This is a genomic window from Alteromonas sp. 4NH20-0104, assembly GCF_057547795.1.
The window spans coordinates 1-57671 of record NZ_BAAJLP010000001.1; the positions used below are offsets into that span (position 1 = coordinate 1).

Annotated in this window: 54 protein-coding genes (1 of these 54 running past the window's edge); 2 read left to right on the forward strand and 52 right to left on the reverse strand. The window is 49.8% G+C overall.

The window, feature by feature from the left end; genetic code table 11:
- The 40 genes from AC27IB_RS00005 to AC27IB_RS00200 form a co-directional block, all read right to left on the reverse strand.
- Positions 1-244: hypothetical protein (locus tag AC27IB_RS00005; protein WP_487117995.1), on the reverse strand; the 244-nt coding region annotated here is incomplete at its 3' end.
- A 476-nt stretch (positions 245-720) separates the two neighbouring features.
- A complete protein-coding gene (locus tag AC27IB_RS00010) occupies positions 721-2214 on the reverse strand; it encodes a methyl-accepting chemotaxis protein (protein WP_487117997.1) in 1494 nt (497 codons plus the stop codon).
- Positions 2215-2227: 13 nt separating this feature from the next.
- Complete coding sequence (locus tag AC27IB_RS00015) at positions 2228-2758, reverse strand: PAS domain-containing protein (protein ID WP_487117999.1); 531 nt, start codon at positions 2756-2758, stop codon at positions 2228-2230.
- A 210-nt stretch (positions 2759-2968) separates the two neighbouring features.
- The gene (locus AC27IB_RS00020; protein ID WP_487118001.1) at positions 2969-3559 is read right to left on the reverse strand and encodes a DUF938 domain-containing protein; all 591 of its coding nucleotides are present in this window, start codon (positions 3557-3559) and stop codon (positions 2969-2971) included.
- Between the two features lie 5 nt (positions 3560-3564).
- Positions 3565-6189, reverse strand: coding sequence for a methionine synthase (metH, locus tag AC27IB_RS00025; RefSeq protein ID WP_487118003.1), 2625 nt, complete (start codon positions 6187-6189; stop codon positions 3565-3567).
- 9 nt (positions 6190-6198) lie between these two features.
- Entirely contained in the window at positions 6199-7254 is a 1056-nt protein-coding gene (locus tag AC27IB_RS00030) for a homocysteine S-methyltransferase family protein (protein WP_487118005.1), read from the reverse strand.
- A 3-nt stretch (positions 7255-7257) separates the two neighbouring features.
- Positions 7258-8196, reverse strand: a complete 939-nt coding sequence (gene metA, locus AC27IB_RS00035; RefSeq protein WP_487118007.1) for a homoserine O-succinyltransferase MetA — start codon at positions 8194-8196, stop codon at positions 7258-7260.
- Between the two features lie 220 nt (positions 8197-8416).
- Positions 8417-11584, reverse strand: coding sequence for an endo-1,4-beta-xylanase (locus tag AC27IB_RS00040; protein WP_487118009.1), 3168 nt, complete (start codon positions 11582-11584; stop codon positions 8417-8419).
- Complete coding sequence (locus AC27IB_RS00045) at positions 11581-12279, reverse strand: hypothetical protein (protein WP_487118011.1); 699 nt, start codon at positions 12277-12279, stop codon at positions 11581-11583. Before AC27IB_RS00045 ends, AC27IB_RS00040 begins: the two co-directional genes overlap by 4 nt.
- A 348-nt stretch (positions 12280-12627) precedes the next feature.
- Positions 12628-13044, reverse strand: coding sequence for a DUF2802 domain-containing protein (locus AC27IB_RS00050; protein WP_487118013.1), 417 nt, complete (start codon positions 13042-13044; stop codon positions 12628-12630).
- A gap of 24 nt (positions 13045-13068) precedes the next feature.
- Complete coding sequence (locus AC27IB_RS00055) at positions 13069-13557, reverse strand: chemotaxis protein CheW (protein ID WP_123326519.1); 489 nt, start codon at positions 13555-13557, stop codon at positions 13069-13071.
- Positions 13558-13575: 18 nt separating this feature from the next.
- On the reverse strand, positions 13576-14340 hold the full coding sequence (locus tag AC27IB_RS00060) for a chemotaxis protein CheW (RefSeq protein ID WP_123326521.1): 765 nt from the start codon (positions 14338-14340) through the stop codon (positions 13576-13578).
- A 1-nt stretch (position 14341) separates the two neighbouring features.
- Entirely contained in the window at positions 14342-15109 is a 768-nt protein-coding gene (locus tag AC27IB_RS00065) for a ParA family protein (RefSeq protein WP_123326523.1), read from the reverse strand.
- A 31-nt stretch (positions 15110-15140) separates the two neighbouring features.
- Positions 15141-16313 (reverse strand): protein-glutamate methylesterase/protein-glutamine glutaminase, encoded by a 1173-nt coding sequence (locus tag AC27IB_RS00070; protein ID WP_487118016.1) that lies wholly within the window; start codon positions 16311-16313, stop codon positions 15141-15143.
- A 27-nt stretch (positions 16314-16340) separates the two neighbouring features.
- A complete protein-coding gene (locus AC27IB_RS00075; protein WP_487118018.1) occupies positions 16341-18599 on the reverse strand; it encodes a chemotaxis protein CheA in 2259 nt (752 codons plus the stop codon).
- A 12-nt stretch (positions 18600-18611) separates the two neighbouring features.
- Positions 18612-19361 carry a protein phosphatase CheZ gene (locus AC27IB_RS00080; protein ID WP_296046627.1) on the reverse strand — a complete coding sequence of 250 codons (750 nt, stop codon included), beginning with the start codon at positions 19359-19361 and terminating at the stop codon, positions 18612-18614.
- Positions 19362-19395: 34 nt separating this feature from the next.
- Positions 19396-19779 carry a chemotaxis response regulator CheY gene (gene cheY, locus AC27IB_RS00085; RefSeq protein WP_070175545.1) on the reverse strand — a complete coding sequence of 128 codons (384 nt, stop codon included), beginning with the start codon at positions 19777-19779 and terminating at the stop codon, positions 19396-19398.
- A gap of 44 nt (positions 19780-19823) precedes the next feature.
- On the reverse strand, positions 19824-20552 hold the full coding sequence (locus tag AC27IB_RS00090) for an RNA polymerase sigma factor FliA (RefSeq protein WP_296046623.1): 729 nt from the start codon (positions 20550-20552) through the stop codon (positions 19824-19826).
- Position 20553: 1 nt separating this feature from the next.
- Complete coding sequence (locus tag AC27IB_RS00095) at positions 20554-21414, reverse strand: MinD/ParA family protein (protein ID WP_296046621.1); 861 nt, start codon at positions 21412-21414, stop codon at positions 20554-20556.
- Entirely contained in the window at positions 21411-22766 is a 1356-nt protein-coding gene (gene flhF, locus AC27IB_RS00100) for a flagellar biosynthesis GTPase FlhF (RefSeq protein ID WP_487118021.1), read from the reverse strand. The genes AC27IB_RS00095 and flhF overlap by 4 nt, the downstream gene beginning before the upstream one ends.
- A gap of 34 nt (positions 22767-22800) precedes the next feature.
- Positions 22801-24903, reverse strand: a complete 2103-nt coding sequence (flhA, locus tag AC27IB_RS00105; protein ID WP_487118023.1) for a flagellar biosynthesis protein FlhA — start codon at positions 24901-24903, stop codon at positions 22801-22803.
- Positions 24904-25076: 173 nt separating this feature from the next.
- Entirely contained in the window at positions 25077-26201 is a 1125-nt protein-coding gene (gene flhB, locus AC27IB_RS00110) for a flagellar biosynthesis protein FlhB (protein WP_487118025.1), read from the reverse strand.
- A 15-nt stretch (positions 26202-26216) separates the two neighbouring features.
- The gene (fliR, locus tag AC27IB_RS00115) at positions 26217-26999 is read right to left on the reverse strand and encodes a flagellar biosynthetic protein FliR (protein ID WP_487118027.1); all 783 of its coding nucleotides are present in this window, start codon (positions 26997-26999) and stop codon (positions 26217-26219) included.
- Positions 27000-27269: a flagellar biosynthesis protein FliQ gene (gene fliQ / locus AC27IB_RS00120; RefSeq protein ID WP_123326540.1), complete on the reverse strand. Its 270-nt coding sequence runs from the start codon at positions 27267-27269 to the stop codon at positions 27000-27002.
- Positions 27270-27273: 4 nt separating this feature from the next.
- Complete coding sequence (gene fliP / locus AC27IB_RS00125) at positions 27274-28023, reverse strand: flagellar type III secretion system pore protein FliP (protein ID WP_487118462.1); 750 nt, start codon at positions 28021-28023, stop codon at positions 27274-27276.
- A gap of 1 nt (position 28024) precedes the next feature.
- On the reverse strand, positions 28025-28513 hold the full coding sequence (gene fliO / locus AC27IB_RS00130) for a flagellar biosynthetic protein FliO (protein WP_487118029.1): 489 nt from the start codon (positions 28511-28513) through the stop codon (positions 28025-28027).
- Entirely contained in the window at positions 28473-28880 is a 408-nt protein-coding gene (fliN, locus tag AC27IB_RS00135; protein WP_487118031.1) for a flagellar motor switch protein FliN, read from the reverse strand. The genes fliO and fliN overlap by 41 nt, the downstream gene beginning before the upstream one ends.
- Before the next feature lie 34 nt (positions 28881-28914).
- Complete coding sequence (gene fliM / locus AC27IB_RS00140; RefSeq protein WP_296046604.1) at positions 28915-29973, reverse strand: flagellar motor switch protein FliM; 1059 nt, start codon at positions 29971-29973, stop codon at positions 28915-28917.
- A gap of 12 nt (positions 29974-29985) precedes the next feature.
- The gene (gene fliL, locus AC27IB_RS00145; RefSeq protein WP_296046602.1) at positions 29986-30516 is read right to left on the reverse strand and encodes a flagellar basal body-associated protein FliL; all 531 of its coding nucleotides are present in this window, start codon (positions 30514-30516) and stop codon (positions 29986-29988) included.
- A gap of 82 nt (positions 30517-30598) precedes the next feature.
- Positions 30599-32737 carry a flagellar hook-length control protein FliK gene (locus tag AC27IB_RS00150; RefSeq protein ID WP_487118034.1) on the reverse strand — a complete coding sequence of 713 codons (2139 nt, stop codon included), beginning with the start codon at positions 32735-32737 and terminating at the stop codon, positions 30599-30601.
- Positions 32738-32847: 110 nt separating this feature from the next.
- Positions 32848-33312 (reverse strand): flagellar export protein FliJ, encoded by a 465-nt coding sequence (gene fliJ, locus AC27IB_RS00155; RefSeq protein WP_487118036.1) that lies wholly within the window; start codon positions 33310-33312, stop codon positions 32848-32850.
- 5 nt (positions 33313-33317) lie between these two features.
- Positions 33318-34652 (reverse strand): flagellar protein export ATPase FliI, encoded by a 1335-nt coding sequence (gene fliI, locus AC27IB_RS00160; protein ID WP_487118038.1) that lies wholly within the window; start codon positions 34650-34652, stop codon positions 33318-33320.
- A complete protein-coding gene (gene fliH / locus AC27IB_RS00165) occupies positions 34642-35424 on the reverse strand; it encodes a flagellar assembly protein FliH (RefSeq protein ID WP_487118040.1) in 783 nt (260 codons plus the stop codon). Before fliH ends, fliI begins: the two co-directional genes overlap by 11 nt.
- Before the next feature lie 11 nt (positions 35425-35435).
- A complete protein-coding gene (gene fliG / locus AC27IB_RS00170; RefSeq protein ID WP_123326554.1) occupies positions 35436-36476 on the reverse strand; it encodes a flagellar motor switch protein FliG in 1041 nt (346 codons plus the stop codon).
- Between the two features lie 15 nt (positions 36477-36491).
- Entirely contained in the window at positions 36492-38180 is a 1689-nt protein-coding gene (gene fliF / locus AC27IB_RS00175) for a flagellar basal-body MS-ring/collar protein FliF (protein WP_487118042.1), read from the reverse strand.
- A 14-nt stretch (positions 38181-38194) separates the two neighbouring features.
- Positions 38195-38533, reverse strand: a complete 339-nt coding sequence (gene fliE, locus AC27IB_RS00180) for a flagellar hook-basal body complex protein FliE (RefSeq protein ID WP_487118044.1) — start codon at positions 38531-38533, stop codon at positions 38195-38197.
- A 240-nt stretch (positions 38534-38773) separates the two neighbouring features.
- Positions 38774-40120 carry a sigma-54-dependent transcriptional regulator gene (locus tag AC27IB_RS00185; RefSeq protein WP_487118046.1) on the reverse strand — a complete coding sequence of 449 codons (1347 nt, stop codon included), beginning with the start codon at positions 40118-40120 and terminating at the stop codon, positions 38774-38776.
- Between the two features lie 3 nt (positions 40121-40123).
- Entirely contained in the window at positions 40124-41329 is a 1206-nt protein-coding gene (locus AC27IB_RS00190) for a sensor histidine kinase (RefSeq protein ID WP_487118048.1), read from the reverse strand.
- Positions 41330-41483: 154 nt separating this feature from the next.
- Positions 41484-42917, reverse strand: coding sequence for a sigma-54 dependent transcriptional regulator (locus AC27IB_RS00195; RefSeq protein ID WP_487118050.1), 1434 nt, complete (start codon positions 42915-42917; stop codon positions 41484-41486).
- 324 nt (positions 42918-43241) lie between these two features.
- Positions 43242-44042 (reverse strand): flagellin, encoded by an 801-nt coding sequence (locus AC27IB_RS00200; RefSeq protein ID WP_487118052.1) that lies wholly within the window; start codon positions 44040-44042, stop codon positions 43242-43244.
- Between the two features lie 151 nt (positions 44043-44193).
- Here AC27IB_RS00200 and AC27IB_RS00205 point away from each other — a divergent pair, with 151 nt between their 5' ends.
- The gene (locus AC27IB_RS00205; protein ID WP_487118054.1) at positions 44194-44649 is read left to right on the forward strand and encodes an adenylyltransferase/cytidyltransferase family protein; all 456 of its coding nucleotides are present in this window, start codon (positions 44194-44196) and stop codon (positions 44647-44649) included.
- Here AC27IB_RS00205 and AC27IB_RS00210 read toward each other — a convergent pair.
- The 6 genes from AC27IB_RS00210 to AC27IB_RS00235 form a co-directional block, all read right to left on the reverse strand.
- Positions 44644-45771 (reverse strand): DegT/DnrJ/EryC1/StrS family aminotransferase, encoded by a 1128-nt coding sequence (locus AC27IB_RS00210; protein ID WP_487118056.1) that lies wholly within the window; start codon positions 45769-45771, stop codon positions 44644-44646. The genes AC27IB_RS00205 and AC27IB_RS00210 overlap by 6 nt on opposite strands.
- Positions 45771-46355, reverse strand: a complete 585-nt coding sequence (locus AC27IB_RS00215; protein ID WP_487118058.1) for an acyltransferase — start codon at positions 46353-46355, stop codon at positions 45771-45773. Before AC27IB_RS00215 ends, AC27IB_RS00210 begins: the two co-directional genes overlap by 1 nt.
- Positions 46348-47304 (reverse strand): Gfo/Idh/MocA family protein, encoded by a 957-nt coding sequence (locus AC27IB_RS00220; RefSeq protein WP_487118464.1) that lies wholly within the window; start codon positions 47302-47304, stop codon positions 46348-46350. Before AC27IB_RS00220 ends, AC27IB_RS00215 begins: the two co-directional genes overlap by 8 nt.
- Positions 47305-47329: 25 nt before the next feature.
- Positions 47330-48589 carry a Vi polysaccharide biosynthesis UDP-N-acetylglucosamine C-6 dehydrogenase TviB gene (tviB, locus tag AC27IB_RS00225; RefSeq protein WP_487118060.1) on the reverse strand — a complete coding sequence of 420 codons (1260 nt, stop codon included), beginning with the start codon at positions 48587-48589 and terminating at the stop codon, positions 47330-47332.
- An 8-nt stretch (positions 48590-48597) separates the two neighbouring features.
- Positions 48598-49602: a class I SAM-dependent methyltransferase gene (locus tag AC27IB_RS00230; RefSeq protein ID WP_487118062.1), complete on the reverse strand. Its 1005-nt coding sequence runs from the start codon at positions 49600-49602 to the stop codon at positions 48598-48600.
- Between the two features lie 296 nt (positions 49603-49898).
- Positions 49899-50930, reverse strand: a complete 1032-nt coding sequence (locus AC27IB_RS00235; protein WP_487118064.1) for a class I SAM-dependent methyltransferase — start codon at positions 50928-50930, stop codon at positions 49899-49901.
- Between the two features lie 325 nt (positions 50931-51255).
- On the opposite strand from AC27IB_RS00235, the gene AC27IB_RS00240 reads away from it, so the two are divergent.
- Complete coding sequence (locus AC27IB_RS00240) at positions 51256-51759, forward strand: acyltransferase (protein ID WP_487118066.1); 504 nt, start codon at positions 51256-51258, stop codon at positions 51757-51759.
- Between the two features lie 29 nt (positions 51760-51788).
- Here AC27IB_RS00240 and AC27IB_RS00245 read toward each other — a convergent pair whose 3' ends face one another.
- The 6 genes in view from AC27IB_RS00245 to AC27IB_RS00270 are tightly spaced (at most 29 nt apart) and all read right to left on the reverse strand, a layout consistent with a single transcriptional unit that may run on beyond the window.
- Positions 51789-52715, reverse strand: a complete 927-nt coding sequence (locus tag AC27IB_RS00245) for a UDP-3-O-(3-hydroxymyristoyl)glucosamine N-acyltransferase (RefSeq protein WP_487118068.1) — start codon at positions 52713-52715, stop codon at positions 51789-51791.
- Entirely contained in the window at positions 52673-53401 is a 729-nt protein-coding gene (locus AC27IB_RS00250) for a polysaccharide deacetylase WbmS family protein (RefSeq protein WP_487118070.1), read from the reverse strand. Before AC27IB_RS00250 ends, AC27IB_RS00245 begins: the two co-directional genes overlap by 43 nt.
- Before the next feature lie 29 nt (positions 53402-53430).
- Positions 53431-55320, reverse strand: a complete 1890-nt coding sequence (gene asnB, locus AC27IB_RS00255; RefSeq protein WP_487118072.1) for an asparagine synthase (glutamine-hydrolyzing) — start codon at positions 55318-55320, stop codon at positions 53431-53433.
- Between the two features lie 2 nt (positions 55321-55322).
- Positions 55323-56468 (reverse strand): DegT/DnrJ/EryC1/StrS family aminotransferase, encoded by a 1146-nt coding sequence (locus tag AC27IB_RS00260; RefSeq protein ID WP_487118074.1) that lies wholly within the window; start codon positions 56466-56468, stop codon positions 55323-55325.
- Complete coding sequence (locus tag AC27IB_RS00265) at positions 56468-57445, reverse strand: NAD-dependent epimerase/dehydratase family protein (RefSeq protein ID WP_487118076.1); 978 nt, start codon at positions 57443-57445, stop codon at positions 56468-56470. Before AC27IB_RS00265 ends, AC27IB_RS00260 begins: the two co-directional genes overlap by 1 nt.
- Positions 57446-57671, reverse strand: the final stretch of a protein-coding gene (locus AC27IB_RS00270) for a hypothetical protein (RefSeq protein WP_487118078.1). The gene runs 1322 nt beyond the window's last position; the window shows 226 of its 1548 coding nt (coding positions 1323-1548); its start codon lies off the right edge, out of view — the gene reads right to left on this strand; the stop codon is at positions 57446-57448.

Here is a 57671-nt window from a genome sequence, read left to right on the forward strand (position 1 = left end):
CAATTACTAACTTATTTTGCATTGTCTTTTTTAGTGTTGAAGACGCGATATATGGATCCGGTGTATCTAATACCAATGTTCGTTTTATCATGGGATCTGAATCTAAGAATAGCGACAGAAGCTCATAAAGGCTTTTATATCCTTCTGAATCACAACTCATGTGCCAGCCAGGAAAGTTCTTCGCCTGTGGCTCATATCGCCAAATAGCGATGTTTCCAGATTTTGACCAATCATGAATGTCCACAAAAGCACCTAACATCTTATTATAGAGAGTTCACAGTAACACGCAGTCTTACTCATCCCTGAACTCCCAACATAATTTAGTGATAACAATACCTTACACTTGATTATTAGCTAGTTTCCAATGATTTATTTGAGTATTATTAAGAATTCTCAGTAATAACGGTACTCAGGTGAAATAAAACGATTTTAAAACAATGATCTAGCTAATATTTACCCTGGTTACATGTATTTACTGAGAATTCTCAGTAAGTCCGGAAAAATACATCAATTTAGTTTCAGTCAATTTGATGGGGTTCAAGTATGAGTTTAGAAGGTCCGCTATTGGCAATTAACCTTTATTTAAACCGCTTGATGTTTACTTCCGCTATTCGCTCTTTGCAGCCATTGTTCAGTTGAGAACCCTTAGGTTTGTTTAAACACAAAATCCGAATTTGTCGGTTGTATAGAATCAGTACATTTTATGTTTAACCGCTGGCATTAGCGCACTGTAGGTAACCGGTGTTTTTCATCCACCAGCCTGGTCAGGCAGTTGATTACCTGTGAGCTGTTTTGCTCAGCTAAACTCATATGATGAATAATGCCGTCAAACACATCATCGCTGCGCAGCCAGTCCTGAGTGACGTATTCCATGGCTTTATGCACGTTCTGGTGCACACCAGCGTGATAGCGGTCCAGCTCTTTGTAGGCTGTGAGACCGCTGAAGATTTCCTTGCCAATGCCCTCGTAGTACCACTTCCCTAAACGGCACGACATATGGTCCACTTTTACCGCATCGGCTTCTTTGCCTTCAGCATCATTTTCCATAGCGATGTAACCGTTCTGCATATAAATGATGTGGTCGAGTTTCACCAGTGAAGCAAACGAACTGTCTTTGGTCTGGCCTATTAACGTAATCGTATCGTCGGCGGCTTTCGCTACCGATTCAAAATTGGTGTGGAAACTGGAGACTTCATCACCTATGTCTTTGGTGCTCTGCGCTACTTCCAGTGTTTGTGACACCATCGTGTCTATCTTGCCGGTCAGATTAAAAATAATATCGCCGATTTCTTCGGTGGATTTTCGGGTACGATCGGCCAGATGTCGCACTTCATCTGCCACCACAGCAAAGCCCCGCCCCACTTCACCTGCCCGGGCTGCCTCGATGGCGGCGTTAAGTGCCAGTAAGTTGGTTTGCTCAGCAATGTCACCTATCAGCTTAACGGTTTCGGCAATCCGGCTACTCTCCTGGGCTAACAGATTTGCCGTCTCTTCCACTGACACCATACGCTCATTAACCTGCTCAATGGAAACCTTAAGCTCGCCTACCGTTTTCGCACTGCGGTCAGCGCCGTGTTTACTCTCGCCGGCAATGTTAAGTACATCATCCATTTTTTCCGACAGAATAACCATCTGACTCTGACTGTCTTTGAGATTATCCAACAGGTTACTGGTGTTAAGATGGTGCATTTCGCTGAGCAGGCGATTTTGCCGGGCAAAGGTATCGGCTTTTTCCATGGCGCCAATAGCACCGTTAACGTTGTTCATGATCTCCGCAAATTCACCGGGCAGGCCTTTCACCAGGCCTTTGCGGTAAAACTGCCTTTTTCCCGCCCGTTCAAAACTGTTAGACAGCTCTTTAAAATTCGTTTCGACAATATCGAGGAAGTCGTTAAGCTCCCAGGCCACCTTACCCACTTCGCCTAGCCCACGGGTTTGCGTAACCCGCACATGAGTATTGCCCTGAATCGCTTCTTTGAGGGTTAGATGAATGGCGCTCAGTGCATCAATGGGCCGCTGATGATCACGATAAGCGTAAATAGCAAACACCACCGCGATTATCGGCGAACTCACGTTCACAAACCCTACGCCGTTAGCAATGATGCTATACACCGCCAGGACAACGGTTAGCACAATGAATACCACACAGTTTATTAAAAACTTCTGCGATAAAAAGGGAATGTTTTTACTGACGTTACTGGTGTTTTCTTTCATGATAGCCATTCCCTTAACAGTGCTCTTCGTAGAGTCCGATGACAAACTCTTCGTAACTCAGGCCGGATTCGCTTTTTATGTGCTCCTGTAACCAGTTCCAGGAATCGGTTGGCGCCGTTTCTTTACGACTGCGCTGCTCCATTTCCAGCATCTGACGGTATACCGGCTCAATAATCCCCAGTGCGGCTCTTGGCGCCTGGCGGCGAACAGAGAAAAAGCCTTCCACATTGCCTTTGTTAAAGTCAGGCGTGACGTTGGCAAACACCCAGTAATAATTGCCATCGGACGTCAGATTTTTAACAAAGCCAAAAAATTCGTGCTTGGACTTAAGGGTTTTCCACATCGCATGATACACGCCTCTGGGCATATCCGGATGACGAATAATATTGTGGGGCTGGCCGAGCAACTCACTTTCAGCAAAATTGGACACCCGCATAAAGTGCCGGTTTGCGTAAGTCAGGTTGCCGCGCAAATCGGTTTTGCTCACGATAAGTTCGTCGGCAGAAAAGGTTACTTCTCTGGCATTAGCAGAAACTGCAATCACATTCTTCTCACTTCTATTATCCTTTGGCCGTCATAGCCCTGGGCTAACCCCAGCAAGTGCCCTGAAGATATCAACGGGCGTGCTGCCCGCATTTTGTACTTAAAAACTAGTTTAATATCAGGCCTTTCGCAATATTATTTATATCGTCAGCGAGGCCGGAATCTTAAGCGTTAATCGAGTATGGGATGGTCGTAAGATGTTCGGCAACAGTTAGTCCTGTTTGCGCCAGATAAGACAAAGGTTGTTGGCTGGCATGTCAATCATATCGGTCAGTTGCAATGACTCGCCCGCCCACACAATAAGTTCTTCGATAGATTTATAGCCGCCCAGTCCACGCTCCAGCAAACTATAGTGAAAAGCTTCATTACTGGCGCTGGAAAAAGCGTTTTGATAAATGAACGGGCCATACTGGCAGAAGATCCCGCCAGCAGGTAACAGTTTGGCAATACCCGCCATCATCTGTTGCACCTCATGGGCAAACATAATGTGCGCAGTGTTGGCCGAGTAAACCGCATCAAAGCCACTCTCAGGAAAGTTATCCTGGCCAATATGCAGGGGGATTGGCGCGGCCAGGTTTGGCAGAGCTGCTTCGTTAACCCAGGCGTTAATCCCCTCATGATGTAATGGTACATCACTGGTTTGCCAGTACAGGTGGGGCAAGCCGGCAGCAAAATGCACCGCGTGTTGCCCGGTACCGCTACCTATCTCCAGTACTTTACTGGCCTGCTCAAAGGCATCACGAAGCACCGCTAAAATCGGTGCTTTGTTATTTTCACAGGCCTGACTAAAGGGCTTGGACATAAGCGTTAATCGCTCAGGTTAGGCGCCAGCCATTTTTCAGCCGTTTGCAGATCCCAACCTTTACGTTCGGCATAACTTTCCAGCTGATCCGGCTGAATTTTCGCGACCGCAAAATAGCGGGCTTCAGAGTGAGAAAAATACCAGCCTGAAACTGAGGCCCCCGGCCACATGGCGTAGCTTTCGGTGAGTGACATACCGGTATGTTTTTCGGCGTCGAGTAAATCCCAGATGAGCTGCTTTTCGGTATGTTCCGGGCAAGCCGCATAACCGGGTGCCGGGCGAATCCCCTGATACTTTTCGCGGATCAGCGCGTCGTTATCCAGGTTTTCATCCGGGGCATATCCCCAGTACTCTTTGCGTACGCGCTCATGTAGGTACTCTGCGAAAGCTTCGGCTAAACGATCGGCTACCGCTTTCACCATGATCGCATTGTAATCATCGCCCTGGGCATCATATTGCGCTGCGAGCTCGTCTTCACCGATTCCACCGGTTACCGCGAACGCACCAATATAGTCGTTGATACCTGAACCAACTGGGGCCACAAAATCACTTAAGCAATAGTTGGCACCTTTTGGTTTTTGCGTTTGCTGACGCAGATGATGCGACACACCCAGGGTTTCTGTCCGTGACTCATCGGTATAAATAACCACGTCGTCATCCCGACGGTTGGCCGGGAATAAACCCATAACGCCTTTTGCTTCCAATCCGCCGTTTGCGATCAGGTTATCGAGCATTTCATTAGCATCATCAAATAATGACTGAGCCTGCTCCCCTACTACTTCGTCGGTTAAAATACGCGGGTATTTACCGGCCAGTGACCAGGTCAGGAAAAACGGCGTCCAGTCGATGTACCTACGCAAGGTGGCAATATCCGCCGCAACGGGAGTAACCCCGAGCTTGTTCGGCGTTACCGGCGGCACACTAAAATCCGGTACATGTGCATTGGCACGGGCTTCTGCCAGCGTTACCGGCTTGGAGCGTGGCTTTTTACGGGCATGCTGGTCGCGCACGATGTCGTATTCTTTAGCCAGCTCTTTGGCAAAGATTTCGCGGGATTCTCTGTTCAGCAGTTTCTGGCAAACACCTACCGCGCGGCTGGCATTGGGCACGTACGCCACCGGTGCATGATAATTCTGCTCAATTTTTACTGCAGTATGGGCTTTAGAAGTGGTAGCGCCGCCAATCAGCAATGGCAGGTCAAAATCCAGCCGTTCCATTTCTTTGGCCACATGGACCATCTCATCCAGTGACGGCGTAATCAGCCCCGACAGGCCAATCATATCAACGTTTTCTTCTTTGGCTTTTTGCAAAATCGCTGCACAGGGCACCATTACGCCCATGTCCACCACTTCAAAGTTATTACACTGCAGTACTACGCCGACGATATTTTTACCAATATCGTGAACATCGCCTTTTACCGTGGCCAGCAGGATCTTACCGTTACTCTTGGTATCTTCAGACTTCTCGGCTTCGATGTAAGGCTGCAGGTACGCCACGGCTTTTTTCATTACCCGGGCAGATTTCACCACCTGTGGCAGGAACATTTTACCTTCGCCAAACAGGTCGCCCACCACGTTCATGCCGTCCATTAACGGCCCTTCAATAACGTGCAATGGTTTATCTGCAGCCTGACGAGCGGCTTCGGTATCGTCTTCAATAAAATCGGTGATGCCTTTTACCAGCGCATGTTCCAACCGTTTATTAACCGGCAGTTCACGCCAGGCGAGGTCTTCTTTAACCACCGCCTTGCCATCACCCTGATACTTAGGGGCCAGCTCAAGCAGTTTATCGGTCGCCTCGCTGTGGCGGTTAAGGATAACGTCTTCTACTGCATCACGCAGTTCGGCTGGAATTTCATCATACACTTCCAACTGACCGGCATTAACAATGGCCATATCCAGGCCAGCGCGGATGGCGTGATACAGAAATACCGAGTGCATGGCTTCACGTACCGGGTTATTACCACGAAACGAAAACGAGATATTCGACAAGCCCCCAGATACGTGCACATGCGGGCAGGTTTGGCGAATCACCCGGGTGGCTTCAATAAAGTCCACCGCGTAATTGTCGTGTTCTTCAATCCCGGTTGCGACGGCAAAAATATTCGGATCGAAAATAATGTCTTCCGGCGCAAAACCGACTTTTTCAATCAGCACCTTATAACTGCGCTGACAAATTTCAATTTTACGCTCTTTGGTGTCGGCCTGACCTTTTTCGTCAAACGCCATGACTACCGTTGCCGCGCCGTAACGTTTGATCAGTTTGGCCTGGTGAATAAAGTTTTCTTCACCTTCCTTAAGGCTGATAGAGTTAACAATCGCCTTACCCTGCACACACTTAAGACCGGCCTCTATGACTTCCCATTTTGATGAGTCAATCATAATCGGCACCCGGCTGATGTCGGGTTCTGAGGCAATCAGATTCAGAAAGGTTTGCATGGCCTCAACCGAATCCAACATGGCTTCGTCCATGTTGATATCGATAATTTGCGCGCCGTTTTCTACCTGCTGGCGGGCTACGTCGAGCGCCGTTTCGTAATCGCCTTCGAGGATAAGACGTTTGAATTTGGCAGAACCGGTGACATTCGTGCGCTCACCGATATTAATAAAACTGGAAAACTCTGCAGACACAACTATTCCTCAATGCACGAAGGGTTCTAAGCCGGATAAACGCATCTTCGGCTCAAGCTTAACGATTTCTCGCGGTGCCACGCCGGCCACCGCATTGGCGATGTCGCGAATATGCTCCGGCGTGCTGCCACAACAACCGCCTACAATATTGACTAACCCCGACTCGGCCCATTCCTTAATGTGCTCCGCCATTTCAGGCCCTTCCATATCGTATTCACCAAACTCATTGGGCAAACCGGCATTGGGGTGAGCCGATACCAGGCACTCAGCCACATTGCTGATTTCTTCCACATACTGGCGCAGCAGATCCGGCCCTAGCGCACAGTTGAGACCAAATGACACCGGCTTAATATGGCGCATGGAATAATAAAAGGCTTCAGCAGTTTGACCCGACAGCGTGCGTCCGGAAGCATCGGTAATGGTGCCGGAGATCATTACCGGCAAACGCTGTCCCAGCTTTTCGAACACCCCTTCCACCGCAAACGCAGCAGCTTTGGCATTGAGCGTATCAAAGATGGTTTCAATCAGGATGAGGTCGGAGCCGCCTTCAATTAAGGCTTCACAGCTCTCACTGTAGGCTTCCACCAACTCATCAAAGGTGACATTACGTTTGCCCGGATCGTTTACATCCGGGGATATTGACGCCGTGCGACTGGTTGGCCCAATGGTACCGGCTACCAAACGAGGTTTATCCGGGTTCTTTGCGGTGAATTCATCACAGGCTTTACGGGCTAGCTGCGCAGCCGCTACATTAATTTCTCTTGAAATGGCCTGCATGTCGTAGTCGGCCATGGAAATCGTGGTAGCATTAAAAGTGTTGGTTTCGATGATATCCGCACCGGCCTCAAGGTACTGACAATGGATATCATAGATAATGTCCGGCTGAGTAATCGCCAACAGATCGTTATTGCCTTTGATATCGCAATGCCAGTCTTTGTACTGCTCTCCGCGGTAGTCTTCTTCTTCCAGCTTGTGTTGCTGGATCATAGTACCCATGGCACCATCAAGAATAAGGATGCGGTTGGCGGCCAGATCGAATATCTGTTTGTCTGTGTATCGGCTCACGTGCTACCTCTTGCGCTGATCTTTCTCGACCAGCTGATTTAAATCGTACGGCGTTGTCTGATAAACGTAATAGTTTATCCAATTGGTAAATAGCAAACTGCCATGTGCGCGCCATCTTACCACGGGTGGCTTGCCCGGGTCGTCATCCGGATAATAGTTACACGGAATTTTTGGTTCTAAGCCAGCGTTAAGATCTCTAACGTATTCATCGTTAAGCGTCTCGGGATCATATTCCGGATGACCGGTGATAAACACCATCCGCTTATCATCCGACGCCACTACGTAAGCTCCAGCGTCTTGTGACTCGGCAATCACACTGAGGCCCGGGATACTATTGTAGTCGGCCGAATCAATGTAACCATAGCGGGAATGCGGCGCATAAAACTCAGAATCGAAGCCACGTAACAGCTCATTGCGCGGATCATTCACCCGGTGGTGGAACACGCCGGACAGTTTTTCTTCACGCAATATGCGCTGAATGCCATGAAAGTGATACATAGCGGCATGGGCGGCCCAACATAAATACAAGGTGGACTGCACGTGCCGGTTGGCCCATTCCAGAATGGTTTTCATGGTATCCCAGTAGTTCACGTCTTCGTAGTCGAGCAAAGCCAGCGGTGCGCCGGTAACAATCAGACCATCGTAGCGCTTCTCTACTACATCACTGAAGTCATGATAAAACGCATCCATATGCGACTGAGGCGTATTTTTAGGGGTTAAATCATTGATTCGGATTAAGTCCACATTGATTTGCAGCGGCGTATTGGAAAGGAGCCTTAATAACTGGACTTCAGTCTCAATTTTATTCGGCATTAAATTGAGAATAGCCACTTCCATGGGGCGAATATCCTGACTCGCCGCTCGCTGACTATCCATGGTGAAAATATTCTCACCCAATAAGACGTTTTGTGCGGGCAGATTTTCTGGGATCCTGATTGGCATGGCAACTCCGGGCAATGTGGTTATGCAGCTATTGTCGCTAAAGTTTGACCAATGTCAACATCTTTACGTCTAGACGTCTAAACGTTTAGTTATATCCAAAGCGGTGCTACCCAAAGTGTAAGTGATTTATCGCCTCCTTGCCGGTGAATGTGGGTGTGTTTGCAGCGATCAGTAAAAAGCCCCGACCAGCGGGGCTTACCTTTATTGCCTTAATACAGGATTAAGGGAAGTCGGCATCAATGCGCTCAATAAGGATTTCGCTGTCCTCATCGGCGACAAAGGCACCGTTTATCTGCAAGGCAATGCGTTCGATGTTTTCAATATTCCCGTTACCGTCATCCTGGGGATAGAAGGTAAACAGGTTGCTACCTGCTGATAAAGGTTCCAGTGAGCCGTAGATGCGCGCGTAATTTGGCTCGCCCGTCTGTACATACCCCTGCACACTCAGACCATCATCTGCCAGCTCACTACTGACATTGAGCGTGTAGGTAATTGCCGCGCCACTGTAATCCCGGCTCGGCACGCCCAGTATGTAGTTATGGGTTTCACTGCTGTCATTCGGTTGCAGGCTGACTGCCTCCAGTGCCGGACGATGGATCACGCTGGCGTTAGTCCCATAATCACCGCGCATACCCTCGCTGTCGCTGATAAAGTCGTAGGTCACGGTTTCAGCGCTGGGTAATGACGTCGGGATTTCCAGTCTGACATAAGTCATTTCAACTACATCATCAGTGCCTTGACTTAGCGGACCATTCAGTTGCAATCCAAGACGCTGGATGATCGCCAGATCACCGGCACCATTGTCCTCAGGCGCAAAGGTGATCACATTTTCACCAGCTACCGGCACGACAGCCTGACCGTAGATCCGCGTATAGCTTGGTCCACCTGTTTGCACATAAGGCTGAATCGTCATACCACCATCTACCTGGGCCTGCGTAACATTTACGGTATAACTGAGATTAGCACCGTTGAGATCGGTCATACTGATCTCTTCGATATATTCCTGTGCGTTGCGCCCAGCCCAATCCGGAATTAATAATGCCGCGGGAATACTGCCGTCGTAACCTACCGTTGCCGACGTACCGTAATCACCGCGCCAGCCCTGAGCACCATCACTGAAGTCATATTCAATAACCTCAGGTGGCAAATCATCGCCGGGCACCACAATCTGTACCTTACGGGTAAAGCTGGGATACTCGCCCTCAACTACCTGAATGTACAAATCATATAAGCCGGGGCTAAGCGGGGCAGCCACACTGATTTTGCCACTTTGCGTATCCAGCGCAAACAAGCCGGCTTCATTGCCACTTAACACCGTCCACTGTACCGCTGAAGTCTGATCATGGGGGTTGCCCAAATAATCATAAGAGACTAAATCCGCCACCTGCATACCCACTTCGGTGGTTTCATCCACGGTGATCAGAGATGGCTGATTAAACTGCGGCGCCAGCTCGCGAACATAGCCTTTCAACCACTTAAGCGCCGCTTTTTCTACGCCGGTGTCGTAGGCCAGGATGGCCCCTTGCTCTTCACGCCAGTGGCCGGGCAAATACCCCCACATGGTTACCCCTTTGATTGCCGGATGCGTCCAGAATGCCGGAAACAGGCGTTGGTATTCCAGCAACTGAGTGAGTTCATCAGCGCCGTCAATATCCAGCTCAGTCAGATAAATATCCAGACCCGTCTGGCTTTCCATCCGGTCAATATTACTGAGCATGGTTTCAAGTGGGCCGCCGGTTGAAAAAGCATGCCCCTGGAAACCAATTGCATCAATAAGGCCCCTCGATTGCAGCAGGTTGGCTAAATCAATCACCTTGTCGGTTCTGGCGTCAGAGTTAATCACGCTGTATTCGTTAAACATTAGCTGGGTGCTGGCCGGGAAAATGTCCCGCGCCATTTGGAAAGCGTTTACTATCCAATCGTAGTCTTCGGCTTTTTGTGCTGCCGTAGACGCATCATCGCCCCGGGCGAGGAAGAAAGCTTCCACCTCTGCAGTCACTTCAGGCGCGTACAAGCGCAAGCCATCAACGTAATTCGGTCGCCCATTACCACCATCCGGCGGCGCATTATCGAATTCATTCACCACCTCGATGAAATCCATCGCCGGGTAGCGTTGGTTGACCGCCTGATACCACTCAAGGATCTCATCGAGCTGTTCGGCCGGTGTCAGGGTATCAATCCAGCCTGGCTGCTGACTGCCCCACACCAGCACATGGTGTTTATAAACAAACCCGTTGTCTTTTGCCAGATTGTAAGCTTCATCGAGTCCGGTCCAGTTATACTGATCGCGCACGGCTTCAACTGAGCCCCATTTACCGGCATTTTCAGCCGTAATCTGATTCCAATACGCTTCAAAATTAGGCCGCTGAGCGCCACAACAAACGCTGCCTAAAAACTTAGACTTGCCATCGGCTAGCGGTGGACCCGATGGTGTATAGGTTTCCCCAGGCGTTACCACCTGGCCAGGCAGACCCTCTTCAAGCTGTTCCACGGTATAGGCAAGTTCCGCTGGCGCAAACACAAACTTATCAATATCCAGTCCGTCTTCACGGCTGGCGTAGCGAAACACCTCAGTCGTATTATTGTTAGCGACGGTATATTCGCCATCTGTAATGGCCACCCACATAAAGGCTTCTAAATTCGCTTCGCCACCGCCATCGACTACCGTATCCGGCTCGTAGCCTTCTTCTCCTGGCGCGGCATAACCTGTGATGCCGTTCACCAGTATCCATTCATTATTGTTACCCAGAGCTGACGGAATATACATGCTGTCATCACTGAATCCACCGGGCCCCACGCGAACACGCGCGTAGAGTGCATAGGTGCCGGCCTGGTTGAAATTGACCAGTAACTCCGCTACCCGGCTGTCGTCCTCTGGTGGTACGGTTGCATTCATCAGCGTGGTTACGTACCCCGGCGCGCCGGTGTCTATTATCAGATCCATGCCGAGGTAATTAAGTGTGGCATCTCCTCCGCCTTCCGCTTCGGCGTAAACACCTATGTTAGGATTATCCTGTTCCAGTACCGGGGTAAAACTGAGTCGTTTACGCTCCAGGTTAAAGGAAACTGAAACCGCCGTGCTCTCGCCCGCTGCCAGGCTATCAGCACCGACGTCGAAATAGGGGACCCCATTACCGGTATAACCGTCAGCACCGTTGACCGCAATAGAACTATCAGTGATCAACACCCGAAAAGGTCCTTCGATAATGTCATCAGAGGTATTGGTCAGGGTAACCACCGAACTGTAAACCCGGTTAACCCTGTCTACAGTGGCTCGCGACGACGTTGTATCAACGCCGTCATTCAATGGCTGCCAGGCAGCACTGACCGGTGTAACCGCAGCCAGCCCGGCACTGATAAGTGCAATAGAAAAGGCGTTCAGTCTCATTGATCACCTCCCGTGCTACGCTGACGGTTTGCGAAAACCAGTCCGGCCAGCCCCAGGCCAAATAATAACGCCTGAGAAGGTGCACTTACGGCAACATTGTCGTCACCCACTGCGGTAATCGACACGTTATCTACTTGCAGAAATGAGCCGCCAAAATCGCTGCCGAACTCATCAAATCCAATGAGTAACTGAAATTCGAGGCTTAAATTAGCGAAAGCTGAAAGCGTCTCGTCGAGCATAATGTTAAGCGAATAGCTGTTATTACCGTCAATATCGGCGGAGAAAACACTGCCCAGCTGGCCATCCGCACCGTAATAACTGCCGCTGCCATCACCAAATGCCACCACAAAATTGTCGGCTATAAAGCCGTTATCAGCACTGCTGAACTCAGAACCGGCTGTCAAATCCACATTGAGTTGATATTGCTCGCCACTATTGAGCGAAATGTTTTGGAATAAAGTGTTAGCAAACCAGGCTTCAGTATTGCCAGCGTCCACCAGCAGTTCAGCGGCGCAATCCGGCCCGCTGGTATTAGTAAAGTCGTCCAGGACGCTGATATCACCAGCACCGTCGGTGTCTTTTGACCAGCCGTTATAACTGCAATCCGTAAAGCCACCATTAGTGATAACACTGGCCATTGCCTGAGGCGCTGCACTGAGCAATAACAGCACCCCGCCAATCATGAGTTTGTTCATAGTAGTACCCCTGTAATTTTTCTGTGTGTCCGGGCAATTTGCTGATTATGTGCGCAACATTGCCTTAAGTAGGGCATTGTGAACGCCAACAATTAACATCACTCACACATTTTTTTTACATTAGGGTTATTTTTTTGCACAACCTGATTGTTCAATAAGTAAACTGCCGCATTTACCAGATTGAGTAACGGACTTAACAATAAACATAATTAAAACAGCTATTTATAGATAACACTAGACAGATAAACAAAAAACTATGCAGGCTTAGTCTGGCGAAAAAACCAATCTGCAGTGAAGGTGGGGTTAACGATGTTGGTGAATTTTTACTCGCGCGGAGCGAAGGTCAGCCTATTTGGGCTGATGGATGTTCATCAGCAACTGGACTTCCGCTAAGGGCAGATCGCAGTTGTGCATGACTTCCTCGGCACTGGCACCGGACTGAATCATTTCAGCGGCACGTTGATACAGGCGACTGTCGGGATCCTGCTCACCTAAGGCGGTAAATTGCTGTTGTAAAGCAACCAGTGTCGCTTCGGTTTGTTCGGTATTTTTGGCCACCACCAGACTACGCGCCTGAATCTCTTCAAGCGTACTGGCGTTGATATGGAGTTGCTTTTTCAGAGCGCTGAGCTGCTGTTGTTGCTGTGCCAGCGCTTCGGTCAGCCGTGCATTGCTGCGACGACTGGCAAACCAGAGTACGATGGTAAAAAGCACCGAAAGGCATAAAGCAGCAACGGCTATCAGTAAAGACAGATTAACTTCCATGTGAAGTAAGAACGGCCGTTTAATTTACAGACTGCTTAGCTCGTCCCATTCCTCGTCGCTGAGAAGTTTATTGAGATCAACCAGAATAAGCAGCTCGCCGTCGCGGTTACTGACACCCTGAATAAACTTAGCGCTTTCCTCGGTGCCCACATTTGGCGCACTGTCGATTTCTGAAGACTTGAGGTAAACCACTTCGGCAACGCTATCTACCAGAATACCCACCACCTGTTCATCAGACTCAATAATGACCACACGGGTGTTATCGGTAACTTCTTCCGGTGGTAGCCCGAAGCGAGCGCGGGTATCAATAACGGTGACCACGTTACCACGCAGGTTAATAATACCTAACACGTAATCCGGCGCTCCAGGTACCGGAGCGATCTCAGAGTAACGTAATACTTCCTGCACCTGCATTACATTAATACCGTAGGTTTCCTCGCCTAACCGATAGGTTACCCATTGCAATACCTGATCGTCGACATTGCCTGCGTTATTATTTCTGTCATCACTCATGCACTTGGCTCCACTTGACTATAGTACCTGGTCTTTACTGCCCAAGCCGTTATTCAGCATTGATATTAGTTCATCAACATCCAACAATGCACACATTTTATTTTTTACCATACCGGCGAGCCAGGGACGCTTTGCATTCGCCTGACGCCATTTCACGTCGTCCTTGCTTAGGGTCACTGTATTAACCAGTTTTTCGCTGGCTAACCCCCACGGACTATCGCCTAACATAATGAGATACTGATAGTTTAGCTTATCCGCCAGAGTTTGGTCGTATTTTTCCGGCATAACCCATCGCGCGGTATCCACAACGCTTAATTTTTCTTCCCGATGCAGCATGACACCCATAAACCAGGCTGGTTTACCGAATAACGGACCAATTTTGGTCAGGTTATGAATACCGCCCAGGGTAATCAGCGGCACTGCCAGAGTTAAACCGGCCACTTCAAAAAACAATGCCTGGAACGCGTTATCCAAGCGTTCTTCAAGAGGTTTTAAAGGCACACCTGGAGGCGGCACCGCAGCTTTCTCTTCAACCCTCGCTATAACTTCAGCGATGACTTCTTCGGCGGCAATGTCCTGTTCGGTTTCAACCGGCTCGCTTACTGGTGGAGACACAGGTGGAAGTGTCGCCTCCGGTACTTCCGGCGTCAGCTCTACCGTTGCCTTTTCTAACAGCCTGGCGGTACGCGCCGTTACGTCTGCCGGATCTTCGACATCGCGTAATAAACTGCTGAGGTATTCTTCCATCACCTCTTCTTTAGCAAACGGTGTATCTTTGCTCATATTAGTCACTATCCAGGACGTTGAGTAATTTCTCGTAAGCAAACACGCCACGAGCTTTGGGATACACTATAGATGCCGGCGCCTGCATCTGGCTGGCGTCCCGGAATCGCGTATCCACTGGTATCATACCTTTCCAAATCTGTTCTTTGTAGTCCAGCAGCAATTGTTTCTGGGCTGCTATGGCAGCGTTAATACGCTTGTCAAACATGGTCGGCACTATGATCGTATCAAAATTCCGCGACAGGGTTTTACCCATAATTTTGAGCGTATGCATCATCCTGTCGAGTCCTTTCAGGGCTAAAAACTCTGTTTGCACCGGCACGATCACCTTCTGACAGGCCGCCAGAGCATTAACCATAAGCACGCCCAATACCGGCGGACAATCGATTAGCACATAGTCAAATTGCGACTCAATTTGTTGCAGTGCTTTTTTCAGCACCAGCCCCATCCCAATCTGGTTGCCCAGCGACCGGTCTAAGGTAGCCAGGGCCATGGTGGATGGCAGAATAAACAGGCTGTCGAGCTTACTGGGACATAAACAATCCAGTACTTTATCGTCACTTAAGCCCGAAGGATTAGCAAAAATGTCATACACCGAGCTGGAAAGCTCTTCTGAATCAATGCCGAAGTAATAACTTAGCGAAGCATGGGGATCCATATCTACCAGTAAAACGTTAAAGCCACGTTTTGCCAGTATCCCGCCCAGAGTGACCGTCGTGGTGGTTTTACCGACGCCACCTTTCTGATTGGCTATGGTCCAAATTTTCAACGCTTCTCTCCCGCCTGCCAGTAATTATCGATCAGGACATTTCGGTTTTAATGCATTCACCAATGTCATTAATGTCAATATTCACTTCGGCAAGTCTGTCGACCGTTACCGCCTGTGGCATACCATACACCACGCTGCTGTCTTTATCCTGCGCCCAGACCTTCGCGCCCAGCGATTTCAGTGTCCGGCACCCTTCCCGGCCATCGGCCCCCATTCCGGTCAGAATAACCGCCAGGGTATCGCCACCGTATATTTTTGACAGGCTGTTAAAGGTAATATCCACACTGGGCTTGTAGCCAATATCCGAGGAGTTTACCTCTTTGATCACAATGTAAGTATGACCGGCGCGCTTTTCGACTTCCATCTGCTTACCCCCAGGCGCCAGATAGGCACAGCCCGCCTGCACAACCTCGCCGTGTTCAGCCTCTTTTACCCGAATCTGACAGTGCTGATTCAACCGTTCAGCAAACGCATGAGTAAAAGTCCCCGGCATATGCTGAATCAGAAAGATCGGAAAAGGAAACCGCGCCGGCAAATGCGTTAACACTTTTTGCAGTGCAACGGGACCACCGGTTGACGCACCAATTGCCAGGCAGCGATAGCGCTTGCCACTGCGTTGAACCTGCGACACAATAACCGGTTCAGCGGCATCCTGACTGCCACTGAGCACAGTAGAACTTCTGAAAAAAGTAGATTTTGGTGCGTTGGCCGGCATCGGTCTGGCAGGTTTAAGCCGCTCTGGCTGTGCCTTGTTTAACAGACTACCGGGACGCGCCGTTGGTCTGGGTCGCAGCGAAGATGATGGCGCTCGACGAGCTAAAAGCCGCACTTTGGTTCGTAACAGTGTGGCCGCATCACTGCGATCCTTGGCTATATCCTCAAAGCGCTTAGGCAGAAAATCCACTGCGCCGGCTTCCAGCGCATCCAGTGTGGCTTTGGCGCCTTCATGAGTCAGCGAGGAAAACATGATTATCGACACCGGACATTCAGTCATTATGCGTTTGACCGCTTCGATGCCGTCCATTAACGGCATCTCCACATCCATGGTCACCACGTCAGGACGTAACGCTTTGACTTTTTCTACTGCTTCGCGGCCGTTTGCGGCTTCGCCGACCACATCCAGTGAACGGTCTTCGTTAAGAATATCTTTAACCCGACGGCGATAAAAGCTGGAATCGTCAACAACCAGGACTTTAAAAGCCATTCAATAACAATCCTCTTCTCAACGCTATTACTTGATCGCTTTGCGGGCGTATCGCTTAAGCAGGCTCGGAATATCCAGAATAAGCGCAATGCCACCATCTGAGGTGATCGTCGCGCCTGCCATGCCCGGCGTGCCTTGCAATAAAGCATCCAGAGGTTTAATGACCACCTCTTCCTGCCCGATTAAGGCATCCACTACAAAGCCCACCTGTTTAGTGCCCATTTGCACTACCACTACGTGGCCTTTGTCGCGCTCAATATTTTTCGGCCCACGAATTAGCCAGTCACCCAGGAAAAACAGCGGGATCGCCTTGGAGCGCACAATCATGGTTAGCTGACCATCAACAGTGTTGGTCTTTTTAATATCCATGTTAATAATTTCGCTCACAGCACCCAGCGGTAATGCGAAGGTTTGTTTGCCCACCACAATCATTAGCGTTGGCAAAATGGCCAGTGTCAGGGGTACTTTTATCTCCAGACGAGTACCACGACCCAACTGAGAATCAATATTTACCGTACCATTAAGCTGGTTGATTTTGGTTTTCACCACATCCATACCAACACCGCGACCAGAGATATCACTGATTTCGGTTTTGGTTGAAAATCCAGGGGCAAAAATCAAATTAAAGGCTTCAACATCCGACATCCGGGCTGCCGCATCGGCATCGAGCACACCACGGGAAATCGCGATGTCCTTCAATTTGTCCGGATCCATTCCTTTACCGTCATCTTCGATAACCAGCAGGATATGGTCCCCTTCCTGGGAGGCTGACAGTTTCACCTTACCCATTCTGGGCTTACCGGCAGCCTGACGGTCGTCGGGCATTTCGATACCATGGTCCACCGAGTTTCGCACCAGGTGAACCAGCGGATCGGCCAGCGCCTCAACCAGGTTTTTATCCAGATCGGTTTCTTCCCCTTCAAGCTCAAGGGTAATTTCTTTCTTCAGGCTGCGGGCTAAGTCACGAACGACTCGCGGAAAGCGCCCAAACACTTTCTTAATGGGCTGCATGCGGGTTTGCATCACAGCACCTTGTAAGTCACCGGTAACCACATCCAGATTAGCAATGGCCTTGGACATTGACTCATCGTTAATGCTGATGCCCAGACTTAACAAACGATTTCGCACCAGTACCAATTCACCGACCATGTTCATGATCTGGTCAAGACGACGGGTATCAACCCTGACTGTGGTTTCTGCCTGAGGCGCAGCAGGCCCCGCTTTTTTCTCTTCTTTTTTAGCCGCAGGTTCAGCGGCTTTTGCCGGCGCCGCGGGTTTGCTTTGAGCTTTTTCCGGGGTAGCCGGCGGCGTAGCAGGTTTAGCTGCCGGTGCTGCAGCTTTGGCGGCTGGCGGCGCTGTATTGTCAACTTTTACACGCGGTTTTTCAGCCGGTTTTTGTTCTGCAGGAGCATCCGCACCGGGGCCTTTTCCTTGCCCGTGTAATTGATCCAGTAGGGCTTCAAACTCATCATCAGAGATTTCTTCCCCCCCTCCAGTCTCCGCTGCCGGAGCCGGACTGGCAGGCGCAGGTGATGCAGGGGCTGGAGACTCGCCGCTGAACTGTCCTTTACCGTGTAATTCATCAAGCAGCGCTTCAAATTCATCGTCAGTAATGTCTTCATTACCGCTGGCAGCTGGTGCGGCGGACGGCGTTGGAGCCGGTGCCGGAGAGGCAGGCGCAGCGCCAGCCGCGGCGCCGGGTGCACCACCAGTGCCGTGCAGCTCATCGAGCAAGGCTTCAAATTCGTCTTCAGTGATATCTTCAATCAGTTCAGATGGATTGCCTGATTGAGCAGTGTCTTCTTCCAGCTCGAACGTCTCTTCGACTTCGACGGGTTCAGGTTGTGCGGCCGGCGCCTCATCCTGCGTGTCGCCAAAAATATTTTCTCCGGGCGCTTCCGGATTACTCAGCTTGTGCAATGTCTCAACCAGCCCAGCACTAGCCGGTTCCAGCGGCTCTCGCATTTTGACCTTTTCAAACATATCCACTACCACGTCAGTGGCCTGCAGAATAGTATCCATGAGTTCGGGGGTCAGCGAGCGCTGGCCATTACGCATTACGTCAAAGACGTTTTCAGCGCCATGGCAAATTTCAACCAGTTCGGTCAGTGACAAAAATCCGGCACCCCCTTTTACGGTGTGATAGCCCCGGAATATGGCATTGAGAAGGTCCTTATCCTCTGGATTGTTCTCCAGATCAACTAACTGCTCCTGGAGTTGCTCAAGAATTTCACCGGCTTCAACCAGGAAATCTTGCAAAATATCTTCATCGACATCAAAAGACATGTATCCGCTCCCCTAAAAACCCAGGCTGGATAAAAGGTCATCCACATCATCCTGGCCAGACACCACATCGTCACGCGATTCGGCATCAATAATTGGCCCTTCGGCGACAATCGCCTTTTCGGCCTTCGGCTGCGAAGAATTGGCCGCTTTGGTCACTTCTGCACCGCCAAACACAGTCAGCATGTGAACCAGGCTGTCTTCAACCTCTTTGACCAACTCTATTACGCGACGGATAACCTGTCCGGTCAGATCCTGATAACCTTGCGCCATAAGCACTTCGGTCAACAGCCCCATCATCTTATCGGCATCGTCCACAGAAGATTCAAGGTGTTTATCCAGGTCAAGACACATGGATTTAAATTCGTCGAGTTCGATCTCGCGGTTCATTAACTTTTTCCACTCAGGCATCAGGCTGTCTAATTGCCCTTTCATGGTTTCAACAATAGACATGCTCTGTTCAACAGCATCCATTGTAGTATTAGCCGCTTTTTCGGTTTCTTCAATAACGTAGGTTAATCGGGTCTGCGCATCAGGGATATCTTCGTTCGCCAAACCGGCGATCCGTTCATCCAGTTGAAAATTGTTTAAAGAGTCGTGTAACTGACGGGTAAGCTTACCCACCTCTGCGAATAATTCGACAGACTCTTTCATGGTGACAGCGTCAAGCAGTGCATTAGCAGAATCGGTATCACCTTCTTCCAGAAAGGTAACCAACTGCTTCGCTTCATCCAGCGTAATGGGGACTTTCTTATTTTCAGTCATCCAGTTGTCCTCAGCGGTTAAACACGTTACTGGATTAACCTAAACGTTCAAAAATCTTTTCTAGTTTTTCTTTTAGCGTAGCGGCAGTGAACGGTTTAACTACGTAGCCGTTTACCCCCGCCTGAGCGGCCGCTACGATTTGCTCTTTTTTCGCCTCAGCAGTTACCATCAGTACCGGTAAATGCTTGAGTTTATCGTCTGCACGAATTGCCCGCAGCAGATCGATACCCTGCATGCCCGGCATATTCCAGTCAGTCACCACAAAGTCAAAGTCACCTTGCTGCAACATTGGCAGTGCAGTACTTCCATCATCGGCCTCCTGAATATTGGAAAAGCCGAGATCTTTGAGTAAGTTTTTGATAATACGTCTCATCGTAGAAAAATCGTCTACCACGAGAATTTTCATATTCTTATCCAAAATTGCCTCCAGTGAGGATAGTCATATTGTTAGTATAGTTAATGTTACTCACCAGTCTGCCAGGACCGCATGCGCGCTTTTAATTTTAACATCGCCTGGCTGTGAATTTGACTGACCCGTGATTCACTTACCTCGAGAACCTCGCCGATTTCCCGCAGGTTTAATTCTTCGTCATAATACAAGGATAGTACGATCGCTTCACGCTCTGGTAATGTAGTAATAGCATGCGCCAGCGCTTTTTGAAATGAACCTTGCATTAAATCTTCCAGCGGCGAATCCGAACCCCGCGACTCATCCGTCGCGATTACGTCTTCAGACACGCCTAAATCTTCAATACCCACCAGTTTGCCGGCATTGACCTCGGATAACATCTGATGGTATTCCGGCAAGGATACATTGAGCTTGGCCGCAATATCGACATCCCGCGCATCACGTCCGGTTTCCCGCTCAACCTGAGAAATGGCATCGGAAATAGCCCGGCCATTCTTGTGGACCGACCGGGGTGTCCAGTCGCCTTTGCGGATTTCATCCAGCATAGCACCACGGATCCGAATCCCGGCGAAGGTTTCGAAACTGGCACCTTTGCTGCCGTCAAAATTTTTCGCTGCCTCAAGCAGGCCAATCATACCGGCCTGAATCAGATCATCGACAATTACACTGGCTGGTAGCCGCGCCATTAAATGGTGAGCAATACGTTTGACTAAAGAGGCATGTCGCTCAACCAGCTGCGCTTTATCAGTTTGTTGTTGGTACGCTGCAGCTTTGCTATTCACGCTATCTCCCTGCCACCTTCGACGCGATCAGTTGCTCAACGAAAAATTCGAGGTGTCCGCCGGGCTGCGCCGGGACAGGCCAGGTCAGAGCTTTGGTGGCCAACTGACCAATCGCGACGGAAGCCGGTGATGACGGGAAAGCATCCACAATAGCGGTTTGCTTGCGAACCGCCCGACGAATGTTTTCATCAAAGGGAATCGTGGCAACTAATTCCAGTGCCACATCGAGAAAACGCCCGGTGACCTTGGAAAGCTTGCTGAATAACTCCTGCCCTTCCCGCACATCGCGGACCATATTGGCCACGATCTTAAACCGGAAAATGCCGTGGTCGCGGTTCAGAATTTTAATCAGTGCATAGGCATCGGTAAGTGAGGTGGGTTCGTCACACACCACTACCAGGATATCCTGAGAAGCCCTGGAAAAACTGAGCACCATATCCGAGATACCTGCCGCCGTATCGACGATTAACACATCGATTTGCGAGCGCAGTTCACTGAACGCGCGAATAAGCCCGGCATGCTGAGTGGGTGACAGCTCTGTCATGGACTGGGTACCGGAAGTCGCCGGGGCGATTTTAATGCCATGGGGACCGGTTACCAGCACTTCGTCGAGCGTGCATTCCCCGGACAACACGTGAGACAAATTCTTCTCTACGCGCAGTCCAAGCATCACGTCTACGTTCGCCAGACCAAGGTCTGCATCCAGAACCATGACCTTTTTGCCTTGTTTTGCCATTGCTATAGCGGTATTCAGAGTAACGTTAGTTTTCCCTACTCCGCCCTTACCGCCGGTAACGGCTATTACCTTGATTAATCGTGATTGATTCATCTTTCGTAAGCTACTCGCCTGGTCTTCAATCATACTGCCTGTGCTGTGTTTACATCGGAACTGCTATTAGTATGATTCAAACCATACTTTTTATAAAGCTTTGCTGCTAAAGAGATTATAGATTTCGCATTAGCAACGTGAATATCCTCAGGCACCTGTTGGCCATCGGCAACATAACTGACCGGCAATTGCGCCTCAATTACGTTGCTGACCACTTCCCCTAAACTATAGCACTCATCCAGCTTAGTGATGATACATCCTTGCAAATCAATACTCTTATAGGCGTTGATAATATGCTTAAGTGTAGCCTGTTGCGTATTACCCTGCACAACTAAATAGTTTTTTACCTGCTGACCGCTTACCTGGCCGAAGGTGGCAAGCTGGCTAATCAAACGACTGTCGCGTTGGCTAAAGCCTGCGGTATCGATCAATACCAGGCGTTTGTTGCGCAGCTGAAACAGTAAATCGGCCAATTGTTCACCTGATTGAGCTTTACGAACCGGACACCCAATAATTTTGCCATAGGTGGCTAGTTGCTCATACGCAGCAATTCTGTAGCTATCGATAGTAATGAGTGCTACCTGATCGGCACCATACTTTTGGGCATAGCGGGCAGCCAATTTGGCAATGGTAGTGGTTTTACCTGTACCGGTCGGTCCGACTAAAGCAACCACTCCCTGTTGGGTGAGAATATCATCGTTATTGGTGGTCAGACGATTGGACAAAAGTTTTAACAGATACAGCCAGGCCTCGCGCTCATTACACTCAGCCGGCGTGTAGGTGACCATTTGTGCGGCCAGTTGCTGACTAATTCCCATCGCACAAAGCTGCTGCAACAGGTAACGTTGTTGTGGCTTAAGGCGCGACTGTTGCTGCTGTTGCATATCGGCTAACTGAAACTGTAACACATTGCGTAATGAGGCAATTTCAGCGCGGATATCCGCCAGACTGCCACCGCCGCTGTGCTCTGCGTCTTCCTCAACTGCGGGGAATGGTGAGGTTTCTTTGACTGCCGGGGCCTCGGTCGCGAGCGGTTTCACCGGCGCGCGTTTCTCCGCTTCAGCGTTGGCCGCTTCTACACGCTGGGCTACTGCCGCTTTCTGCTCAGCCTGCTTTTCGAGCAATGCGCGCAGAGTATCCGGACCATCATCGCCAATAATCTCGCTTAAGGTCGGCAGACTGCCTTCGTTTTGTCTGGCCTCCGGGGCTTTTGGCTTCGGCGGTACCGACAATCTGGCTTCAGGCTCTTTATCGTAAGCGGCTACCAGTTCAATGCCGTCGGCCACTTTGCGGTTTGACATGATCACCGCATCACTACCCAGCTCATTTTTTACCTGGCTTAATGCTTCGCGCATGTCTTTGCCAAAAAATCGTCTAATTTTCATAATGACCTCTTAGGTATTAAGGGTGTCTGTCAGCTTACTGACCGACGGAAGAAACAATGCGAACCTGCTTATCATCAGGAATTTCCTGATACGACAACACGTGCAAGCCATTCACTGCATTCTTTAAGAATCTCGACAATACCGGGCGTAACATGCCCGACGTTAATAACACCGCGGGCTCGCCCGCCAGTTCCTGCTGCTGACCAGCCTGTTGCAGCGACTGTTGCAAACGTTCAGCCAGACCGGGTTCTATACCGGCGCCATCATCCCCACCCGCTTGTAGTGACTGATGCAGCATTTGTTCTAGTTCCGGAGCCAGGGTAATTACCGGCAACTCGGCGCCACCGCTGTTTATCTCCTGTACAATCAGACGCTTCAGGGCGATCCGCACAGCTGACACTAAAACGTCAGGATCCTGACTCTTCGGTGCATACTCGGTGAGCGTTTGCACAATGGTGCGCATATCACGGATAGGCACGCCTTCGTATAACAGGGTTTGCAGCACTTTCACTACCGTTGCCAGCGACACCAGATCGGGGATCAGGCCTTCAACCAGTTTCGGATTATGCTTGGCCAGCATATCCATCAGTTGCTGTACTTCTTCAAAGCCAAGCAACTGGTAGGCATTATTGGTTAATAACTGGCTTAAATGGGTGGCGATAACGGTTGCCGCATCCACAACGGTATAACCCAGAGTTTGCGCATGCTCTCGTTGGGCAGGCTTAATCCAGACGGCATCCAGGCCAAACGCCGGGTCACGGGTAGCGCGACCTTCCAGTTTACCAAACACCTGACCGGGGTTAATGGCCAGCTCTTCGTCGTGGCTGACTTCAGCATCTCCGATCGTCACGCCCAGCATGGAGATGTTGTAAGCATTAGGGTCCAGGTCAAGATTATCGCGAATATGAACCGGTGGGATCAAAAAGCCCAGTTCCTGAGAAAGCTTCTTCCGCACGCCTTTAATCCGGGTCAGTAATTCGCCGCCCTGGGTTTTATCCACCAGCGGAATTAAACGGTAACCCACTTCCAGACCAATGGTGTCGACATGCTGTACGTCATCCCAACCCAGTTCTTTAATCTCAGCCGGCACATTATCTTCACTGTTATTGGTGACCACCGGAGTCGGCGGTTGCTCAGCCTTACGTTTTTCGGCATAGGTCTGATAATAAGCATAGCCGCCGGCCAACGCTGAGAAGGTCAGAAAAGCCAGATGTGGCATGCCCGGTACAATGCCCATAACAAACAGGATGCCAGAAGAAATATACAGCGCTTTTTTGTTACCCAGTTGCGTGGTAATTTCGCTGCCCATTTCCTGACTTTCATTTTCACGCGTCACAATAATGGCGGTAGCCACCGACAGCAGCAAGGAAGGTATTTGCGCCACCAGGCCGTCACCGATGGTCAGTATGGTGTACACCTCCAGCGCGTTGCTGAATGACAGGTCGTGTTGGATCATCCCAATAAACAGGCCACCGACGATATTGATCATCATAATGAACAAACCGGCAACGGCATCGCCTTTAACAAATTTTGACGCACCGTCCATAGAGCCGTAAAAGTCGGCTTCAGCCGTGATGTCTTCACGACGGCGGCGCGCTTCGTCCTGATCGATATAACCGGCATTTAAATCAGCATCAATGGCCATTTGCTTACCCGGCATCGCGTCAAGGGTAAAACGCGCGCCCACTTCGGAAATACGCCCGGCCCCAGCGGTAACTACTTTGAAGTTAATAATCAATAAGATAGCGAATACTACGACACCCACTGCGTAGTTACCGCCGATCACCACCTCACCAAAGGCTTCAATAACTTTACCGGCCGCATCGCCGCCTTCGTGGCCATAAAGCAATACCACCCGGGTAGAAGCAACATTCAGCGCAAGACGTAAAACCGTAGCAATTAGCAGTACCAGCGGGAAAATACCGAAATCCACCGGCCGGTTGGTCAGTACCGCAACCAGAATAATGACCAGTGAAAGCGCAATATTGAAGCTGAATAAAATGTCGAGCAGAATCGGCGGCATGGGCAGGATCACCATGCCCATAATGGCCAGCAGAACCAAAGGTACGCCTAAGCCCTGGCTCAATTGCTGAAGCCGGGATTTATCAACACGCTGTAGATATTCTGTTAACACCATAACGAGACGTTCTCAATAACCGATTTTTGACACTAAAGGTCGCTTACAGGGACTACTTCAATCCCCGTGCCAGCTTTTAGACTGTCTCGTTCAAGTGCTCGAATTATCACCAGCGGTGTGGTTTATGACTTAGAAGCCGGCATGACCGGCCTTAAGTCTGGGTTCAGTAAGGGCTAGTAACGCATATCAGGCGGAATGGGCAGATTACGATTGAGTGGTTTGGGTCGTTTGGCTTTACCGGCCTTGTATTTCTTAAGCTGGAAAACATAGGCCAGTACCTGGGCCACTGCCATAAACAGCTTGTGCGGAATTTCCTCATCCACTTCGGTAGTGTAATAAATCGCCCGGGTCAGCATCGGAGAAGGAATTAACGGCACATCATGGGCGGTGGCAATTTTTCGGATATGCATTGCCAGTTCATCGGATCCCTTGGCAATAACAACAGGAGCGCGCAAGCCGTGCTCGTCATATTTCAGCGCTACAGAGTAATGGGTCGGGTTGGTAACGACCACATCCGCCTTGGGCACTTCCTGCATCATTCGACGGGCAGCGGCCTGATATTGCAGTTTACGGATCCGCCCTTTTACCTGCGGATCACCTTCTGAGTTTTTGCGCTCATCCTTAACCTGCTGCTTGGTCATTTTCATTTGTTCATTGTGCTTATAAGACTGGTAAGGCACATCAAACAGCGCAATGGGGATCATCCCCAGGGTCAGCAGAAAAAACGCCCACTCAATCATATCCAGGGCATGGAAAATATTCAGCGGGTAGATTTCCTGATCCAGGTGCAGCGCCTCATCCTGAAATAAAGACAGCGCGAAAAGGGCCATGGCGCCTATGACTATAAATTTGGCGAAGGCTTTTAACAGCTCTACCAGCCCGTTCACCCCAAACATCCGCTTAATGCCGCTTAACGGGTTTAGCTTGGAGAATCTTGGCGCCGCAGAATACCAGGTAAAGTTATAGCCGCCGAGCGCAATAGAGCCATAAATACCGGCAATCATAGTTACCAGCATAAACGAGATCACCGGCGTACTGACTTCAGTAATAGCAACCCCCCAGGCGGAAAACATATGGGTAGGATCGTAGGTTTCGTCCCGCGAAAGGGTGAACATCCTACTGGCGATAGCAAACAGCGCATCGGCAATAAAACTGCCAAATAACAACAGCATCAGACTGCTTGCCACCAGCACCAACGTAGTCGACAGCTCTTTAGAACGCGCAATTTGCCCTTTGCTGCGGGCATCCTGGAGTCGTTTCCCCGTGGGGTCTTCTGTTTTTTCTGATGAATCCGCCATGGTCGCTCAGCCTTATCAGCTCGGACAAATCAATAGCAGCTCACACATAAACTGTTGAGCCCGTTGCCATTGATTAGCAAAGTGAGTGGAAAAATTATCCAGCGTTAACCAGATAATGATTAAGCCCATAATCTGCGCTATGGAAAAACCAATACTGAAGATGTTGAGCTGTGGTGCGGCCTTGGTCATTACGCCAAATGCCAGATTAACTATCAGCAGCGAAATAATCGGGGCCAGCGCCAGGGTTAGCGCTGCAACAAACATCCAGCCGGCCCAGTGAGCAATATCGCGCAGTTGTTCCGCCGCAAACCAGGCTTCGCCAATGGGAAAAGCCTGAAAACTCATGACGATCATTCTGATCATGGCCAGGTGTCCGTCCATCCCCCAGAATAAAAGCGTGGCGAGAATAAGGTAAAACTGACCTACCGCCGGGACGTTTATGCCATTTACCGGATCAACAATACTGGCAAACCCTAAACCGGTTTGCATCGCAATGACCTGGCCCGCCAGCACAAACGTGTTCAGTACCATCATCGACAAAAAGCCCACGGCTATGCCAATCAACAGTTGCTGGATACCTATTACGAAAGTGCCTAAATCAACCAGTTGGGTAATGGGTGTGGGCGGTACTACCGGCATGATCACCAGTGTCATTAAAATGGCCAGCAGTGCTTTGAGTTGCGGCGGTATGGATTTGGCACTCAGGCCTACCATAGCGGCAAACATCCCGCTGATGCGCATAAATGGCAGCATTAAATCAGCCAGAAACTGATTCACCGCAGCCAGTTCGACTTCCATTTAGCCCACCACCTGTGGAATTTGCTCAACCATATGAAAGGTAAAGTCCATCAGCTTCTGAACCAGCCAGTTACCGCCCCAGCTAAGCGCCAGAAGCGTTACAATTAAGCGCGGCAGGAAACTCATGGTTTGTTCGTTAATTGACGTAGCCGCCTGAAATACCGCGACCACCAACCCCACAATCATGCTGGGCACAATCACCGCCGATACCAGCAGGATAACCATAAACATGGACTCCCGCAGAATTTCAACAAAAACCTCTGGGCTCATGGCGTTACACTCCCATTCCGAAACTGGTGGCCAGGGTGCCAAAAATCAGATTCCAGCCATCTACCAGCACAAATAACATTAGCTTAAAAGGCAGCGACACGATCATCGGTGATAGCATCATCATCCCCATCGCCATCAGAATTGATGCGACCACCAGGTCAATAATCAAAAACGGTATAAACAGCATAAAACCAATCTGAAAGGCCGTTTTTAATTCACTGGTTACAAACGCCGGAATAAGAATATTCAGCGGCACATCGGTTGGATCGGCGTACTTATCTTCTTCGCCGGCAATCGACACGAAGGTTTCTAAATCTTTAACCCGGGTTTGCGATAACATAAAGGCCCGCATAGGTCCTTTGGCCTGTTCAAAAGCCTCCATGGAAGTCATTTCTTCCTCGAGATAAGGCTGTAAGGCGCGAACATTAATTTCATCGAAAACCGGCGTCATAATGAATAACGACAAAAACAGGCTGACACCTACCAGGATCTGGTTGGACGGTGACTGCTGCAATCCGATAGCCTGACGCAAAATTGACAGCACCACGATAATCCGCGTAAACGAGGTCATCATCATGACAAATGCCGGGATCAGACTCAGCGCCGTCATGATAAACAGCGCCTGCAGGGTCATGGTGTAATCCTGAGTACCGTCGCCGTTGTTAGTTACGGTAACTGCGGGAATACCTTGCTGTGCAATAGCCGGCAGCGACAACATCAGGCCGCCCAACACAATCATGACAATCACTTTCATTTTATTTGTCATCGTTGTGTTCCTTCATTGCCGGATTCATTTTTTGCGCCATGGCCTGCACCAGTTTCTGTTTAAAAGCGGCGCCACCACCACTGCTACCCGTTCCGCTGACAGATTCAAGGGGATGTTCAAGTTTACTGAGATGGTTGATGTTTTGTGCAGTCACGCCTATCAGGTGCTGTTCATCGCCTACCTGCAATACCATCACCCGTTCGCGGGTACCGGCTGATAAGCTGGCAACGACTTTTAACTGGCCGGAACTGCCGGGAGTGACATTAAACCGACGCATGACATAAGCAAGGGAAAAAATAATCGCCACAATCAGCAGCAATGATAGAAAAATTGACAGTACTGAGCTGGGATTGGTGATGGAATTGGCGGCCTGCGCCTCAGCACAATACAGGGTTGAAACCAGGGAGACAAAGCATCCCCCTGTTTTGAAAGGAAATTTACCTGAGCTTTTTGATTCTCTCGATTTGACTAATAACATCCGTTAACCGAATCCCGAACTTGTCGTTGACCACTACTACTTCTCCATGAGCAATCAGCGTGCCATTTACAAGAACATCTAACGGTTCACCTGCTACCCGGTCGAGTTCGACTACCGAGCCCTGGTTTAATTGCAGCAGGTTACGGATACTGATCTGGCTGCGGCCGACTTCCATGGAAATCGTCACCGGGATGTCCAGTATCGTATCGAGTTTCTTTTTCTCTTCCTGGGTGATGGGCGCGTCATCAGACAGTTCGTCAAGTTCAGCTACGCGGACGCCTTCGTCACCCCCTTCGCCTTCGGATTCAGCATCGGCCTGTTCAGCCATGGCTGCAGCCCAATCGTCCATACCGTCTTCTTCACTCATGATCTCGCCTCTTATTACTTAACTTGACTTGCGATTATAAATCTTCTTCTAACACCTGCAGCTCAGCATCGTTATCAATGATGCGGCCACCACGGGTGAGTAACTGTAACTCAGACTTCACGGAGGTGGGTCTGGGTATCTTCTCGGCAATCTTCAATGCCAGGTTTTCTCTGGACCGTCCGAGTTTTGCCCGGAAGGTCGGTAAATCCTCAATCAGCACCGTAATATGCTCGGGCATTTCGATTGGAATAATGTCACCGGGTTTGAAGTTCATGACATCCCGTAACGATACTTCAAAGTCCAGCATGTGCGTGCTCAGTTCCACATGCACATCCATGATCTCGTCCCGCAGCGCTTTACTCCAGCGCAGGTCGGTGTCTTCCTTGTCACTTTGTACACCAGCATCGAGTAATTCCCGAATCGGCTCCAACATGGAATAAGGCAATGAAACGTGGAAATCACCACCGCCGCCGTCCAGCTCAATATGAAACGAACTGATCACCACCACTTCCGTGGGACTGACAATATTGGCCATGGCCGGGTTAACTTCCGAGTCAAGGTACTCAAATGACACGTCCATTACCGGTGCCCAGGCTTCTTTATAGTCTTCAAAGATGATCTTCAGCAGCATCTGAATGATCCGACGCTCGGTTGGCGTAAATTCGCGCCCTTCAATTTTGGCGTGGTAGCGACCATCCCCCCCAAAGAAGTTATCGACCAGAATAAACACCAGGCGGGCTTCCATAGTAATCAGGCCAGTGCCTTTTAAGGGTCTGAAACGCACCATATTCAGGCTGGTGGGAACAAACAGAGTATGAATGTACTCACCGAACTTTATCATCTGGATGCCGTTTATCGACACTTCAGCGCTGCGGCGCATCATATTAAACAGGCTGACCCGTAAATGGCGGGCAAATCGTTCATTCACAATTTCCAGGGTCGGCATACGGCCACGAACGATACGATCCTGAGATGAAAAGTCATACTCGAGCGCCGATGAGTCGCCCGGCTCATGGGTGACTTCTTCTTCCTCGACGTCATCTACCCCGTGGAGTAGTGCATCAATTTCATCTTGTGATAATAAATCGCTCACAGCGAACTCCTGCTATTGCATAACAAAGTCGGTAAACAGTACCCGTTCAACCACTTCACCACCGGCAATGTCTTTCAGCGCGTTCTGCACCGCTTCCAGAGCATTGTCTCTTAGTTCAATTTTACCCGGTTCCGTAACCAGATCGTCAGCGTTACTGGCGCTGAAGGTTTGCAGCAAGGTCCCTTCGATTAAAGGAATATGCGTTTTAGCCTTCTCTTCGTTATCGGTACCGCGCACCATTAACTGAACCTTAATCTGTACCAGCCTGTCACGCCCGGAGCCTGGCACGTTAAATACGATTGGTCGCGGCATCGCTACATACAGCGCAGTACCAACACTGGCATTGGCATCCGGCACGGCCGCCACCTGACCACCACCCTCGGCTGCCAGTTCTTCTGCAGCTGTGGGCTCATCACCACCGGCAAACAAGAAGAAATAGGCTGCACCACCACCGCCAATCAGCACGACGGCAATAATGATAATCAGCATCAGCTTGCTTTTCTTACCACCGGTTTCTTCAATCTGTAACTCTTCTTCAGCCATTCTCTAACCACTCTCACCAACACAAATTAGGCGTATTATGTCTGCTCACCAGTAAATGGCAACGGCAAACCACAGCTTTTCATTAAACATAGTCGTCAATCAGGCCGTTTGCAGGTCTGACAACATGGGTTTCCTGACTTTTAGCCTCGTCTTCACCCGACTCATTAAAGCCGCCGCCGGGTTGGTCGGCAAATTCTCCATCGCCGGCTTCGCCACTGTTTTGCTGACTGACAAATGACTCACCTAAATTCAACCCCTGCTCCGAAAACATATCCCTTAGCCGTGGCATCGCCTCGTTGAGTGCTTCTTTTGCCTGCTGCGACTGCACCACAAAGCTTACTGAAGCGCTATCGCCGGATACATTCAGGCGGATCTGCATGCTGCCCATTTCCGGCGGATCAAGGCGAATCTCAGCCATCGACTGGCGGCCATTTACCATCCAGCGGATCTTTTCAGCGATTTGCTGTTGGCCCTGGGTCTGCTGCACATTCACCGGTTTATCAAACACCGATTGTTGCTGCATGGACTTGAGGCTATCGCCATGCTGCTGGCGCGTTTCGTGAACCAGGACATCCCTGGCAACGGTAACCAGTTCGTTCAGTTGCTGTTCCTGCCCCTGACTCATGCCGGCCATGGATGCCAGTTGGGTCAGTTGCTGAACATCCTGCATCACCGGCAGCACGATGTTCTGAGTGCTTTGCGGCGCGATATCCTGTGCCACTTGTTGTACTAAAGCGGCTAAATCAAGACCCGGTTGATGGCCTTGCTTTAATTGCGAGCGCATTTCTTCAAGGCCAGTGGTTAGCTGACTGCGCATCTGACTGAGCTGCGTGTCTGTGAGGGCCGGGTTGGCCTTACTGGCACTGTCGGTTATCACCTGAGCCAGTTCCTGTAAGGTTTTATCGGTACTGTCGCTGAGTATCGCAGCCAAACCGTCCATGTCTGTCACTTTCGTAGCTGCACTTTCGGTAGCGGGTTTCGTCTCGGCTTTGCCAGTGTCTGCGCCTTGCTCAACCTGACGCATCAGGCTTACCAACAGTGTAGCCTGATGCACTAACGCTTCATCCGTTGCCTCGGCCACGACCACCGGCTCTTCAGCCAGTTGCACGTTTGCGGCGACTATGTCAGATAACAAGCCCGGTTCACTGCCAGACTCAGCCTCGCCCGGGCTGGTGTCAGCGGATGTGCTGCGGCGTTCATTGGGTAATCCCTGCAGCAGTGCCATGGCCAGTGCCACCAGATTTTCTTCTGTCAGTTGCGCTTCATCCACTGGCTTTTCTGCTGTTGGCACTTCAACGGGGGTTATCTCTGCCATGGCCAGCTTTGCCAATGCCGACGGGCCGGCCTCGTCCACAGTTGAGCTTTCTTGCGGTTCAGCCCCCGCTTTAATTTGTTTTACCAGGGTGAGCAAGTCAGATAACACCTGCTCAGCCCCACGCATTTGTTGTAGCGGTGATGCCTGTATATCGGTCGGCAAGTCTGCTGGCAAAATGCTATTCAACCAGTCCTGTAATTGAGCTAATACATCGCCGTCTATGGGTTTGCCTATTTCTGTTGGCAACATGCTGATAATGTCTTCAGCACTGACCTCTTCTTCAGAGGATGCAGATTTATCGCTGGCCGGGGATAATTTATCCTGTAAGGCTCGCACCGCATCTACCAGCGCCAGATAATCGGGTTCTCCTTCGCCCTGAGTGGCTGTATTGCCCCCCAGTAACAAAGCTATGTCGGCAAATTCACTGTCTGGCAAAGCGATGTTATCGGTGTGCGCTGGCACCGTTTGGCTGGCAGAAACCTGAGCCTCGGCCTCCGCCGCCTGTTTTTCGCCGCCCTCGGCCACTTTGTCCGGCATGGCGTTTGACTCGCCTTTGAGATTCTCTTGTGGCCCCGCGGCTTTCTCTGCTTTCGGGGGAAGCGCTGCGTGTTCATCAGTGGCTGGCTTCGCGGCCGGGGTGTCATTGTCCTCAGCGGGGGCAGACTCTTTGGGGTTTTTGCTTTTTACCTTAGCGATTTCTTCCTCGCCACGCTGACGGTCCAGTACATCCTGGAAGGTACTGGTTACCGAGGTGTCCTTGGTCGGCTTTACCGGGACTGACTGACCGGACTCAACCGGTAATACTGACTCTCTGGTTTGAGCCTGATCACGGACGGCAGCGCTTTCCGGCAATGTTTCCGGGAAGGCGGCAATTTGTGATCGTTGCGTGGCAAGCTGTTGCATCATAACCGAGTCCTCAATACCTAACTGCTTGAATTTGATGTGTTGTTACATCAGTATTAGTCGCTTCAGTAAAGAAATTGCAAAGAGTGTTCCACTTTTTTGACAGGAGCTGTTCAGGAGATCGAGCGGCGCAGTAACCGTTGCGTTGCCAGCTCATCCATCATCTGCTGTTCAATACGGTTATCAATAACCTGCAGAGTCTGGTCTTTCTTTTCAATGAGCTTTTCCACGGCCTGCCGACGGCGTTGTTGTGCCAGCCATTGGGTGCGACGTTGATCGGCGGCCATTTTACACTGGCCAATCACGTGGCCCTGCTGCTCACAGGCTTTATCCAGTTTAGCCACAAAAGACAGGCGTTGCTGATAGTGGTGAGCCTTTACGCCGCCACTGCCTTCCTGTTGAAGCTGGCGCACATAATCCATCCGGTACTGTTGTAAGCTGGTCAGTTTGGCGCGCTGTTGCTGATGGTAATCCTGCGCCAGTCGAAAGGCGTTTAAGGCCTTTTTTTCCTTTTCCAGTTCCATCCTGAGAACCGTGGCAAGTTGCTCCAGCGAGCGGGTGACATCTGTTCGGGCCATCAGATTTACCCTTTACCTAAGCCGCCAGCCAGCTTACTCATGGCTTCAAGACTCTCATCATAGGGCGTACTCTGTTTCATGCCTTGTTGCAGCAAGGCTTTGATGGCTGGCTCGGCATTAATGGCTAGGTCAACCCGGGCATCAGTACCGCGGGTGTAAGCGCCAAGTGTAATAAGGTCACGGTTTTGCTGATAAGTTGAATACACCTGACGGATTCGACGGGCCTCAAACAAATGCTCTTCACTGACAACCTGCGGCATGACCCGGCTGATAGAAGCCTCTATGTCTATCGCCGGATAATGGCCACTCTCGGCCAGCGCACGAGACAGCACAATGTGACCGTCAAGAATGGCCCGTGCCGAGTCTGCAATAGGATCCTGCAGGTCATCGCCTTCCGTTAAGACCGTATAAAAAGCGGTAATTGACCCCTGATTTTCACCGCCGTTCCCCGCCCGCTCTACGAGTGCAGGTAAGCGGGCAAACACCGAAGGCGGATAGCCTTTTGTTGCCGGCGGTTCGCCTACCGCCAGGGCGATTTCCCGCTGTGCCATAGCATAACGGGTCAGGGAATCGATTAATAAAAGGACATTCATGCCCTGGTCACGAAAATATTCGGCAATGGTAACGGCCGTTTCACACCCTTTTAAACGCATTAACGGCGACGTATCGGCTGGAGCTGCCACGACTACCGCGCGCTGACGTTCATCTTCGGTGAGAATATCGTGAATAAATTCTTTTACTTCACGGCCCCGTTCACCCACCAGACCAACCACCACGACATCTGCCTTCGCACCGCGGGTCATCATGCCTAACAGCACACTTTTACCCACACCACTACCGGCAAATAATCCCATGCGCTGCCCTACGCCGACAGTAGTAATAGCATTAATGGCACGCACGCCTACGTCCATGGGTTCGGCAATAGTGCGTCGAGCCAGCGGGTTGATAGGCGGTTTCGTTGTAGGCACCCGTTCGGTAGCCTCAATGGGACCCAGTCCATCCAGTGGCTGCCCATTGCCATCTACCACGCGGCCAAGCATTCCCAGTCCGACGGCCAGACCACTGTCACGGTTAAGTGGCAATACCCGCGAGCCGGGTACAATCCCGCGCACCGCTTCAGTGGGCATTAAATAAGTGATGTGATCGCCAAATCCCACCACCTCAGCTTCAATTTCGCCATCGATGGTTTGGACCATGCACTGACTTCCGACGGGTAATTGACATCCCACCGCCTCGAGGGTCAGGCCAATGCCCCGGACCAGCTTACCGGCCGCCACCACCGGTGGCGAGGGCACCTGTTTCTGGAGTTGTTGCAGATGAGATAGCAGGCTAACTGTCATCAGATAAGCCCTGCTCCAGCAGGAATTTATCAAGCACATTGCGGCTGCGCCGTTCAATGGAGAGATCCACCGCATTGTGTTGGGTAACAATGTCGCAGCCACCGCGTTCAAGACCCGGAGTATCTATCAACGTCCAGCCACGCTCTTTGATAATGTCGGCACCAAAATGCGCCTGCACCAGCGCGATATCCTCGGGGTGCATATGGATACTGTAATGGTTTTCCTCAACAGGCAGTGCTTTAAGCCCTTCACTGAGTGCCTGCAGAATAATGTCTTCGTTGGTTCTGACTTCGGTTCTGACCACGGCGCGGGCCAGCGCCACGGCCAGCTTAACCACTTCTTTGCGAACCTGTTCATCCACCTTGCTTAATGGCGCATGGAGCTGGGCTACCAGCGACTCCCATAGTTCGGTTTGCTGAGTAATTTGGGCCTGACCTTGCTCAAGACCCTGCTCAAGTCCGGCCTGATGGCCACTGGCCAGTCCTTCCTCATGCCCTTCAGCCTGACCTTCGGCTTTGCCTTCATCGTAACCGGTTTGCTTGCCTTCGCCATACCCCTCTTCATAGGCAGCCTGGCGAATGGCTTCTATTTCCTCGGCGGTAGGCGGCTTAATTTCTTCCGGCTCTTCCGGCGGTTCATATTTCCAGTCACTGCGGCGATTGAGCGCATTGGTTTTGCCGTCGTCAATGGTGTCCTGCTCATCCACATGTGGAAGATCCCAACCCTTGGCGTCTTCAAGCTCGGCAACCGAAAATGATTTATAGGATTTCATACATTACCCTGTTAGAGGAACTCTTCGCCGCCACCGCCGCCAAGCATAATTTCACCTGCGTCGGCCAGTCGGCGTGCCACAGACAGAATCTCTTTCTGGGCCGTTTCCACTTCACTGATCCGCACCGGCCCCATAGCTTCGAGGTCATCGGTGAGCATTTCAGCAGCACGCTTGGACATGTTGTTGGTAATTTTGTTTTTGAGTTCTTCGTCAGCGCCTTTAATGGCTTTAAGCAACGAGTCTTGCTGCACTTCGCGCAGAATCGCCTGAATGCCGCGGTCGTCTACGTCGACCAGGTTGTCGAAGACAAACATCAGATCCTGAATTTGCTGGCTCAGTTCTTCGTCCTGTTCGCGGATAGCATCCATCAACTGCCCTTCGATATTGGTATCGAGGTAGTTCATGATATCGGCGGCAGACTTCAGGCCGCCCATTTTGGCTGCCTGGGTACCGGCCTGACCGGCAAACTGTTTCTCCATGATCTCGTTGAGTTCCTGCAATGCCGCAGGCTGAACTTCTTCGAGGTTGGCAACCCGCATTAATAAGTCCAGACGCACTTTTTCCGGGAACTGCGACAAAATTTCGGCGGACTGCTCCGGCTCAAGGTACGACAGGACAATGGTCTGGATCTGCGGGTGTTCGTTGCGAATAATACTGGCCACCTGCTTGGAGTCCATCCATTTGAGCGAGTCGAGGCCTTTAGCCCCGGAGCCCATCAGGATCTGGTCAATCAGATTAGCGGCTTTATCTTCACCCAACGCAGCGGTTAACGCCCGTTTCACAAAGTCCTGACTCTGGAAACCAATGGTTGAGTAATTTTGAATTTCTTCAATAAAGTGTTTATGCACAGACGTAATTTTCGCCTGGGTCATATCATCGATGCGGGCCATGGCCGCACCAAGTTTTTGCACCTGTTTAGGCTCCAGATGTTTGAGGATCTGGGCGGCATCTTCTTCCGACAGGCTCAGTAGCAGGATCGCGGCTTTCTCAACGCCTTCAAGCTTGCTTACGTCGTAGGTTTGTTCTTCTTGTGTGGCCAGTTCTTCTGCCATCTCACGACCCCTTAATTACTCATCCTGCAGCAACCAGCCCTTCACTACCTGGGCAGATAGTTCAGGTTCATTGGCTACCAGTGCGCGTACCGCTTTTAATACATCTTCATCTTTATGCAGATCCGGTAACATTAACGAGCCGTCCGGCGCAAAGCCAACCTGGCCAGCATCAAACTCACTGGACAGCATGTTAATGGTATCATCACCGAGATCCAATCCTTCATCAGCATCGAAGTCGTCACCGGCCTGGCTGTCTGCCGGATTAATCAGTTTCGACAGCATTGGTCTGATAACAGCAAAGATCAGGGTGATTACAACCAGCCCACCCATGACCCATTTAAGTATAGGCATAAAGAAGGGTTGTTCCCACAGTGGCAGCTCTTCTATATCGCCGGCGTCAATGCGACTAAACGGCATACTGACCACTTCAAGGCTATCGCCACGAGTGACATCGAAGCCAATGCCGCCTTGCAGCAGGCGACGAATACTGAGTAACTCTTCCTGACTCCGGGCTTCGCTGTTAACGGTGCCGTCTTCAGCGGTGCTTTGCTGATAGTCCACCGCCACCGAGACGCTCAGACGGCGGATCACGCCGGTTTGTTGCTTGGTATGGCTGATAGTGGTGTCGAGTTCATAGTTGCGGGTTGATTCTTTAGTGGTACGGCCGGGGACCGGCGCAACCTGGCCATTGCCCAGCGCGTTTTCGGGAATATTAGCATCCAGTGGCGGCTGATTGCTGATAGCGCCGGGAATGCCAGCGGCAACCGAACCCACAGAGTTTTCCTCAACCACCATTTCACTGCGCACTGCTGGTAAATCAGGATTATAACGACGCTGAGTTTGCTCTACCGCGGTAAAGTCCATACTGACATCCACCTGAGCCGTGTAATTACCAATGCCCAGCACCGGGATCAGAATGGCATCAATCTTTTCCTGATACTCGCTTTCACGCTGACGTTCAATTTCATACTCTTTGCGCGCTCTGGCGCTGACAGAATTCTGCGAGCCGGAGTTCAGTAAGCGGCCGTTACTGTCGGTTACGGTCACTCTGTCTGGTTCCATGCCCTGCACTGCCGAAGCCACGATATCAACCACTGCGTCAACTTCTTCACCGGTTATCGCCGAGCCGCGGTTTGCGGTTAATACTACCGTGGCGCTGGCCTTTTTCTCGCGACGAGCGAACACATTTTCTTTAGGGAGTGCCAGTAACACGCGCGCTTTTTTAATACTGGCCATATCTTCAATGGTATTGGCTACCTGCATTTCGCGGGCATGCTTCAAACGTTCCATCTCAACGCGCTGGGAAACACCAAAGCCCATATCCTGCATGATGATGTCGCTGCCAGCCTGCTCGGCCTGAGCCAGACCTTCGCGGCTCATACCCAGTTTAATTTTCTGATACTCATCCACCCGCACGTGGACAATATTGCCTTCCAACTGGTATTCAATCTGGTTAGCATCGAGGTAATCGAGGGTTTCGATCAGTTCTTCGGTGTCCATTTTGGCCAGCGGACGATAGTCAGGCTCCTGAATAAATAACACCACAAATATGGCAATCGCCACACTGATAACCAATACCACAACCAATGTCATCTGGCGGACCATATCGGTACTGCCAATGGTGTCCATAAAACCGGATTTTTGCTCGTTATCCGAATCACCTGAGTCGGATACGGCCAGATTTGTTCCCGTTGCTTCAGCCACAGTCAGTTACTCCACTACACCGGCATATTCATGATTTGCTTGTACGCTTCCAGCACCTTGTTGCGCACCTGCACGGTGGCCTCAAACGCAATGCCCGACTTCTCTTTGGCCAGCATTACTTCAGCCAGACTGAGGGATTTGTCGCCCATTTCAAAACGTTGAGTCATTTCTTTGGATTCGAGCTGCATACTGTTGACCTTCTCAACAGCATTGCCCAGCATCGCGGCAAAATCGCTTTTTGAAGTATTTAACTCTGTACTGACCTCAAGATTCTGCGGTGGATTAACGTCCAGACGAGTTTGCGCGATCATAGCCTGCATTTCCTGATACAAACTGTTGGCTTTAACGTCCATAACGGCTCCTGATGTGTGTTGATTGCCTGTCCGGTAGTGCCGGATTTATGGCTTTAATAGTACTTACAGGGATCTACAGCAAGGACCAGACCAACTTTTATTATTTATAATTATCAGTAGGTTACTAATTTATGCCAAATTTATGACGGCAAGTCAGCATGGCTGAGATAAACACTTTGAAAGAAAGATAGAACAGGGCGCTGAATGAGCGCCCTGTGGAGTGTCAGGATGTAATGGGGATCAGGCCGGTACTTCAATGCCCTGTTCCCGCATACGCGCCAGCTTGTAGCGCAGTGTACGGGGGCTGATGCCGAGCTTTTCGGCCACGTCCTTGCGTTTCCCTTTGCAGGAGGCCAGCGTATCCAGAATAATCTGATGCTCCTGATACCGCAGCTCTGAGCCTAAGCGACTGTCATCTTCTTCATAGTCCGCTTCACTCGCCGAATTAAATGTCTGTCCGTTCATCGGTTCTATCATCAGGTCGCTGGCGTCTATCAGGTCTGACTCACATAAAATCAGCGCCCGCTGACAAACATTCTCCAGTTCACGAACATTGCCCGGCCAGCTGTGTTGCAATAATTTACTGCGCGCTGACGCGCTCAATTTATATTGCCCCAGTCCTTGCTGGGCAGCATGGCGGTTGAGTAAGTGTTCAGCCAGAGGAATGATATCCCCTACCCGTTGTGCTAATGGCAACCAGGTGATTGGAAACACATTTAAGCGGTAATATAAATCCTCGCGAAAATCGCCCCGGGCCACCGCTTCTTTAAGGTCGCGGTTACTGGTGGCTATCACTCTGACATCCAGTTCAATGGTTTTGCGCGCGCCCAGTCGCTCCACTTCTTTTTCCTGCAGAACGCGTAATAGCTTGGCTTGCAAGGCAAGGTCCATTTCGGTAATTTCGTCCAGCAATAAGGTACCGCCCTGAGCCTGCTCAAACTTGCCAGGACAGGCCTGTATCGCACCGGTGAAGGCGCCTTTCTCGTAACCAAACAAGGTCGCTTCCAGCATGTTTTCAGGGATTGCGGCACAGTTTATTGCCACAAACGGCGCCTGACTGCGCTGGGAATTGTCGTGGATATAGCGCGACAGAACTTCTTTACCCGAGCCGCTTGGACCCAACACCATGACCGTCGCTTCAGAACGGGCCACTTTCCGAGCCAGTTGCAGCAGTTCCAGACTGCCTGAATCGCCCACAATCGGTTGACGGGATTCCACTTTCTGCGCCGGTGCATAACGACCCACTAAATTCAGCAGTACTTCGGGCGCGAATGGCTTAGACAAATAATCCGTTGCACCGTCGCGCATGGCGCTGACAGCATCATCTACCGTGGCATAAGCGGTCATCAGCAACACCGGTAAGTTGGCGTCTTTACTCTTAATGGCTTTTAACAGCGCCAGGCCGTTCATTTCTCCCATTTGAATATCACTGACCACAATATCTACCGGCTGCTTGCTGAGCAGCATGATGGCTTGCTCTGCTGAATCGGCGGCGACCACCTGATACTCAGCCAGTAACAGCGTATCAACCAGCGCTTCGCGCAGGCCTGCATCATCTTCGACGATCAGTACGGTTGTTTTTGGCATGGGTTATTCCTCTTGATTCGCGTCGGCAATTACCATTTCACTGGCAAATGCGCGGGGTAACATAATTGAAAAGCAGGCGCCTTCATCGGCCAGGTTTTCGACCTGAATACTGCCCTGATGCGCTTTTACCACCGACTGCACTACCGCCAGCCCAAGGCCGGTGCCGTGGGTTTTGGTGGTGTAGAATGGCTCGAATATTTTTTGCTTCAGTGCGTCAGACACGCCAGGCCCCTGGTCGCTGACGGTAACGCACAGCCAGCGATTGTGCACACTGAACTGCACGGTGACGTCGCTCCCCTTGGGACTTATCTGGCTGGCATTCTGAATAAGGTTAAGCAGTGCGCCCTGCAAGGCCGTTAAGTTACCCGTGATAGAAGCATTGATATGCTGGCCCTTAAAAATGACGACTTGATCCAGGCCCTGCGTGATGGTTTGTGCCGTGGGCGCAATTGCCTCATACAACTGTTCAACCGAAATGTCGTTCACCACCTGTTGCTCGCCGCTTTTAGCAAACAGCAACATATCATTGACCTGGCTTTCCAGTTCTTTGAGTCTGTCCTGGAGTTTGTGTGCAAACTGCACACCGGATTCTGGCTGTAAATTTTTGCGCGTCAGATTGGCGGCATAGAGCATCGCTGCAGATAACGGAGTGCGGATTTGGTGAGCCAGCGAAGCCACCATTTTCCCCAGTGATGATAAGCGCTGCAAATGGCTCAATCGCGCCTGCAACTGACGGGTTTCGGTTAGATCGGTCAGCACAATAAGCTGACCTGGCTCATTCACCAATGGCGTAATGGACAACTTAACCCGGCGCCCATCAAATAATGACACTTCGTGTCCATCATCGGCTCTGGGTTTAAACGAACGGGCGATAATGGTTCGCCATAATTCCCCTTCCAGAGGTTCGCCGAGTAACAAAGACGCCTGTTCATTGGCTTGCCGAACATACCCTTTGCCATCCAGTACGATGACACCGGCCGGCATTACCTGTAACAGGTGACTTAAACGCGATGCCTGCTGACGTAAAGAGTCGAGTTCCTGCTGTTGTGATTGTGCAGTTTCGCGTACCAGCGATAAATCTGCCGCCGCCGGATGGCTTTTAGGGGATTCTATCGATACTTCTTCTACGGTATTGGCAACACGACTATTTAATGCCATACGTTCCTCGTCAATTTGCAGACACTTGTTAGACTGGGAAGGATTTTGCATTAGTCGTGCCAGAAATTTACACTTAAATTTCAGAAGCTTAGAATTAAAACAGAGGCATTTACGCTGTCAATATTATGACAAGCGGAGGATTAGGGCTGAACGGCAAACAAAAAGAGCCAACCAGGACGGTTAACTCTTTGAAGGCGAATAGGGGTTAGTCGCGCTGAATATTATACTTACGCATCTTTTCAACCAGCGTGGTACGACGCATACCCAGTTTATCGGCCGCCCGGGCAACGACCCACTCCTGCTGATCCAGAGCTTGTTGAATAAGATTAATTTCCAGCTCTGAAAGATACTCTTTAAGGTTAACCCCTTCATCGGGTAAATAACCGTTGATAGCAGGCTCGGGCTCTGAGGTATCATCGTCTAGGGAAGCAGACTCTGCAAACAGTTCATTAAAAGCCTCGCGCTCTAACACTTCTTCCGGATAATCCGGCTCAAAGCGTTCCATATCACCATACTGGTATTTGGCTGGCAGATCCTGTACATCGACAATCTGACCCGGAAACAGGATCATCAGTCGTTCAACCAGGTTCGACAATTCCCGGACATTCCCCGACCAGGGATGCTCCATCAGCGAACTGATAGCCCGCTCGGTAAACTTAACCGGGGCCACACCATCGCCCTGAATTCGGCTAATGAGTTCTTGTAATAACAGCGGTATATCTTCGCGGCGTTCGCGTAAGGCCGGGCTATCAATAGGAAATACGTTCAGCCGGTAATATAAATCTTCACGAAATTTATCATCGGCGATCATTTTTTCTAAATCGCGGTGCGTGGCAGCAATGATTCGCACGTCACATTGCAATGGCCGGTTGCCGCCCACTCTCTCGAACATTCTTTCCTGCAGCACGCGCAATAACTTAACCTGCATTTGCAGCGGCATATCGCCGATTTCATCGAGAAACAGCGTACCGCCCTCTGCCAGTTCAAAGCGGCCTTTACGGGCACTGATAGCCCCGGTAAACGCACCTTTTTCGTGGCCAAATAGCTCACTTTCCAGTAACTCGCCCGGGATAGCGCCACAGTTAACCGGAATAAACGGGCCGTCTTTGCGCTCTGATAAAAAATGCACGTTACGGGCTACCACTTCTTTACCGGTACCGGATTCACCCAGAATCAGTACCGTTGCGTCGGTAGGAGCCACCTGCTCCACCAGCCGGCGTACGCCCTGAATTTGCTCGCTCTTGCCCACCAAACTTCGGAATAGCCGGGTTTTAGTGGGTACCGCGCCATTGCGCACCGGGTGACTACGAATGTATTCCTGGCAGCGGTGAATCGCCTGGGTCAGTGATGGATAAGTAATCGGTAACGTGATATGACCCACCAGGTTCCCCACGTTGAGGCTGGGTTGGTCTGCCATATTGATTGCTACAAACGGATGCTGGGGATAAGTTTTGACTAGCGTCAGGGCGTTGTTGCCGGTCTCTACATCGAGGATCACCGCTACGGGCGATTTATTCTCCAGCAAGGCTTGCGCTTCAGACACCGAAAGCGAAACACACGGCTCCCCTAAAAATGTCAGGATCGTGTGCAGATTCTGTTTTAATGCATTGTTATCACTAACAAGCAATATATCCTTCATTCAGTCCCCAAACGCTATTGTTATATTTACTAGTTTATACCAAACCACGGTTTTGTGTGTGCGACTGTCAAAAATCGGACACATTTTTTGCCATCATCAACCTGGCCTGCCATTCGGACTGGTCAATATTAAATGATTTGGCAGCGATACAGCCTGGCGGCCGAAACCAAGGGTTGATAATACCGACTTGCATAGATAAGCATGCAATTTGGTATAGAGCGCTTTGGCAATTGTAGCGGTAACAATGTGAATCGCAATGAAAAAAGCGGATTATTGACAATAAAAAAGGCAGGTAAACCTGCCTTTGTTCTAAATTTGTTCGATTTAGTTATTCAACAAACTGAGCACCTGCCCCTGTTGTTGATTAGCCTGCGCCTGAACGGTCAGCGCCGCTTGATTTTGCACGTCGTTAGCCGCTTGCTGGGAGCTGGCCTGAGCATAATCCGTATCCTGGATCCGGCTTCTTGCCGCCGTCTGATTGACATTGGTTTCGGTCAGATTTCGGGCCGTCGAGGCAAACTGGTTTTGCACTGCGCCTAACTCACCACGGGCGCCGCCTACGGTTTCGATAGCGCTGTCCGCTGCCGCCAGTGAATCTTCCAGAGACTGCGCCGTTATATCCACAGACAACACGTCAGAGAGTTCGCTACCAATATCCCGGGTGCCTACGCTGATCTGCTGGCCGGCCTGACTGCCTACCTGAAAATCAATCGAGCCACTGTCTGACAACAACGGCTTACCGGCAAACTCGGTTTGCTCAATGGTTTGCGAAATATTTTGCTGTAACTGGGATATTTCAGACTGAATCGCCTGACGATCGGCATCATTTAAAATGCCGCTACCGGATTGCAGGGTTAACTCGCGAATTCGATTTACATCGTTATTGATGCCTTCCAGCCCGCTTTCGGCTACCTGGGCTAACGAAATACCATCGTAAGCATTGTTCACTGCCTGCCGACCACCTTCAACTTCAGAAGTTAACCGATCGATAATTTGCTGCGCGGCAGCGCCGTCTGCAGCACTGTTGATTTGCTTGCCGGAAGCCAGCTTTTCAGACAGTTTATCCTGCCGTTGCTGAACCTGTTCAAGCAGCGACATTGGTTTATCTGTATTAAAGTTAATCATACCTATCACCTCTGGACTAAGTTTAGCATTTGTACAAACATTCGCCAACCTAAAGCATCAGCTGATGACGCCGATAATGTATGAAGATAGATACCCATGTATACTCTCAAAACCTGCGAAGCGGCCCCATTAACCGAGGAACCTGACCAACATGAAAACCGTTGTTACCTATGGCACTTTTGATCTTTTTCATGTTGGCCATGTCAGATTACTTAAGCGTTTGAAATCGTTGGGAGACAGACTGGTGGTTGGATTATCTTCCGACGAATTTAACCTGGTGAAAGGGAAGAAAACCATTATCCCCTATGCCGATCGTCGGGAAGTGCTTTTGTCATGCCGGTACGTGGATGAAGTGTTTGAGGAAAATACCTGGGAGCAAAAACGGCAGGACTTGCTCCGGGAACAGGCCGCGATATTCGCTATTGGCGATGACTGGGCCGGTAAATTTGATGATTTACAAGACATTGTAGAGGTACTCTACCTGCCCCGCACTAAGGACATCTCTACCACCGAACTGAAAACGGTTATTCACCAAATCAACGAAGAAAAACTGCGGGAAATTCGCAATGTCGCCTCGCACCTCAATGGATTAATCAATAAATTATAACGGCGGGTCAATCAGCGCGTTAATGACCTGCTCTGTATCATCATCGCTCAGGTAAGGATGCATAGGCAAACTAAAACAGCTGGCCGCTAAAGCCTCTGCTACCGATAAATCTCCCGCAGGTAAAACCGCCGCCTTAAAAGCGGTTTGCTGATGCATACAGGTTGCATAATAAACGGCAGAGGGAATGTGCTGTTGTTGTAATCGTTTTTGCAGAGGCTCTCTGCCAATCGACTTTGCCTGCAGCGTATATTGCGCCCAACTGCTTTTAACGCCCTCACCGCACACCGGAGTTTCCACCAGCGGGCTGTTTGCCAACCCGGCGCTGTATAGCCCGGCAACCTGCTGACGCCGTGCAAGCTCCGCCGGAAACAGCGCTAATTTTTCGAGTAATACCGCCGCCTGCAGAGTGTCCAGCCGACTGTTCATACCAATTCTGACGTTATCGTATTTGTCGGCGCCCTTACCGTGTACTCGCAGCGACTTTACCAGCGCCGCATAGTCGTCGTTACTGGTAAACACTGCCCCGCCATCGCCGTAACAGCCAAGCGGTTTGGCCGGGAAAAAGCTGGTTGTGGCTATATCGCCAAAACTGCCGGCTCGTTTGCCCTGGCGCTCGCCGCCAAACCCCTGGGCCGCATCTTCAATCACCAGTAGATTGTGCGACGTGGCGATAGTCTGAATATGTTCATAAGCTGCCGGCTGGCCAAACAAATCAACCGCCATGATGGCCTTGAGTTTTAATGCTGAGCTGGCTTGCACCTGGCGGATGGTAGTGGCGAGTTTTTCGCAATCCAGATTGAAGGTACGCGGGTCAACATCGGCAAACACCGGCGTCGCGCCAACAAAAGCTACCGCTTCGGCGGAAGCAAAAAAGGTAAAGGTGGGCACGATCACCGCATCGCCCGGTCCAATCCCCATTGCCATCAGTGCCAGTTGTAGCGCATCTGTGCCGTTTGCGCAGGTAATCGCATGCTTTACCCCCACATAGTCAGCCAGTTGTGCTTCCAGCTCGTCAACCTCCGGCCCCATAATATACTGCCCGTGTGCGAGCACCGCGGCTATGCGCGCATCGATGCGGCTTTTAGCAGACTCATACTGGGCTTTGAGGTCGATAAACTGCATTAACGGTTTACCTTGCTGACCCGGCCACCGGATAAACGATAAGTAATCTGCTGATGAGGGCAAACCGTTTGTGCATCACCGGACAAAGGTAAGTCGAGGCGTTCGCCAAACTCGCTCATCCAGCCAATTTGCCTGGCCGGCACGCCTACCATTAAGGCGTAATCGGGCACATCTCGCTGAATAACCGCGCCAGCGCCTACAAAGGCATAGCGGCCAATGGTCACGCCACAAACAATGGTGCAGTTGGCTCCGAGAGTAGCACCGGTTTTCACCAGCGTATCGCGATATTCATCTTTACGTGTAATGGCACTGCGCGGGTTGTATACGTTAGTGAAGACCATACTGGGGCCACAAAAAACGTTATCTTCGAGCGTAACATTATCGTAAACCGACACGTTGTTCTGAATTTTGCAGTTATCGCCAATCACGACTGCGTTGCCAACAAAAACGTTTTGCCCCAGCGAGCAATGCTGGCCAATTCTGGCACCGCCGCACACATGTACGAAATGCCAGACCCGTGAACCGCTGCCAATCTGTGCGCCTTCGTCGACAATGGCGGAGTCGTGGATGGTAGTATCAGCCATTCATTGCATCCACAAACGGGTGTGCCAGTGACGAATTAGCGGTCGTTTCGATGGTACGAATTTCTGCCACAATGTTAATGCTGTTACGTGCTTCTTCAAGCCCAAAACCGGCACCGTCAATGATTTGCCGATAGCTTTCCGTATGCAGATCGGTGAAACCGTCGGAAAACTCTACTTCCTGGTTTTCCACCGTAATAGAACGGTACGTTCGTTGTCCGGTGGCTTTCACCGCATCAGGGATGTAATCGTAGTTCACCGATAAAAACCATCTGACTTTGGCATGCTTTAAAAACAAAAAACCCGACGCCGTATCGGCCTGATGCACATGTACTAACGACTCTTTGACCTCACCAAATATCCAGGCCAGCATATCGAAAAAATGCACGCCAATATTAGAGGCTATTCCCCCTGATTTGGCGGTTTCCCCTTTCCATGAACGAAAGTACCAGTTACCCCGGCTAGTCAGATAAGTCAGATCCACTTCAAATACTTTATCGGGATTAGCCTGTAATTGGGCTGCGACTTTTCTTTTCAGTTCAACCAGGCTCGGATGTAAGCGCAACTGCAGTATCGTGTTGACCTTTTTGCCGGTGTCTTTTTCGATGCTGGCCAGCGCATCAATATTTTTCGGGTTCAGCACCAGTGGTTTTTCACAAATAGCATCCGCACCACTGCGCAGAGCAAACCGAATGTGGGAATCGTGCAAATAATTAGGCGAAGCGATACTCACATAATTAACCGGGTTACCTTCCCGCCGGCGTAGATCGACATGACGGTCGAAGCGTTCAAACTCGGTGAAGAAGTCAGCCTGGGGAAAGTAGCGGTCAATAATCCCCACCGAGTCGTTTTTATCCAGCGCGGCCACCAGATTATTACCGGTTTCACTGATAGCTTTCATGTGACGTGGCGCGATATAACCGGCGGCGCCGATTAATGCAAAATTAAGCATCAAAGACATTCTCTTTTTCGTTGTGCTACAACCGCAGGTCAGAATCGGCTACAGGCAACATATGTTTTAAATCATAAATAACGGATTTCGGTTTGACCAACTGTTTAATATTGCTAACGATTTCACGACAGTTGTCGTGAGCAACGGCCAGTACCACAGCATCATAACTACCCGACTGCGGCTGCTCTACCAGTGAAATGCCAAACTCGGCTTCGGTATCGGCATTACTCACCCAGGGATCAAATATTTCCACGTTCACGTCAAAGTCTTTGAGTTCGCGAATAATATCGATGACTTTCGAGTTACGGATATCCGGACAGTTTTCTTTAAACGCCATTCCCAGCACCAGTACGCGGGAACCATTAACTTTGATGTCGGTATTAATCATTTTTTTGATTAACTGGGTCACTACGTAGTGGGCCATGTTGTCGTTTAAGCGACGACCAGCCAGGATCATTTCCGGGTTGTAGCCAATCGCTTTGGCTTTATAGGTCAGGTAATACGGATCCACGCCTATACAATGCCCTCCCACCAGGCCGGGTCGAAAAGGCAGGAAATTCCATTTGGTGCCGGCCGCTTTCAATACTTCTTCGGTATCGATCCCCATTTTATTAAAAATGATCGCCAGCTCGTTAATCAGCGCAATGTTAACATCACGCTGGGTGTTTTCGATAACTTTAGCCGCTTCAGCCACTTTGATAGAACTGGCCTGGTAAGTCCCGGCCGTAATAACTGATGCATACAACGCGTCAATTTCTTCCGCGATCTCAGGTGTTGAACCCGAAGTCACCTTAAGTATATCCGCCAGGCGATGCTGTTTATCACCCGGGTTAATTCTTTCCGGGCTGTAGCCAGCATAAAAGTCCTGATTAAAAACCAGTCCGGAGAGCTCCTCCAGCTTCGGCACACAGACTTCTTCCGTCGCGCCCGGATAAACGGTTGACTCAAAAATGACAATATCACCGCGTTTTAACACTTTACCCAGGGTGGTACAGGCACTTACTAAGGGCGTAAAATCTGGTTTTTTGTGATTATCTACTGGGGTAGGTACGGTCACGATAAAAATGCTGGCAGCGGTCAGATCGCTCATCGAAGTAGAAAAAGTCAGTCCTTTCGCCTGCTGTAGCTCTTCAAAGCTCACTTCATTGGTGCGGTCCTTGCCGTCCTGCAACTCCCGGACCCGTTGCTGCGAAACATCGAAACCAACCACCTCTCGAGTTTTACCAAACTCAACGGCAAGCGGCAGCCCAACGTAACCTAAACCAATAATTGCTAACTTTTTCATAGTAACCCCTAAGCCCCGGTGAGTAGCTTAGCCACACCGGAATAGCAAGCTTCTTCCTCATGGAGAAATTCGAGCTTAAACCCGGCATTGCGCAGCATATCGATAAATTCAGGTTTGCTGTATCGATAAGCATTGGAAGGCGAATACCAGTCGAAATTGGTGGAGTTTGAGATTTCCTCGCCCAGTTCCGGGTTCCAGTAACACTTAATGAAATTCCAGTAGATAAAGCGTTGCAGATCCTGCTTACCGCCTTTGATGTCGAGCACCGGAATGTCAGGGAAGTCCAGTTCAATATTCAGTTCCGATAACTTGCGGCCAAGCTCTGTTAGCTGTGCGGCAAATGCCAGCTTTTCTTCATAAGAGAGTTCTTTGGTTTTTTCCCTGAAATGGGTGTCCAGCAGCTCTCTGGGTAAGGCTTTTTTGCGATAGACATAGACCGCCAGTTTGCCTTCAGGGTTAAGGATACGATGAAATTCATCCAGCGTCTTTTCCGGTACTTCTGTGTGTTGCAGTACCTGATCGCAACTGACATAGTCGACTACCTCGCCTTTCAGAGCGGTATCGGCAATGTCACCCCTGACAAATAAGAGATTCTCCTGGTGCTGAAAATACTCACTGGCAATATACACGCTTTCAGAAAAGTCCATCCCAATAACGGTGGCATGGGGCGCCAGCTCAGCAAACCAGGCAGCTTTATAGCCCATTCCACAACCCGCATCCAGAATCACCTTCTTGTCCTGTAAAAAGGCTTTCAGGTTATCTTCTGTTTGAAACCCATATAAATCGAGATACCAGAGCTTTTGCATGGCCCAGAACTGCTTTTTTTGCTCCATCTCATCAACCATTTTCCACTGCAGGCTATAAGACTCATTATTCTGCGACTGATTCTCGTGGTCACTATTATCAGCAACAATAACGAGATTGGATTTTAGATGCTGGACTGGGTTACTAAATAAATGAGAGCTGTTCATTACCATACACTGAAAATAGGTCTTTAAAGGTTTATCGGTCATAACGGATAAAGCTTAACAAGCGGGCCTTAAATTTTCATTGTATAACAAAAATCTACCACGCATCGCCTGGATGCTAATTATCATCACTTTATCGGAGGGGTGACAGGCTCTGTTGCGGATAAATCGCTTTTACATTTAACCGCTAGCGCAAAACCGTGAGCCGCCGGTTGCCTGGCGGCTCAGTAGTATCAATATTGATGATCTCAGCGAATAAGCTATTTCTGCCTTGGAGAATGATTCTCAAGTAAAGCCGGTTTACTCAGGAAACAGCGCGTTACACGCTTTTACGCTATCGCTTACCACACTTTTCGGCCAATCATTTTGAAGCCTTCTCCGGCTCCGCGCTCATGATCCGGTTCCTCAACCATTTTTTTGTAATAGTTATATTCTTCCATGTAGTAATCAAACTTCGACACCCAACTATCACCTGCCTGCGGCTTTTGTCGTTCAGGTAAAATCTGTTTCGCAAAAATGCCGTAAGTAAACAGATGTTTTTCAAGAGCCAGTGGATGGAATGTTCTCTCCATCACCACGCCGGACGCTGTGGGGTTGGTGGGGTAAGTACCAGAACGATAAGGGCGTTCTATCAACTCTCCTGTTTGTCCGTAATCCAGAATGATTTTTTTCAGTGCGTCACCAAATAATCCACTGGTATTTACCGCGACATACTGAACTTTATCTTCGGTTAAATCCGGTAACAATTCGCGAATGATTTCTTTCCGGCGGGTCAGGTAGCTTTTCGCTACATAATCCCGGTCGGTACTCCGGCCGTCAGGTCCGTTCTCCCAAGCTTCATAAAGCGGGAGAAGTTTTTTCAGACATAACTGGCTTGCCGCATTATTGCCATCAGAAATAAAGACAATGCCGCCCATTTTCAGTACGCGCGCCCACTCGCTGAAAACCGTGTCGAGATAGGCCGGATTAATGTGTGAAATGACTTCATTAACAAAGATAATATCAACAGAATTGGGCTGTAGCGGTATTAACCCATCGTGTATGAGCTCGCATTGACAGTCCGGCAGTACTTTTTCAAACACCGACTTACCCACTTCAACATACTCTGGCTCCGCGTCCAGACCAATTACTTTACTGGCGCCTTTGGCAACAAGGTACGGCAACAAATGACCATATTTACAGCCAAAATCTACCACCACCTTATCGGTGAAATCATGTGGAATAGAATCAAATAACCGGGTGTAGAATTTCCATCCCCCATCAAGATATTCTTTCGATATAACGCTCATATAGTCCGGGACATCATTCTCTTCACAGTATTGAATGACCCGCTGATACTCTTCTGTTAATAGTTCTTCTATATTTGCAGTCAATGTAACTCTCCCAGCCTGAGAAACTTAATTCGGTTGATGTATTATGCTTTCATAAAACAGGATGCTAATACTTTATGCCCACCATAATGACATTGAGCGGATCACCCGGTTCATGCGCCTTATTTGCTAACGTATCGACCAGTCACGCAATTCCTTGAATACCCGCCGCCCATTTTGAATCAAGGTCAGGATAGACTATCCCCGGCGATGATGCTTTACATTGAAATGGAAAGCAGACCGTCCGGCGCAACTTATCAACCTGACAGCAACCGGAAAGTGTGATAGAACTTAACGTTAGTGTTTGTACTAAGACCTGTTCGTACTAATGAATCAACACCATCAACTCCAGGCTGAGCTTAAAGCGCTTCGGCAAGAAATGAAGCACAAATTCAACCGTCATGTTTCCATCCAGGACTTACTTTCTGATCGTTGGGAAACCGCGCAGTTTTATGGCTTTGGTGAAGGTACGTCCTGCTATAATAACGTGCTGATAATCGGTGACGTAAAGGTAGGCAAAAACACCTGGATTGGGCCTAATGTCATTCTGGATGGTTCAGGAGGGCTGGAGATTGGTGATCATGTGTCGATTTCAGCGGGCGTACAAATATATACTCATGACACAGTGGAATGGAGTACTTCACTCGGTGAGGCCGACATTCAACGTCAGCCTACTCAATTAGGCAACGGTGTCTATGTGGGTCCTAACAGTGTTATTCAAATGGGTACAACTGTTGGCGATAAAGCGATTATTGGTGCAATGAGCTTTGTCAACAAAGACATCCCCGCAGCAGGGAAATGGCTGGGCACCCGATTATCTAAAGAACCTTAGGCCGTTTGCCTGTTTCCACAACCCGCTATTTACTGATCTTTCATCTGACGCTTCAGATTCTTCAGAAACTGCCGGTGTTCGATAGCAAAGTTACCGGTGACTGTCTTACCCGGTTCAACATCCCGGGTCACCACGGAGCCAATGGTCAGACCGGCGTTATCGCCAATGGTCAGGCCATTGGAAACTGACACGGAAGGACCAATCCAAACACCATTACCCAGGGTCACTGAGCCAGCAATCATGGCATTGGCAGCAAACAAACACGCCTTGCCACACTGCACTCCATGGGCAATATGAACCAGGCCATCCAGCTTAGTGTCTTCGCCCAGAATGGTATGCCGATAAGCAAAACCTTTCGCAACATTAGAATTAGCACCCACCTCACAATTTTTGCCTATAATCACCTGCCCATCGTGTTTTACGCTGACAATGCCTTTGGTAGTGCGTTTATGCTCAAAGCCATCCACACCAATGATGGCGCCGGAGCGGATCACCGAGCCCGACTGAATATGACTGCCGGATCTCACTACGGCAAGCGGCTCTATAATCACGTCATCTTCAATCACCACACCGTAATCATCGACAACCGCATGAGGCGAAATAACGCTACTCGCCGCAATATCACTCTTAATGGCGGGTGTTAAGTTGGTTAGTACATTTTGCAACGTGAAAAAGGACCATCTGGGATCGTCAACAATGATGCCGCAAATATCCGTTCTAAGCTGGGACGCTAATGCTTCTGTTACGAAGGCAGCTTTAATGTGAGGATTGGCATTAAGTGCAGCGATAAATTTTGCCTGATCGACAAAAGTCATTACCGCCTCACTGTTCTGGCCATTAACCAACCCCAGCGAATCGCATGAAAAATCCACCGTTACGGTGAGTTGTAAATGAGATGCCAGAAAAGCCGGATCTATTGTGACGGGATAGGCTGATTTATAAGTTGTAGTAACCAATCTCTTGCCCCTTTTTGTTGCCTGTTAGCCCGGCTAGCCAGAATATCAGGCTGATAGTGTAGGTCTCTGGTCTCTTCGTAGAGCGCCAGGTCGTGGGTATTAAGAAAAAGATGGATAGGATGAAAATCAAAGACATTTAGACTGTCGGACCGGAGCCATTGCTGCGGTGTGAAGTCAATTTGCTCGATGCAATGTAAATCATCCTCCCAAAAATAGGGAATTTTTATCAGGCCATTCCAGAGAGAAAACGGCGTAAGTTGATAGCCTGCATGATGAGGTATGAAATGGTTACAGTCGAAAATCAGCCCGCGTTGCTGAAACAACTGCAGAAGCTGCGAATTTTGTGTCATCGAATGGCTTCTGACCGCCTTCGCATCCGGCACGATCTTCAGGATATTATCCATTACAGAGGCCGCATTCTCCTGCGGTTGGGCTAATCCAGCTAATAGCCGGTTAAAGTTGGGATGAATCCCCAGCTCAAACTTGGGGTGATCTCTTAACCTTTCCAGCAGTGGCGTTTCGTGGGTAACAAACCAGGTCGCGGCAACATCAGCTTGTTCCAGCAGGTCGATAGCGTAGACAAGTACATCATCATGACACCAGTCAATATCAAGGGTGATAAAAACGCTGTCGTGCCAGCTCGCCGGGTTGCCTGGCTCGATTTGTGAAATCGTTTTAAAGTTCATGCTGGTTTTCTGCCTTGTCTCACTCCGGTTTATTCGGTCAAGCACAGCGCTTGATTTTCCAGTTGACTGAAATTGAGTAATGACCAAATCAGTAGCCGACGGTTTTCTTTACCGTCGATATGTTCGTGCAGCAGTGTTTCGATGCTCGCGTAATCTAACTGCTGATAAATGCCGTTTGCAGGATTGAGCAGCGTTTGTTTTACAAAGTCGATGCTTTCGCCTTTAAACCAACTGGCATCCGGTGAACTAAACCCCTGCTTTACTGATGACGTAATGGATGAAGGTATGTGACGTGACATTACATCCCGAAGAATTTGTTTACCGTCACTGGTTTTCTGAAAGTGGAGCTGTCTTTTTTCTTTCACTTCGTTTTCGTTAACCCTTACCACTTCAGAAAGGTTATTTAATTTGAGGCTGACCGGGCATGTCATGGCAAAGTCGACGAGGTCATTGTCCATAAAGGGCACTCGTGTTTCCAGGCTATGCGCCATACTCAGTTTATCTTCTACTACGAACAGTCCGTGCAGGAAGGTTTTGGCCTCAAAATATAATGAGTGATTAATGTAATCTTCCGCGCTATTGAGCTCATTCTGGTGATTCTTAAACACATCCCTAAAAATGTCGCGGGTTGAGATATGTTTAACATCATCCCAGATGGGTGCAAATACCTGTTCGAGCATGGGCTCCGGCATCAGACGTTGCCAAAAGCCATAATACTGGTCGATATAATGTTCGAAATTCTTATTCACTGCCGCGCGATAATAACGCCAGGGATAACCGGCAAACAGTTCATCACCTCCGGCCCCGGATAGCACCACTTTGACAAACTTACTGGCCAGCTTAGCGGCATAGTAATTCGGATAGCTCTGCCCTACTCGCGGTTCTTCCAGGTGATAAGCAAATTTGGGCAGACAGCGCTCCATGTCGCCGGCTTTCAGCACCATCTCATAGTGTTCAGTTTTGAATTTAGCTGACATGGCTTCTGCTTTAACACGCTCATCAAAGGCCAATTCAATACCGGATGCAGAACTCAAATCAAAACCACAGGTAAAGGTTTTGATATAAGGCAATTCATTAGAAGCCAGCGCGGTTAATGAGCCGGAGTCCATACCGCCTGACAAATAAGATCCCAGCTCTACATCACTGACCAACTGGCGCTGTACAGCCTGGCAAATTAACCGGTCTAACTCTTCCTTATACTCTCTGGCGTCAACACGGCCTTCCGGTTCACGAAAGCAGTAATCCCAATACTGAGTTATCTGCGGTTTAACAACCGACGCCTTCAGATTCAGTTTCAGGTAATGGCCAGCAGGCAATATTCTGATGCTTTTTTCAAAGGTCTTGTCAGTAAAGATATTCTGAAAGGTGAAATATTCAAACAGTGCTTCTGCGTCGAGTGCTGAACGATACCCTGCGGTGTTTACAATGGCCTTTTGCTCCGAAGCGAACATAAAACGGGCAGGCGAAAAATCATAATACACGGGTTTGATCCCGTAGCGGTCACGCGCTATCAACAAGGACTGCTCTTTTCTGTCCCAGAGTGCCAGCGCGAACATGCCGTTAAACTTCAACAGAGCCTGTTCACCCCAGGCAATGAGCGCATATAGCACCACTTCGGTATCAGAGTCTGAACTGAACCAGTAACCCATCGCTTCCAGCTCTTTACGCAGTTCGCGATAATTGTAAACTTCACCGTTATAGCTGAGCACATAGCGATGCTCTACCGATACCATGGGCTGACGAGCCGAATGAGACAGATCGATAATAGCCAGGCGTCGGTGACCCAGCGCCACGTTTCGTTCCAGCCAGTGTCCTTCACCATCCGGTCCACGATGGACTAATGCGTCAGTCATCGCCTGAATTTGATCTGGCGCTGCTGCCTGACCGTCAAGGTTAATGAATCCCGTAATGCCGCACATGGTCAGGCTATCGTCTGTAACGCATTAACCACATACTGGTAGTCATCAGCGTTCATTTTGTTGTGCAACGGAATAGCCATGGTGTTGTCGTTGCATAACCTGGCACCGGGATAGGCATCGTCGGTTAACTGGAATTGCGCTTTATAGTAATTAAGCATATGTACTGCATGCGTGCCAGGACGCGTTGAGATCCCCTGAGCCTGTAATTGCTCCATCATATCATTTCTGGCCATAGGCGCTTTTTGCGGATCGACATAAACGACAAACGCCTGCCAGGAATGACTTACATTGGCCGGCACGTCAGGCAGCAACAGCCAGTCGATATGCTTCAGTGCATCACAGTAATATTGTGCCCACTGCTGACGCTCTGTAATAAACTGCCCCAGCTTTGCCAGCTGCGCCAGTCCTACTGAGCCCTGTAAATCGGTCATTCGGTAATTAAATCCGAGAATATTGAAATCCGGCAATAGGTAAGGCTTCGGGCCATGATGGCGCTGCTCTTCAGATATTTCGGCGCCATGATTACGCAGTTTTATCATGAGCTCAGCCAGGTCATCGTCGTTGGTGGTGATCATGCCGCCTTCACCGGTGGTGATCACTTTACGAGGGTGAAAGGAAAAAGCCGCCGCATCACCGAGGCTTCCGGCAAACTGGCCATTAATTTTTGCGCCAGCGGCACATGCCGCATCTTCAATCACCTTAACCTGTGGCGGCAATTGTTGGCGGACTGCCGCTACATCAACACATAAACCAAACAGGTGAACCACAATGATCGCTTTCGTATCAGTCGTCACTTTTTCGGCTATTTTACTGATATCAATATTGTTAGTGCGCGGATCCACATCCACAAATACCGGTGTCGCACCGCAATACATCACCACATTAGCCGTAGCCACCCAGGTAAACGCCGGCACCAGCACTTCATCACCTGGCCCAATGCCCATCGCCGCTAAAATCAAATGCAGTGAGGTAGTACAACTGGTCGTGGCAATAGCCTGTTTGACCCCATGATATTGGCCAAACTGCTGCTCGAATTCGCCTACTTTGGGGCCCTGAGTCAGCCAGCCCGATAAAATCGACTCTTTGGTGGCTAACCACTCGTCTTCACCGGTACTCGGTAAGGATATGGCGATATTTCGCTTGGTCATTAGTATTTGCCTTTATGAGATTCGCGCCACGCAATCAAATCCAACAGCCCCTTTTCCAGTGAATCCTGATAAGTAAACTGAAGGTCCTGTTGCGCCTTTTTAGGACAGCCAATGCGATTTTGAACCATCCGTCGGGCATCTTCTTTACTGTATGGTTTGTACTGTACTTCTAAATCAGACTGCTTGAGACGGAGGATCAAATCGCACAATTCTTTGATACTGGTCTGAACGCCGGTGCCCACATTGTAAAATTCGTCGGTAACGTCGGCTTCCATGGCCAGGATATTCGCTCTGGCGATATCCCGAACCGAAATAAAATCATAAGCCTGGGAACCGTCACCATTAATCACCGGCGCTTCGTTTGCGTCGATTTTGTTTAGCATAATAGGCACTACACCGGTGTATGCCGCAGTCTGGTCCTGATGTGGGCCATACACATTCATATAACGCAGGCCCACGTAGTCGAGACCGTAACGGTCATAGGTAGCCCGGCACATGGATTCACCGGCAATTTTGGTGGCGCCGTAAAAATTACGGTTGTTGAAAGGATGCTCTTCGGTCATCGGAACTTCAACGGCATCGCCGTAGACCGACGCCGATGACGAGTACACCAGCCGTTTTACGTTATTCTTTACGCAGACTTCCAGCACGTTAAACGTCCCCTGAATATTGACGTCAAAAGCGGTACGGGGATAGTCTTTACAGTGCAATAACCACATTGCGGCCAAATGAAATACGCCATCAATGCCTTGTAATGCATCATTTAATATATCCACTTCCCTGACGTCGCCACCATGGGGATACAAGGTACAACGGGGATCCTCGAGGAATGCTTCGATATATTCCCGCTTGCCACGGGTAAAGTTGTCGTAAATGATAATTTCAGCAGCGTCGGACTTTAAAAGCTCTTCAACCACATGACTGCCAATAAAACCGGCTCCACCGATTACTAAGAAACGCTTATTCGTTAAATTCATTTAAATTCCTTGCTCGACCAGGATTAAGTAGTTTTCGCACTGCACGTCAACACGTTGCCAACGAGCGCTAAAATCCACATTGCCGGGTAGTTTTGATTTATCAATGACAACGCAATTCAAACCGAAGTCGTCGGCCATTTCATCGATCTTATGCAGATTCGTAAACGGATAGGTCGCTGCATAACGGCTCTCAAACCTTTCCGCAAACGCTTTATTCAAATTAAAA

Bases quoted from the DNA above. Each gene is read 5' to 3' on its own strand.
- AC27IB_RS00230 (WP_487118062.1), bottom strand. From the start codon at position 49,602: ATGACCGATAAACCTTTAAAGACCTATTTTCAGTGTATGGTAATGAAC.
- AC27IB_RS00260 (WP_487118074.1), bottom strand. From the start codon at position 56,468: ATGACCAAGCGAAATATCGCCATATCCTTACCGAGTACCGGTGAAGAC.
- AC27IB_RS00020 (WP_487118001.1), bottom strand. From the start codon at position 3,559: ATGTCCAAGCCCTTTAGTCAGGCCTGTGAAAATAACAAAGCACCGATT.
- AC27IB_RS00095 (WP_296046621.1), bottom strand. From the start codon at position 21,414: ATGATTGAAGACCAGGCGAGTAGCTTACGAAAGATGAATCAATCACGA.
- AC27IB_RS00060 (WP_123326521.1), bottom strand. From the start codon at position 14,340: ATGAGCAAAGATACACCGTTTGCTAAAGAAGAGGTGATGGAAGAATAC.
- AC27IB_RS00055 (WP_123326519.1), bottom strand. From the start codon at position 13,557: ATGAGTGATGACAGAAATAATAACGCAGGCAATGTCGACGATCAGGTA.
- AC27IB_RS00040 (WP_487118009.1), bottom strand. From the start codon at position 11,584: ATGAGACTGAACGCCTTTTCTATTGCACTTATCAGTGCCGGGCTGGCT.
- fliG (WP_123326554.1), bottom strand. From the start codon at position 36,476: ATGGCAGAAGAACTGGCCACACAAGAAGAACAAACCTACGACGTAAGC.
- AC27IB_RS00240 (WP_487118066.1), top strand. From the start codon at position 51,256: ATGAATCAACACCATCAACTCCAGGCTGAGCTTAAAGCGCTTCGGCAA.
- AC27IB_RS00200 (WP_487118052.1), bottom strand. From the start codon at position 44,042: ATGATTAACTTTAATACAGATAAACCAATGTCGCTGCTTGAACAGGTT.
- AC27IB_RS00220 (WP_487118464.1), bottom strand. From the start codon at position 47,304: ATGCTTAATTTTGCATTAATCGGCGCCGCCGGTTATATCGCGCCACGT.
- AC27IB_RS00070 (WP_487118016.1), bottom strand. From the start codon at position 16,313: ATGGCTTTTAAAGTCCTGGTTGTTGACGATTCCAGCTTTTATCGCCGT.
- AC27IB_RS00050 (WP_487118013.1), bottom strand. From the start codon at position 13,044: ATGGAAGTTAATCTGTCTTTACTGATAGCCGTTGCTGCTTTATGCCTT.
- fliH (WP_487118040.1), bottom strand. From the start codon at position 35,424: ATGAAATCCTATAAATCATTTTCGGTTGCCGAGCTTGAAGACGCCAAG.
- flhB (WP_487118025.1), bottom strand. From the start codon at position 26,201: ATGGCGGATTCATCAGAAAAAACAGAAGACCCCACGGGGAAACGACTC.
- AC27IB_RS00210 (WP_487118056.1), bottom strand. From the start codon at position 45,771: ATGCAGTTTATCGACCTCAAAGCCCAGTATGAGTCTGCTAAAAGCCGC.
- AC27IB_RS00075 (WP_487118018.1), bottom strand. From the start codon at position 18,599: ATGTCTTTTGATGTCGATGAAGATATTTTGCAAGATTTCCTGGTTGAA.
- AC27IB_RS00150 (WP_487118034.1), bottom strand. From the start codon at position 32,737: ATGATGCAACAGCTTGCCACGCAACGATCACAAATTGCCGCCTTCCCG.
- AC27IB_RS00190 (WP_487118048.1), bottom strand. From the start codon at position 41,329: ATGCAAAATCCTTCCCAGTCTAACAAGTGTCTGCAAATTGACGAGGAA.
- fliO (WP_487118029.1), bottom strand. From the start codon at position 28,513: ATGTTATTAGTCAAATCGAGAGAATCAAAAAGCTCAGGTAAATTTCCT.
- fliQ (WP_123326540.1), bottom strand. From the start codon at position 27,269: ATGAGCCCAGAGGTTTTTGTTGAAATTCTGCGGGAGTCCATGTTTATG.
- fliI (WP_487118038.1), bottom strand. From the start codon at position 34,652: ATGACAGTTAGCCTGCTATCTCATCTGCAACAACTCCAGAAACAGGTG.
- AC27IB_RS00080 (WP_296046627.1), bottom strand. From the start codon at position 19,361: ATGACTGAAAATAAGAAAGTCCCCATTACGCTGGATGAAGCGAAGCAG.
- fliN (WP_487118031.1), bottom strand. From the start codon at position 28,880: ATGAGTGAAGAAGACGGTATGGACGATTGGGCTGCAGCCATGGCTGAA.
- fliR (WP_487118027.1), bottom strand. From the start codon at position 26,999: ATGGAAGTCGAACTGGCTGCGGTGAATCAGTTTCTGGCTGATTTAATG.
- AC27IB_RS00215 (WP_487118058.1), bottom strand. From the start codon at position 46,355: ATGGCTGATACTACCATCCACGACTCCGCCATTGTCGACGAAGGCGCA.
- fliE (WP_487118044.1), bottom strand. From the start codon at position 38,533: ATGGACGTTAAAGCCAACAGTTTGTATCAGGAAATGCAGGCTATGATC.
- fliP (WP_487118462.1), bottom strand. From the start codon at position 28,023: ATGAAAGTGATTGTCATGATTGTGTTGGGCGGCCTGATGTTGTCGCTG.
- flhF (WP_487118021.1), bottom strand. From the start codon at position 22,766: ATGAAAATTAGACGATTTTTTGGCAAAGACATGCGCGAAGCATTAAGC.
- AC27IB_RS00205 (WP_487118054.1), top strand. From the start codon at position 44,194: ATGAAAACCGTTGTTACCTATGGCACTTTTGATCTTTTTCATGTTGGC.
- fliL (WP_296046602.1), bottom strand. From the start codon at position 30,516: ATGGCTGAAGAAGAGTTACAGATTGAAGAAACCGGTGGTAAGAAAAGC.
- AC27IB_RS00265 (WP_487118076.1), bottom strand. From the start codon at position 57,445: ATGAATTTAACGAATAAGCGTTTCTTAGTAATCGGTGGAGCCGGTTTT.
- asnB (WP_487118072.1), bottom strand. From the start codon at position 55,320: ATGTGCGGCATTACGGGATTCATTAACCTTGACGGTCAGGCAGCAGCG.
- AC27IB_RS00010 (WP_487117997.1), bottom strand. From the start codon at position 2,214: ATGAAAGAAAACACCAGTAACGTCAGTAAAAACATTCCCTTTTTATCG.
- fliJ (WP_487118036.1), bottom strand. From the start codon at position 33,312: ATGGCCCGAACAGATGTCACCCGCTCGCTGGAGCAACTTGCCACGGTT.
- metA (WP_487118007.1), bottom strand. From the start codon at position 8,196: ATGCCAATCAGGATCCCAGAAAATCTGCCCGCACAAAACGTCTTATTG.
- AC27IB_RS00045 (WP_487118011.1), bottom strand. From the start codon at position 12,279: ATGAACAAACTCATGATTGGCGGGGTGCTGTTATTGCTCAGTGCAGCG.
- flhA (WP_487118023.1), bottom strand. From the start codon at position 24,903: ATGGTGTTAACAGAATATCTACAGCGTGTTGATAAATCCCGGCTTCAG.
- AC27IB_RS00250 (WP_487118070.1), bottom strand. From the start codon at position 53,401: ATGAACTTTAAAACGATTTCACAAATCGAGCCAGGCAACCCGGCGAGC.
- tviB (WP_487118060.1), bottom strand. From the start codon at position 48,589: ATGAAAAAGTTAGCAATTATTGGTTTAGGTTACGTTGGGCTGCCGCTT.
- AC27IB_RS00195 (WP_487118050.1), bottom strand. From the start codon at position 42,917: ATGAAGGATATATTGCTTGTTAGTGATAACAATGCATTAAAACAGAAT.
- AC27IB_RS00185 (WP_487118046.1), bottom strand. From the start codon at position 40,120: ATGCCAAAAACAACCGTACTGATCGTCGAAGATGATGCAGGCCTGCGC.